52 protein-coding genes and 1 pseudogene (1 of these 53 running past the window's edge) are annotated in these 56135 nt (G+C 68.5%); 22 read left to right on the top strand and 31 right to left on the bottom strand.

Translation table 11 applies throughout. The annotated features are described in order from the left end of the window. On the bottom strand, positions 1-814 hold the beginning of the coding sequence (locus tag ACIHAX_RS25590) for a DUF3556 domain-containing protein (protein ID WP_397280004.1). Its footprint begins 923 nt before the window's first position; only the first 814 of its 1737 coding nucleotides appear in the window; the start codon lies at positions 812-814; the stop codon falls past the left edge of the window. A gap of 134 nt (positions 815-948) precedes the next feature. On the opposite strand from ACIHAX_RS25590, the gene ACIHAX_RS25585 reads away from it, so the two are divergent. Beyond that, entirely contained in the window at positions 949-1647 is a 699-nt protein-coding gene (locus ACIHAX_RS25585; RefSeq protein WP_355078375.1) for a CoA pyrophosphatase, read from the top strand. On the opposite strand, the gene ACIHAX_RS25580 is transcribed toward ACIHAX_RS25585, so the two are convergent. The 6 genes from ACIHAX_RS25580 to ACIHAX_RS25555 all read right to left on the bottom strand — a co-directional run bounded on the left by ACIHAX_RS25580 (position 1619) and on the right by ACIHAX_RS25555 (position 7092). Then, a complete protein-coding gene (locus tag ACIHAX_RS25580) occupies positions 1619-2302 on the bottom strand; it encodes a methyltransferase domain-containing protein (RefSeq protein WP_355078374.1) in 684 nt (227 codons plus the stop codon). The two genes, ACIHAX_RS25585 and ACIHAX_RS25580, sit on opposite strands and share 29 nt — an antisense overlap. After that, positions 2299-3681 carry a radical SAM protein gene (locus ACIHAX_RS25575; protein ID WP_364438068.1) on the bottom strand — a complete coding sequence of 461 codons (1383 nt, stop codon included), beginning with the start codon at positions 3679-3681 and terminating at the stop codon, positions 2299-2301. Before ACIHAX_RS25575 ends, ACIHAX_RS25580 begins: the two co-directional genes overlap by 4 nt. Then, positions 3671-5008 (bottom strand): radical SAM protein, encoded by a 1338-nt coding sequence (locus ACIHAX_RS25570; RefSeq protein WP_397280000.1) that lies wholly within the window; start codon positions 5006-5008, stop codon positions 3671-3673. Before ACIHAX_RS25570 ends, ACIHAX_RS25575 begins: the two co-directional genes overlap by 11 nt. After that, positions 5008-5253 carry a hypothetical protein gene (locus tag ACIHAX_RS25565; RefSeq protein ID WP_355078371.1) on the bottom strand — a complete coding sequence of 82 codons (246 nt, stop codon included), beginning with the start codon at positions 5251-5253 and terminating at the stop codon, positions 5008-5010. The genes ACIHAX_RS25570 and ACIHAX_RS25565 overlap by 1 nt, the downstream gene beginning before the upstream one ends. A gap of 120 nt (positions 5254-5373) precedes the next feature. Beyond that, entirely contained in the window at positions 5374-6156 is a 783-nt protein-coding gene (locus ACIHAX_RS25560) for a TrmO family methyltransferase (RefSeq protein ID WP_364438075.1), read from the bottom strand. A gap of 15 nt (positions 6157-6171) precedes the next feature. Next, entirely contained in the window at positions 6172-7092 is a 921-nt protein-coding gene (locus tag ACIHAX_RS25555; RefSeq protein ID WP_364438078.1) for a tetratricopeptide repeat protein, read from the bottom strand. A 108-nt stretch (positions 7093-7200) separates the two neighbouring features. Here ACIHAX_RS25555 and ACIHAX_RS25550 point away from each other — a divergent pair, with 108 nt between their 5' ends. Genes ACIHAX_RS25550 through ACIHAX_RS25525 form a run of 6 tightly spaced genes read left to right on the top strand, consistent with a single transcriptional unit; the run spans position 7201 to position 12698 of the window. After that, positions 7201-7785, top strand: coding sequence for a biotin transporter BioY (locus ACIHAX_RS25550; RefSeq protein ID WP_364438081.1), 585 nt, complete (start codon positions 7201-7203; stop codon positions 7783-7785). Continuing rightward, on the top strand, positions 7778-8899 hold the full coding sequence (locus ACIHAX_RS25545) for a class I adenylate-forming enzyme family protein (protein ID WP_397279997.1): 1122 nt from the start codon (positions 7778-7780) through the stop codon (positions 8897-8899). The genes ACIHAX_RS25550 and ACIHAX_RS25545 overlap by 8 nt, the downstream gene beginning before the upstream one ends. Continuing rightward, the gene (locus ACIHAX_RS25540) at positions 8896-10023 is read left to right on the top strand and encodes a thiolase family protein (protein WP_397279995.1); all 1128 of its coding nucleotides are present in this window, start codon (positions 8896-8898) and stop codon (positions 10021-10023) included. Before ACIHAX_RS25545 ends, ACIHAX_RS25540 begins: the two co-directional genes overlap by 4 nt. After that, positions 10020-10700, top strand: a complete 681-nt coding sequence (locus ACIHAX_RS25535; RefSeq protein WP_355078365.1) for an ABC transporter ATP-binding protein — start codon at positions 10020-10022, stop codon at positions 10698-10700. The genes ACIHAX_RS25540 and ACIHAX_RS25535 overlap by 4 nt, the downstream gene beginning before the upstream one ends. Next, the gene (locus tag ACIHAX_RS25530) at positions 10697-11299 is read left to right on the top strand and encodes an energy-coupling factor transporter transmembrane component T family protein (RefSeq protein ID WP_397279993.1); all 603 of its coding nucleotides are present in this window, start codon (positions 10697-10699) and stop codon (positions 11297-11299) included. Before ACIHAX_RS25535 ends, ACIHAX_RS25530 begins: the two co-directional genes overlap by 4 nt. Then, a complete protein-coding gene (locus ACIHAX_RS25525; RefSeq protein ID WP_397279991.1) occupies positions 11292-12698 on the top strand; it encodes an AMP-binding protein in 1407 nt (468 codons plus the stop codon). Before ACIHAX_RS25530 ends, ACIHAX_RS25525 begins: the two co-directional genes overlap by 8 nt. A 182-nt stretch (positions 12699-12880) precedes the next feature. Here ACIHAX_RS25525 and ACIHAX_RS25520 read toward each other — a convergent pair whose 3' ends face one another. The 3 genes from ACIHAX_RS25520 to ACIHAX_RS25510 all read right to left on the bottom strand — a co-directional run bounded on the left by ACIHAX_RS25520 (position 12881) and on the right by ACIHAX_RS25510 (position 17225). Further along, on the bottom strand, positions 12881-14260 hold the full coding sequence (locus ACIHAX_RS25520; RefSeq protein WP_364438095.1) for a DUF5933 domain-containing protein: 1380 nt from the start codon (positions 14258-14260) through the stop codon (positions 12881-12883). A 153-nt stretch (positions 14261-14413) separates the two neighbouring features. Further along, positions 14414-15784 carry an amidase family protein gene (locus ACIHAX_RS25515; RefSeq protein WP_364438098.1) on the bottom strand — a complete coding sequence of 457 codons (1371 nt, stop codon included), beginning with the start codon at positions 15782-15784 and terminating at the stop codon, positions 14414-14416. Between the two features lie 220 nt (positions 15785-16004). Next, positions 16005-17225 (bottom strand): helix-turn-helix domain-containing protein, encoded by a 1221-nt coding sequence (locus ACIHAX_RS25510; RefSeq protein ID WP_356968133.1) that lies wholly within the window; start codon positions 17223-17225, stop codon positions 16005-16007. Between the two features lie 396 nt (positions 17226-17621). Between ACIHAX_RS25510 and ACIHAX_RS25505 the strand changes: the two genes are divergently transcribed. Both ACIHAX_RS25505 and ACIHAX_RS25500 read left to right on the top strand, forming a co-directional pair. Then, positions 17622-18098, top strand: coding sequence for an HAD-IIIC family phosphatase (locus tag ACIHAX_RS25505; RefSeq protein ID WP_355078359.1), 477 nt, complete (start codon positions 17622-17624; stop codon positions 18096-18098). 150 nt (positions 18099-18248) lie between these two features. Beyond that, positions 18249-19250 carry a helix-turn-helix domain-containing protein gene (locus ACIHAX_RS25500; protein WP_355078358.1) on the top strand — a complete coding sequence of 334 codons (1002 nt, stop codon included), beginning with the start codon at positions 18249-18251 and terminating at the stop codon, positions 19248-19250. Here the strand turns inward: ACIHAX_RS25500 and ACIHAX_RS25495 are convergent. Continuing rightward, positions 19215-20093 (bottom strand): sigma-70 family RNA polymerase sigma factor, encoded by an 879-nt coding sequence (locus ACIHAX_RS25495; RefSeq protein ID WP_364438105.1) that lies wholly within the window; start codon positions 20091-20093, stop codon positions 19215-19217. The genes ACIHAX_RS25500 and ACIHAX_RS25495 overlap by 36 nt on opposite strands. A gap of 105 nt (positions 20094-20198) precedes the next feature. Between ACIHAX_RS25495 and ACIHAX_RS25490 the strand changes: the two genes are divergently transcribed. Continuing rightward, on the top strand, positions 20199-20546 hold the full coding sequence (locus ACIHAX_RS25490; RefSeq protein WP_379255535.1) for a DoxX family protein: 348 nt from the start codon (positions 20199-20201) through the stop codon (positions 20544-20546). A 13-nt stretch (positions 20547-20559) separates the two neighbouring features. Here ACIHAX_RS25490 and ACIHAX_RS25485 read toward each other — a convergent pair whose 3' ends face one another. The 7 genes from ACIHAX_RS25485 to ACIHAX_RS25455 form a co-directional block, all read right to left on the bottom strand. Beyond that, positions 20560-22146 carry a GMC family oxidoreductase N-terminal domain-containing protein gene (locus ACIHAX_RS25485; protein WP_364438111.1) on the bottom strand — a complete coding sequence of 529 codons (1587 nt, stop codon included), beginning with the start codon at positions 22144-22146 and terminating at the stop codon, positions 20560-20562. A gap of 105 nt (positions 22147-22251) precedes the next feature. Continuing rightward, complete coding sequence (locus ACIHAX_RS25480) at positions 22252-22830, bottom strand: TetR/AcrR family transcriptional regulator (RefSeq protein WP_039797950.1); 579 nt, start codon at positions 22828-22830, stop codon at positions 22252-22254. A 33-nt stretch (positions 22831-22863) separates the two neighbouring features. Beyond that, positions 22864-24333, bottom strand: coding sequence for an FAD-dependent oxidoreductase (locus ACIHAX_RS25475; protein ID WP_356968123.1), 1470 nt, complete (start codon positions 24331-24333; stop codon positions 22864-22866). Positions 24334-24347: 14 nt separating this feature from the next. Beyond that, the gene (locus ACIHAX_RS25470; protein WP_355078353.1) at positions 24348-24752 is read right to left on the bottom strand and encodes a carboxymuconolactone decarboxylase family protein; all 405 of its coding nucleotides are present in this window, start codon (positions 24750-24752) and stop codon (positions 24348-24350) included. After that, positions 24749-25627 carry an NAD(P)-dependent oxidoreductase gene (locus ACIHAX_RS25465; protein WP_397279985.1) on the bottom strand — a complete coding sequence of 293 codons (879 nt, stop codon included), beginning with the start codon at positions 25625-25627 and terminating at the stop codon, positions 24749-24751. Before ACIHAX_RS25465 ends, ACIHAX_RS25470 begins: the two co-directional genes overlap by 4 nt. After that, entirely contained in the window at positions 25624-26376 is a 753-nt protein-coding gene (locus ACIHAX_RS25460) for an SDR family oxidoreductase (RefSeq protein ID WP_397279983.1), read from the bottom strand. The genes ACIHAX_RS25465 and ACIHAX_RS25460 overlap by 4 nt, the downstream gene beginning before the upstream one ends. Positions 26377-26410: 34 nt before the next feature. Further along, positions 26411-27877 carry an aldehyde dehydrogenase gene (locus ACIHAX_RS25455; protein ID WP_397279981.1) on the bottom strand — a complete coding sequence of 489 codons (1467 nt, stop codon included), beginning with the start codon at positions 27875-27877 and terminating at the stop codon, positions 26411-26413. 298 nt (positions 27878-28175) lie between these two features. On the opposite strand from ACIHAX_RS25455, the gene ACIHAX_RS25450 reads away from it, so the two are divergent. The 5 genes from ACIHAX_RS25450 (at position 28176) to ACIHAX_RS25430 (ending at position 32707) form a co-directional block, all read left to right on the top strand. After that, entirely contained in the window at positions 28176-29381 is a 1206-nt protein-coding gene (locus ACIHAX_RS25450; RefSeq protein WP_397279979.1) for a cytochrome P450, read from the top strand. After that, a complete protein-coding gene (locus ACIHAX_RS25445) occupies positions 29381-30187 on the top strand; it encodes an SDR family oxidoreductase (RefSeq protein WP_364438866.1) in 807 nt (268 codons plus the stop codon). The genes ACIHAX_RS25450 and ACIHAX_RS25445 overlap by 1 nt, the downstream gene beginning before the upstream one ends. A gap of 9 nt (positions 30188-30196) precedes the next feature. Beyond that, positions 30197-30394, top strand: coding sequence for a ferredoxin (locus tag ACIHAX_RS25440; protein WP_397279977.1), 198 nt, complete (start codon positions 30197-30199; stop codon positions 30392-30394). Between the two features lie 139 nt (positions 30395-30533). Beyond that, on the top strand, positions 30534-32126 hold the full coding sequence (locus ACIHAX_RS25435; protein WP_397279975.1) for a succinic semialdehyde dehydrogenase: 1593 nt from the start codon (positions 30534-30536) through the stop codon (positions 32124-32126). A gap of 95 nt (positions 32127-32221) precedes the next feature. Next, positions 32222-32707, top strand: a complete 486-nt coding sequence (locus ACIHAX_RS25430; RefSeq protein WP_397279973.1) for a glutathione peroxidase — start codon at positions 32222-32224, stop codon at positions 32705-32707. 218 nt (positions 32708-32925) lie between these two features. Here ACIHAX_RS25430 and ACIHAX_RS25425 read toward each other — a convergent pair whose 3' ends face one another. From ACIHAX_RS25425 to ACIHAX_RS25415, 3 genes are all read right to left on the bottom strand, one after another. Continuing rightward, entirely contained in the window at positions 32926-34290 is a 1365-nt protein-coding gene (locus ACIHAX_RS25425) for an NtaA/DmoA family FMN-dependent monooxygenase (protein ID WP_397279971.1), read from the bottom strand. Positions 34291-34309: 19 nt separating this feature from the next. Then, positions 34310-35344 carry an LLM class flavin-dependent oxidoreductase gene (locus tag ACIHAX_RS25420; protein WP_397279969.1) on the bottom strand — a complete coding sequence of 345 codons (1035 nt, stop codon included), beginning with the start codon at positions 35342-35344 and terminating at the stop codon, positions 34310-34312. 171 nt (positions 35345-35515) lie between these two features. Then, on the bottom strand, positions 35516-36955 hold the full coding sequence (locus ACIHAX_RS25415; RefSeq protein WP_397279967.1) for an MFS transporter: 1440 nt from the start codon (positions 36953-36955) through the stop codon (positions 35516-35518). 255 nt (positions 36956-37210) lie between these two features. On the opposite strand from ACIHAX_RS25415, the gene car reads away from it, so the two are divergent. Continuing rightward, positions 37211-40684, top strand: a complete 3474-nt coding sequence (gene car, locus ACIHAX_RS25410; protein WP_397280074.1) for a carboxylic acid reductase — start codon at positions 37211-37213, stop codon at positions 40682-40684. A 3-nt stretch (positions 40685-40687) separates the two neighbouring features. Here car and ACIHAX_RS25405 read toward each other — a convergent pair whose 3' ends face one another. Both ACIHAX_RS25405 and ACIHAX_RS25400 read right to left on the bottom strand, forming a co-directional pair. Beyond that, a complete protein-coding gene (locus tag ACIHAX_RS25405; protein WP_397279965.1) occupies positions 40688-42352 on the bottom strand; it encodes a sulfatase-like hydrolase/transferase in 1665 nt (554 codons plus the stop codon). A 193-nt stretch (positions 42353-42545) separates the two neighbouring features. Then, on the bottom strand, positions 42546-43235 hold the full coding sequence (locus ACIHAX_RS25400) for a TetR/AcrR family transcriptional regulator (RefSeq protein ID WP_397279963.1): 690 nt from the start codon (positions 43233-43235) through the stop codon (positions 42546-42548). 149 nt (positions 43236-43384) lie between these two features. Between ACIHAX_RS25400 and ACIHAX_RS25395 the strand changes: the two genes are divergently transcribed. Then, positions 43385-44326 carry an NAD-dependent epimerase/dehydratase family protein gene (locus ACIHAX_RS25395; RefSeq protein WP_397279961.1) on the top strand — a complete coding sequence of 314 codons (942 nt, stop codon included), beginning with the start codon at positions 43385-43387 and terminating at the stop codon, positions 44324-44326. Positions 44327-44514: 188 nt separating this feature from the next. Here the strand turns inward: ACIHAX_RS25395 and ACIHAX_RS25390 are convergent, their stop codons facing one another. Next, entirely contained in the window at positions 44515-45408 is an 894-nt protein-coding gene (locus ACIHAX_RS25390) for an IS5 family transposase (RefSeq protein ID WP_397279959.1), read from the bottom strand. A 255-nt stretch (positions 45409-45663) separates the two neighbouring features. Here ACIHAX_RS25390 and ACIHAX_RS25385 point away from each other — a divergent pair, with 255 nt between their 5' ends. After that, positions 45664-46107 carry a nuclear transport factor 2 family protein gene (locus tag ACIHAX_RS25385; RefSeq protein ID WP_397279957.1) on the top strand — a complete coding sequence of 148 codons (444 nt, stop codon included), beginning with the start codon at positions 45664-45666 and terminating at the stop codon, positions 46105-46107. 20 nt (positions 46108-46127) lie between these two features. Here ACIHAX_RS25385 and ACIHAX_RS25380 read toward each other — a convergent pair whose 3' ends face one another. Next, on the bottom strand, positions 46128-47507 hold the full coding sequence (locus ACIHAX_RS25380) for a hypothetical protein (RefSeq protein ID WP_397279955.1): 1380 nt from the start codon (positions 47505-47507) through the stop codon (positions 46128-46130). A gap of 165 nt (positions 47508-47672) precedes the next feature. Beyond that, a complete protein-coding gene (locus tag ACIHAX_RS25375; protein ID WP_397279953.1) occupies positions 47673-48344 on the bottom strand; it encodes a serine protease in 672 nt (223 codons plus the stop codon). 301 nt (positions 48345-48645) lie between these two features. Here ACIHAX_RS25375 and ACIHAX_RS25370 point away from each other — a divergent pair, with 301 nt between their 5' ends. Continuing rightward, entirely contained in the window at positions 48646-49224 is a 579-nt protein-coding gene (locus ACIHAX_RS25370; protein ID WP_355075075.1) for a hemerythrin domain-containing protein, read from the top strand. A 240-nt stretch (positions 49225-49464) separates the two neighbouring features. Beyond that, positions 49465-50514 (top strand): FAD-dependent oxidoreductase, encoded by a 1050-nt coding sequence (locus ACIHAX_RS25365; RefSeq protein WP_397279950.1) that lies wholly within the window; start codon positions 49465-49467, stop codon positions 50512-50514. Between the two features lie 61 nt (positions 50515-50575). On the opposite strand, the gene ACIHAX_RS25360 is transcribed toward ACIHAX_RS25365, so the two are convergent. From ACIHAX_RS25360 to ACIHAX_RS25345, 4 genes are all read right to left on the bottom strand, one after another. Further along, positions 50576-51220: a TetR/AcrR family transcriptional regulator gene (locus tag ACIHAX_RS25360; RefSeq protein WP_355075079.1), complete on the bottom strand. Its 645-nt coding sequence runs from the start codon at positions 51218-51220 to the stop codon at positions 50576-50578. After that, complete coding sequence (locus tag ACIHAX_RS25355; protein ID WP_397279948.1) at positions 51217-52158, bottom strand: NADP-dependent oxidoreductase; 942 nt, start codon at positions 52156-52158, stop codon at positions 51217-51219. Before ACIHAX_RS25355 ends, ACIHAX_RS25360 begins: the two co-directional genes overlap by 4 nt. Positions 52159-52435: 277 nt before the next feature. After that, positions 52436-52678 (bottom strand): hypothetical protein, encoded by a 243-nt coding sequence (locus ACIHAX_RS25350; protein ID WP_397279946.1) that lies wholly within the window; start codon positions 52676-52678, stop codon positions 52436-52438. Next, positions 52675-54282 (bottom strand): cytochrome bc complex cytochrome b subunit, encoded by a 1608-nt coding sequence (locus ACIHAX_RS25345; protein WP_397279944.1) that lies wholly within the window; start codon positions 54280-54282, stop codon positions 52675-52677. Before ACIHAX_RS25345 ends, ACIHAX_RS25350 begins: the two co-directional genes overlap by 4 nt. A 315-nt stretch (positions 54283-54597) precedes the next feature. Between ACIHAX_RS25345 and ACIHAX_RS25340 the strand changes: the two are divergent. After that, a pseudogene (locus ACIHAX_RS25340) lies at positions 54598-54936 on the top strand (phenazine antibiotic biosynthesis protein); the annotation flags it as partial. A gap of 431 nt (positions 54937-55367) precedes the next feature. On the opposite strand, the gene ACIHAX_RS25335 reads toward ACIHAX_RS25340, so the two are convergent. Next, complete coding sequence (locus ACIHAX_RS25335; protein WP_397279942.1) at positions 55368-55850, bottom strand: hypothetical protein; 483 nt, start codon at positions 55848-55850, stop codon at positions 55368-55370. Between the two features lie 4 nt (positions 55851-55854). Between ACIHAX_RS25335 and ACIHAX_RS25330 the strand changes: the two genes are divergently transcribed. Further along, entirely contained in the window at positions 55855-56046 is a 192-nt protein-coding gene (locus ACIHAX_RS25330) for a hypothetical protein (protein ID WP_397279940.1), read from the top strand. The last annotated feature ends 89 nt before the right edge of the window (positions 56047-56135 follow it).

Raw genomic sequence — 56135 nt, 5'->3', positions numbered from 1 at the left:
ACGCGCGCTTGAGCGGCTTCGGCCGGAACACCGGACTGTTGGACATCATCGTGGACACCACGAAAGGGAAGTGCTTGTTGAGTTTCGAGGTGGCCGCGCCCATCCAGATCACGACGAAGACCACCTTCGCGGCGACGATCGAATCGGCTCCGGGGAGAAGGAAGACGACTGTGAGGGTGGCGTACACCTCGCCCCGGGCGGCCAGGAAGATCACTTTGTCCCGCAGCCCGAGTACCGCCAGCAGCCCGAGGATCACCGCCACCTGCCAGTGCGGCAGCAAACCGACGGTGGTGTCCAGCTCCGGTATCGGTCCGGTTCCGTCGGACAGCAACGCGACCGCTGTCGTCGCCAGCAGCGCCGCGTACAGCGCGACGTCCACCGGCGTGCGGTTGTCGCCCTTGGTGAGCGGTATCCGCCCCGGCCACGGTGGCAGCCGAATCGTGTTGGGGCGCAACCAATACAGGATCGAGCCGAAGGGCGGGAAGTACCGGTTGTTCAGCGGGCCGAACCCGCACCCGAGGCCGACCACTTCGAACAGCAGCGTGTACAGCACGAATTTTTGGAAGACGATCGGCTCCGACCACCAGGCGCCGACGTCGGTGAACCCGTCGATACCGTTGGTGGTCAGCGCGATCGACCAGCCACCGAGCACGTAGAGGCAGATCTTGCCGACGTAGAACAGGTGCAGCACCGCCGGAGTCCCGAAGCCGACCTCGGCCCAGTGCCGGGCCATGGGACGGATGCGCTCGGCGCGCGTGCCCTTGCTCCATTCCGCCATATCGACCACCGGCAGGTCGGGCTCGAGAAATCCCATCAAGCACGCTCCGATCGCGAACGCCCGGGGCGCGGTCCGGACCCCGAGGTTCCCGATACGGTGACAGGTGAGGCAGTTGCTGTCAACGACTTCCTTTGTCGCGCTCGTCGATGGGGAAGGGCAAGATCGAAGCCATGGAGCCGACCCCGACAGCGCCGCTACCGAGGAGCATCGACGAATTCCGTGTGCTCGCGCATTCCCGCTTGGCCGCATTCCCGCGCATCGAGGTGGCCGACCTGCCCGGTGTGCGCCGCGCGGCGGTGGTGCTGTGCGTGGTCGAGGAGCCCGGCGGGCCGCTGTCGGTGATCGTCATCAAGCGGGCCTATCGTGGCCGCAACGCCGGACAATGGGGCCTGCCCGGCGGCCGGCTGGACGAAGGCGAGACCACCGAACAAGCCGCCTTGCGCGAACTGCGCGAGGAACTCGGCCTGGACGCGCGGCCGGGTGATCTGCTCGGCGCACTCGACGACTTCCCGGCGGCCTCCGGTTTCACGATCACGCCCCTCGTTCTGGCACTGAACGACGCGACCCGGTTACGCCCGAATCCGGATGAGGTCTACTCGGTGCATCTGGTGGATCTGGCCCGGGTGGCCGCCGAGGACACCCCGCGCTGGGTCCGGGCCGAGGACGCGGTACGGCAAGCGGAACTGCGCGACGACACCGCGCCTGCGGGCGAAGCGGGCCTGTTGCAGATGCGGCTCGGCCCGAACATGACCATTCACGCACCCACCGGCGCGCTGCTGTGGCAATTCCGCGAAGTGGTCCTGCTCGGCACGGACCCTGACGCGGCCAGAGTCGCCCACTTCACCCAGCCGGATTGGACCCATCGCTAGTTCTCGACGGCGTGACGGTCCAGCCGCGTCGAGGACTCACCGCCTCCGGGGCGATCTCCTCGACCAGGTCGAGGCCCGCCGTGCCGAGTAACGCGTGCATGTGAGCCTGCGACCACCCGCGGATCCGTAGCGGCGGTTCGTCGCGTTCGGTGAAGATCGCCGTCCCGTCGGCACAGACCTGGGCGGGCAGCCCACGCTGCGCGAGCCGATGCGCGTCCACCCAGGTGAAGACGCAGGTGCCCGAGTCGCCCAGCCGGGTGCGAATGCGGGTCAGCAGGGCCGCGTGGTCGCGTACATAGCCGAGGAGTTCGCCGACCGCGGAGATGAACGGGTAGTCGGCGTCGGCGTCGTCGAGGAACTCCGTCGCGGACTGCCGTCGATAGTCGACCAGAGGGCTGTCGCGGTATCTGGCCTTCGCCAGCGACAGCATGCGCGCGGAGATGTCGACGAGGACCACCTGTCGGCCTGCCCGGACGAACGCCGCGGCCTCACGCCCGGAGCCGGAACCGAGGAAGAGCGCGGGGGCGCCACCACGGCCCGCGAAACGGGACAACGCCGCGAGAACCGCGGCGTCGAACCGCGCGGGCGGCAGATCCCAGCGCGCGTGGTCGTGCGCATCCGCGACGGCGTCGAAGGATTCGGCCCTGCCGGTCATCGGCGCAGCCGTCGGATGTCGTCGAGGATCGCGGCGATCTGGCGCGCTCGGTAGGCGTCGAGGTCGCGAAGTTCGGGGGGTTCCGGACCCAGCCCGAGACGTTCCTCGAAGGCGAAACGGCAGCGCATCAGCCGCTCCAGCGCACCGTCGCTGCACTGCTCGTGATCGGCTTCCCGCGCGACGGCCGCTCGGTAGATCCGATCGACGTCCGGTTCGGTGAACCGGTAACCCAGCGGTGCGAACGACGTCGACGGCTCGGCGATCACCTGGGTGCGAAGTTCCCTGTGGGCGAGGGTGTTGCGGAACGGGATCAGCGTGGTGAGGCTGAAGGACCGGTACAGCCGGTGTTCGTCGAGCCAGCGCAGGCTTTCGTCCAGCTCGTCGAGTGTGCTGCGCGGCTCGAAGACGATCAGCGAAGCGACCAGACCCACGTCCCGTTGCCGCAGGCGGCGCACCATCCTGGACAACTCCTCCGGTGTCGTGCCCTTTCGCAGTCGGCGCAGCACCGAAAAGGAACCGGATTCGACACCGGCGTGCACCTGAATCAGCCCCACCGAATGCAAGGTGTCGAGTACCCGGTCGAGCGTGCGGTCGAGCCGGGCGTAGATGGAGAAGCGGACCTCGATGTTCCGGCTGCGCAGTTCGTCGGCGAACCGCTGTGCCCAGTCGACCGCCGCCGGTGCTCCCAGAAAGTTGTCGTCGACGAACTGTACGCGTCGAATGCCCTGGCCGACAGCGTGTTCCGTGATCTCGCCGACCACGTCGGCGGGTTCGCGCGGCTGCCACCGGCGGACACGGGGCGCATCGGGAACGCCGTCGACGGCGCAGAAACTGCATCCGTGCATACAGCCGCGTGTCGCTTCGATGTCGAGTACCCCGCGAACGCGGGCGAAGCGAGGGAATCGGCGCTGCGGCGTGATCGTCTGCCAGGTATCGGGTGGCGCGGGCGGTGTTCGCCCGCAATGGGCCAGGCAGGTCGCGACGACCCGGCCGACGTCACCGGAATCCGCGACCGCGTCCACCTGCGCGGCCACGCCGGGCTGTACCGACACCGCGGCCGCGGCCCGGCCCACCACCAGCACGCACGCATCGGGGTGGACCGCCCGGGCGGCGCGAATGGCCGCGCCGACCCCGTCCGAGATCCGGTAGAGGGTGTCGAACACGATGACCGGTCGCGGCGCGAGCGAGCGCAGGGCCGCGACCAGCCCCTCCGGATCGGCGGCGGAATCGTAGTAAGCGCAGACGATCCCGGCTCGCTCGAGTGCCGAACCGATCCCGCCGAGCCGGAGGTTCTCGTAGGGCAGGTTGTAGGCGAGCGAGGACCCGTCCTGAATATTGACCAGCAGCGCCCTCGCAGGCGCGGGGTGTTCAGGTGACACTGACGATCGAGAGCAAGCGATCCCGGATGAGCGTTCGATTGATCTCGCAGCGCACGTCCGGTCCGTTCTCCAGCTCGCCGGTCTGCGAGTTGTACCAGCGTGCCTGGCAGTCGCCCGCGCACTGCCACTTCGCGAAGCAATTCCTGCACTTCGGAATCTTGTTGACATCGTGCAAACGCAGCTTCGCTATGCGGTTGCCGTCCACGTCGAACGTCCGCGTTTCTCGGTTGTACCGTCCGTAGTAGGCGTGCGGCGCGCGTTTGTCGTCGTCGTACATTATTTCGTAGCAACTCGAAATATGGCCGTCGGAGGTCAGCGAGAAATTCGGATCGGTGACGCCGCAGAACGTTCTCCGGACATGGGGAAAGGTGGCCAGCGCACCCGACACCACGATCGTCCTGCCGTATTCGTCGGCGATCTCCTGGGCTGCGTAATAGCCGCGTACGAATTCTTGCGCTTCGGGTTCGCCGAAGACCACCGAGCGGCCACGGCCGGTGCCGAGCACCGGCCCCAGATGGAAACGTGGCAGGTCGAATGTCGAACAGAGGTAGCGGGCGATCTCCGGCATTCTGCCGACGGCGGCTCGGCTGATCGTGGACTTGATCATCAGATCCGGAACGCGCCCGGTGAACAGCTCGATGACCTCGCGCACCCGGGAATACGACGTGCCGCCGCGCACGGTCGGACGCTGGAGATCATGGATCGCCGCCGGACCGTCGTGGGACACTTGCACGCTGTCCATGTTGTCGGCGATCCACTGCGCCTTGGTGTCGCTGATCAGCCCGTTCGTGACCATGCTCGCGTTGACGCGCAGATCGCCCGCTTCGTTGCGCGCGTACTCCCGGCCCCAGTCGACCACCGTGCGGATCAGGTCGAAGTCGAGCGTCGGTTCGCCGCCGCCGTGGAAGTTGAGATAGGCGGTGCCCGCGCCGCTCGCCGCCGCGTTGTCGATCACGAATTTCGCGGCGTCCAACGCCATCCGGCGGTTGTACAGGTCGACCGGGTAATCACCGGCGTCGGCGTAGCAATAGGTGCAGCGGAGATTGCAGGCGGCGGTGACCATGTAGACCACCCCGGTCGGCGCGAACGATTCGTCCCAGGTGCCCACGGGGGCGGGGCTCGGCGTGTCGGCGGGCACGATGAGCCCGAGCCCGTGCAGGTACCGCAAGGTCTCGCGGCTCGCGGAGCTCTGCCCAGAGCGGAGTTCGGCGGCCGTCTGCGGTGCCAGGCGGCTGATGACGCCCTCGAACGGCGCGTAGAGCAGGTGGCCGTCGTCGACATCGACGACGAACACCTCCTCGGCGATCTTGAACCGGCCGTCGGACATCAGAACACCTTGCATTCCCCGACGCACTGCGCGCACATGCGATTGTCCTGAACGGTGGGTGCGCCGATCCGCACCGTGTGCGCGGGCTCTTCGCCGGGTGCGCAGCAGAATTCCGCCGAGTCGAACAGGAGATTCAATGTGACGCGGTCGGATTTGATATCACCGAGCAGAGTTTCGGACATGGTCGCGCTCCCGTTCAGATTTCGATTCAGGAAATACCAGAAAAACAGTACCGAGCCGGACACGGTCGCGCCGTCGATCGCCTGGACGGCCTACCGCGGAAATGGCGTGTCGCCCGCGTGTCCGGAGAATTCATTCGGCCGAATGTCGTTCGTTCGCCCGACTGCCGATCGGCGCCGGATATGTTATTGCGGGTACTGGGTGATGGCCCACTCCGAGCCGGTCCTGCGTGCGGAAAGTCTGCGCGTGGGTTCCACGAATTCGACGACCGGTTCGTCGGTGTCCGACAGCGTCACACCCAGCCGGCCGTTGCCGAAGGTCGCGCCGGTGAGACCTTGCACACAGTCCACGAGATGGCCGTCGGCCCGGATATGGACCCGGAGCGCGGGATTTCCCAGCCACAAGTCGTGGTTCTGCACCAAAGTGGCCGCCAGCGCGCCGGTTTGGCCGACGCGGGCGCAGCGCTCGCCGTGGAAATTGTAGGCGGGGCGGGCCAGCACGGCGGCCAGTGTCCGGTGGTCGAGTTGCCGTTCGATGAACCGGCGATCCAGCCGCCGCGTGGACGGCACGCACTCCCAGCGCCAGTTGTACCTCTTGAGGTCGAGCACCGGTGAGTTGTCCACGAAATCCAGCCACTCGAACGCGATTTCGGTACCTCGGATGTCGAGCACCCGGCTCAGGGTCATGCCGAGCAGGTTGGGCCTGCACGACGACCGGATCGAGAAGGCGCCCTGCGCGTGGCGCGTGCCCGGGCTGCCCGTCAGCACCTCGGGATCGGCCAGATGGAACACCGCGATCACGTAAAGGTGATCACCCGGCTCGATTCCGTCCAGCGCCGCCAGATACCGTTCATCCAGCACCACCCGGGACGGAAGCCCTTCGGAGGGAACGTCATCGATCGTCGGCGCGGCGCAGCGCACCATGCCGATCGGAGCGAAAGCGGGCAGGGTCGGGGCAACCGGGATCATGCTGTACTCCTGGGATCAGTGGAATTCGGACGCACCGGCGGGCAGCCGCGCGTATTCGCGGCGGATCAGATCGGCGATCACCGCGTCGGCGCGACCGAGCAGCGGCACGGCGAGCGTGCTGCCATCGGAGAAGGGCCACCGGGCGCGGGTCCCCTTCGCTACCGCTGCCACCCGCTCCAGCAGCGCGGCAGCTCCGTCGAGGTCACCTCGGGCGGTTCTGCACCGCGCGATGTTCACCGCGAAGTGCAGCTGCTTACCGGTGAGATAGCGGTGGCCGTATTCCGAGCCCAGTCTGTGACAGGTGTCCAGCGCGGCGCGTAACCGGCGCTCGGCGGTGTCGTGGTCGCCGTCGTGGAATCGCAGCAGGGCGAGCACGGGCAACGCCTCGGCGCGAACGACGGCGGTCAGTTCTCGATCCGGCCGCGGCAGGTGCGCGCCGATCTCGTCCATCGTGGCCGTGGCCGCCGCGAGCCGGCCGCACTTGGCATCGGCGGCGGCCAGCTGGGAGTGTTCGATCAGTACGCGAGCGGTGACGATAGCGGCGAAGGCGTGCCGTGCCGACAGAACCTCCAGCTGTGCGCGGACCGCGCGGTAGTGGGCGGTGGACGCGGGCGCGGAGATCGTCGGCCCGAACGGAGCGATGCCCTCGAGCCGCAGCATGTGCCGCCGCACGCCGACGTCCAGGATCTCGAGCTGCCTGCGGGTCGGCGTCGGTGCGGACGTGGCGGATTCGTCGGCGCGAAGATAGGCCGCGATGCCGTCGCTGACCGCCGTCGTCGCGTGCGCGCGAAGGTCGTCGGCGCTCGGTACCGCCTCGGGACGCCGCGGTCGCGAATCGGTGTCGATCGATGCCTCCGGAACGAGTTGCTGTCCTCGCCGGGAAGCGGCTGCGGGCCCGGCTTCCCGGTCATCGGATGAGTCTGGCCGCGCGGGCACGAAAAATCTGTCCGACGATCGGAGGACAGATCACACCGAGCTCGGTGCGCGCCGCCGTACTCGGTTTGCTACCTTGAACGTCGTTCAAGTTCTAGGCGGAGGGTTGTCGTGGAGGGTGTCGAGAACTCTCGGGAGCCGAGGGCCGGTGTTTCCGCGCGGGATATGGCGCAGATCGCCGTCTTCGCGGCGCTGATCGCGGCGCTGGGCCTGCCGGGCGCCATCACCGTCGGGTTCAGCGGTGTGCCGATCACGGTGCAGACCCTCGGCGTGATCCTGGCCGGTGCGGTGCTCGGGGCGCGCAAGGGAACGGCGGCGGTTCTGGTTTTCCTGGCGCTCACGATGATCGGCCTGCCGCTGCTGTCCGGCGGCCGTACCGGTCTGACGGCGCTGGCCGGTCCCAGCGCCGGGTACCTGATCGGCTGGATCCCCGCGGCGCTGTTCATCGGGCTCGGCACCGCCCGCATCCTGCCGAAATACCCGGTCGTGCTCGGTCTGCTGATCAACGCCGTCGGCGGTCTGCTGATCATCTATTTGTTCGGCACCGTTGGCCTGCTGCTGCGCACCGATCTCGGCGTGCGGGCCGCCGTCACCACCAACTTCGCGTTCATTCCCGGCGACCTGCTCAAAGTCGTCGTCGCGACCGTGGTGGCCAAGGGAGTGCACCGCGCCTATCCCGGTGTGATCCGTGCCTAGTCCCGAACTCGGCGGCGCGGCCGACGCGCCTGCCGTCGACTTCGGTGGCCGCCGCTTCACCTACCGTGAACTCGACCGTGCGATCGAGCGATGGATCGCCGACAACCCGGACGAGCACGTCTACGACGCCTCGGCCCTGCCGGTTCCGGACGCGCTGATCCGCGTCTGCGCCGCGGCCCGGCGCGGCATCGCGGTCTTCGTCGAGAATCCCGCCGCGCGCCCGCACCGTACCGGCATCCCGGCTGGGGCGTTCCTGCTGGTGGCGACCTCGGGCTCGACCGGCCGTCCCCGCCCGCTGGCGCGCACGGCCGCCTCCTGGTACGACAGCTTCCCCGCGTTCACCGCGATCACCGGTGTTCGGGCGTCCGACCGCGTGCTGATCACCGGTCCGTTGCACGCGACCATGCATCTGTTCGGTGCGTTGCACGCGTTGTGGCGCGGCGCGTGCGTCACCGACGACCGATCGCGAGCCACCGTGGTGCACGCGGTGCCCGCCGTACTGCGTGAGGTGGTGGCCGCCTGCCCGCGCCTGCGCACCGCGATCGTCGCGGGCATCGCGCTCGACGACGGTGCGCTGGCGGCGGCCGGCCGCGTGGATGTCGTCGAGTACTACGGGTCCTCGGAGGTCTCGCTGGTGGCGGCGCGCCGTATTCCCGAGCCGATGCGGCTGCTCGACGGGGTCGAGGCCGAGGTGCGCGACGGACTGCTCTACGTCCGATCGCCCTACCGCGTGCTCGGCGCGCCCGACTGGTTCGGCGTCGGTGACCTCGCCGAACTGGGCGACGACCGTGAGCTGACCGTGCTGGGCCGGGGCGACTGCGCGATCAACGTCGGCGGCACCGTGGTGGTCGCCGAAGAGGTGGAGCGCGTTCTCGAAGCGCTCGACGGCGTCGCCGCGGTGGCGGTGGTCGGCTCGCCGCACGCGGTGTTCGGGGAAACCGTCACGGCCGCGGTGCAGTTGGACGGACGCGCCGGGCTCGACGAGGTGCGGTCGCGAGCACGCCGCGTGCTGGCGAAGGAGGCGATGCCGCGCCGGTGGGTGCCGCTGCCCGCATTGCCGCGCACCGCCGCAGGGAAGGTGGCCAGGGGCGAACTGAAAGACTTGCTGGCATGAGCCCGGTTCCCGTCCTGGTAGCGCCGCGCCGCACGCCGATCGGCAACGCGGGCCACGGATTGTCCGATCTGACCACCACCGATCTGGCCGCTCCCGTGCTGCGCGAGGTGCTGACATCGCTGCGCGGCGCGGGCATCGACACCGACGTGGACGACGTGGTTCTCGGCAACTGCCTCGGGCCCGGCGGTGATCCCGCCCGGGTCGCCGCCTTGCGTGCTGGGCTGGGCGTGCATGTTCCGGGCGTCACCGTCGATCGGCAGTGCGGTTCGGGCCTCGACGCGGTGATGCAGGCGGCGTTGCGGGTGCGCAGCGGCGCGGACGAACTTCTCCTGGCCGGCGGGGTCGAATCGGCCAGCACCGCCCCGTGGCGGTTCTGGCCGCCCGTGGCGGACGCCGAGCCGGTGCGATACACCCGCGCCCCCTTCGCGCCACCGGGCTTTCCCGATCCGGAAATGGGTGCGGCCGCCGACGATCTCGCGCGAGCGCGCGGCATCAGCCGGGAGCGGCAGGACGCCTACGCGGCCCGCTCGCACACGCTCGCCGCGGCCGCCGACTTCACCGCGGAGGTCGTGCCGGTCGGCGGCGTGCACCGGGACGAACGCATCCGGGCGGGAATGACCGCGGCCCGGCTCGCACGCCTGCGTCCCAGCTTCGGCGTCGACGGCACCGCCACCGCGGGCAATTCCTGCGGCATCTCCGACGGGGCGGCGGCCATGGCGGTCACCACCGAGGCGATGGCCGCCGGGCTGCCCGCTCTGCGGATCCTCGGCTGCGCGGTCGCCGGATCAGACCCGGCGTACCCGGGCCTCGGTCCGGTACCCGCGATCCGAAAACTGCTGCGTCGGACCGGTTTCGGTGTAGCGGACCTCGGCGTCGTCGAGATCACCGAAGCCTTCGCGTCGGTGGTCCTTGCGGTCGCCGACGAACTGGGCCTGGACGAGTCCACGATCTGCCCGCAGGGCGGCGCCATCGCGATGGGGCACCCGTGGGGAGCGTCCGGGGCCATCCTGCTGGTGCGCCTGGCGAGTCAGATGCTGCGTGCGGACGGCCCGGCGCTGGGTCTCGCGGCTTGCGCCATCGGCGGCGGGCAGGGGATCGCGGTCCTGGTGGAGCGAGTGTCGTGAGCGAGATCGTCTTCGACTCGGTGAGTCACCGCTTCGGCGAGCGAAAGGTGCTGCGCGACATCGACCTGCGGATCACCGAGCGCCGCGTGGGCGTCATCGGGTCCAACGGTTCCGGCAAGTCGACGCTGGCGCGCATGATCAACGGCCTGCTGACGCCGAGTTCCGGCACGGTCACGGTGGACGGTGTCGACGCGGCCCGCAAGGGCGCGCAGGTGCGACGGAAGGTGGGGTTCGTCTTCACCGATCCCGACACTCAGATCGTCATGCCCACGGTCGCCGAGGATCTCGCCTTCTCACTGCGCCGGACCGGGCTGAGCAAGCAGGAGATCGCGGCGCGCGTGCGGGAGATCCTGGAACGATTCGGGCTCGCCGGTCACGCCGAGCACCCCGCCCACTTGTTGTCCGGCGGCCAGAAACAGCTGCTCGCCCTCGGCGCGGTCCTGATCCGGCGACCGGAGGTGATCGTCGCCGACGAGCCGACCACTCTGCTGGACCTGCGCAACGCCAGGGTCGTCGCCGACGCGCTGGACGCGGTGGATCAGCAGGTGATCGTCGTGACGCATCAGCTGTCGCTGCTGGAGAGCTTCGAACGCGTCATCGTGATCGACGACGGGGCGGTGGTGTTCGACGGAACGCCCGGCGACGCCCTCGCGGCATACCGGGCGTCGGTCGAATGATCGGCCTGTACCGTCCGGGCGATTCGCCACTGCACCGGATACCCGCCGGGGTGAAGCTGGTGCTGCTGCTGGCGTCGATCGTGGCGACCACGGTACTCGTGCGCACTCCACCGCAGGTGCTGGTCACCGGTGCGGTGGTGGCGGGACTGTTCGCGGTAGCCGGGATTCCGTGGCGGGTCGCTGTGGCCCAACTGCGTCCGCTGGTGTGGATGCTGTTGATTATCGCGGTTTTCCAGGTGCTGATCACCTCGCCCGCGCGGGCCGCGGTGGTGTGCGGCTTGCTGGTGGTCTCGGTGGCGCTCGCGGCGCTGTTCACCCTCACCACCCGGGTGAGCGACCTGCTCGATGCCGTGACCCGGTGGCTCGGACCGCTGCGGCGGGTGGGTGTCGATCCCGAGCGGATCGGCCTGCTGCTGGCGCTGGCCATCCGGTGTGTCCCGCTGCTGGCGGGGATCGTGCACGACGTCGCCGAGGCCCGGCGCGCTCGCGGCCTGGAATGGTCGATGACGGCGCTGGTCACGCCGGTGCTGGTGCGCGCGCTGCGGACGGCCGACGCGATGGGCGACGCCCTCGCCGCCAGGGGAATGGACGATGACTGAACTGCTTGCCGCGCGGATCGCTCGGCAGGCCGCGGCGAATCCCGCGGCGACCGCCGTGGTCTCGGGACGCGAGGTGGTCGACTACGAGCGGTTCTGGTCGAAGGTCCTGCGCACCGCCGCCGGGCTCGACGGCATGCGCCGGGTGGCCGTGCTGCCCACGTCCGATGTCGAATCCCTGGTGACGGTGACCGCGGCGATGCACGCCGGGGTGAGCGTCGTCCTGCTGCACCGCCATCTACTGCCCGATCAGTTCGGCCGTGTCCTCGCGCTGGCCGAGCCGGGAGCCGTCGTCGCGGCGCCGCACCAGCACCGGCGGTTGCGGCGGCTGGGATTCGACGGCGTCGTACGGACCGCCGCCGCGTTGGCATCCGATGCTCCGGCGGCCGGGGCGCGACCGGAGGCCGAACTGTTGGTGGGCATCACCTCCGGCACCACCGGTGAGCCGAAGCTCTTCGTGCGCGATCAGCGGTCGTGGGCCGCCACGCTGGATCGCTCCGATGCCACCTTCGACATCGGCGCCGGAGACCGGGTCTCGGTGCCCGGCGTGCTGGACCACACGCATTTCCTCTACGGCGCGTTGCACGCCTTGACTCGCGGTGCGACGGTGGACCTGCGACCGGTGGTCGACGCACTGAACGACGGTGCGACCCAGCTGTATTCGGTGCCGACGATCGCGTGGGACGTGGTGCGGGCGGGAATCGGCCAGGTCGGCGGCGTCCGGGAGGTGCTGTCCTCGGCGGCCCGGTGGCCGCTGGCGGGACGGCGAGCGTTGCGGGAGGTCCTGCCGAACGCCTCGCTCGTGCACTTCTACGGTGCGTCCGAGCTGAGTTTCGTGTCCTACGACCGTGGGCTCGGCAGTGCCGACGAGAAGTCGGCGGGCGAACTGTTCTCCGGTGTCGAGGCGTGCGTCCGCGACGGCCTGGTGTACGTGCGCAGCGACATGCTGTTCGACGGCTACCTCACCGCGGACGGCGTGGCAGGCGGTCCTGTCGACGGCTGGATGACGGTGGGCGACCGGGGCGAGGTGATCGGCAACCGCCTACGGCTGTTCGGCCGGGACAGCGAGATGTTGATCCGGGCGGGCCTCAACGTGGAACCCGCCGCCGTCGAAGCGGCGCTCACGGCGATACCGGGTGTCGCCGAGGCCGCCTGCGTCGGCGTACCCGACGCGCGCATGGGGGAAGCGCCCGCGGCGGCGATCGTGCTCGGCGCGGGAGCACCGGAAGCCGACGAGATCTGGCGGCGGCTGCGCGCGACCTTGCCGAGTCCGAGTATGCCGGTGCGGATTCTGGTCGTGGACCGGCTGCCGCGTACGCCGCGGGGCAAACTGGATCGGGCGGCGCTGGCCTCGACGCTGGCCGCGCACCGCCGTGTCGGCCGCCCTGAGGTCGATCGCTGATCACCGGAGCGCGAAAGGACGGTGGTACGCGCTCGTCACCGACCGCGCGGCCCCTCAGCTCCGCCGGGATGTGACCCCTTTCGCCGGGCCACCGAAGCGCAATCCTCTGCGCTTCACGTGACCTTCCCTCCGGGACGATGATCGTCGCGGGGGCGTCGACGCGGAAGCCGAGGGCACACAGATCACCGCGACGCGTCTGTCCGACGATCGGCGGGCTGATCCACCGCCGGGGCCGGGCTGCTCGATTCCGCCGACGATGTACCGAACCACGTCAGGTAGAACAGGATCGCCAGCGCACCGAGCGCGCCGAGGATCACGATGCCGGACGGTAGCGGGTGCGTTGCCATCGGCACGGCGAAGAATCGGATGCACAGCAGCACGCCGGTGCAGACGCCGACACCCATCGCCACGATCCGGACGCGCTGCTGATCCCAGCCCCGATCCGGCTCGCGCAGCACGGATTCCACCGTCAGGCACAACGCCGCGCCCACGACCAGGTCGATGCCGTAGTGCGCGCCCAGGCCGAGCGTCGCGACAAGCGTGCACACCAGCCAGAACGCCCCGCCCCAGCGCAACCACAGCGGGCCGCGCCGGGAGTGGATGAACAGCGACAGCGCCCAGGCGGTGTGCAGCGACGGCATGCAGTTGCGCGGCGTGATGCCGTCGAAGCGCAGCGCGTCGATCGAGGACGGCACGGCCGGAACGACATCCGGCCAGACGTCGGCGATCTCGAAGCCGAGTCCCTGCGGTCCGTAGGCGAGCACCGGCCCCACCACCGGGAAGACGACGTACCAGATCGGCCCGACGAGGCCGAGGGTCAGGAACGTGCGCACCAGGTAGTGCCGTGGCCACGCGCTGGTCGTGACGCCGCGTAACTGCCAGGCCGCGACCAGGACTGCCGCCAGCGGAAGCTCGAAGTACACCCAGCGCACCACACCCGTCGCCAGCGGTCCCGCCACCTCGAGCGCGTGCCCGACCAGCCAGGACGGGCTGCCGAGGGCGCGATCGGCGACTTGTACATACGGATCGAGGACTGTCGGGCAGGCCCACGCGGTGATGTCCAGCCAGATCTCACTGATCTTCGTCGCCGCGATCAGCAGCGCGCCGAAGGCGATGGTGCGCAACGCCGTGCGGCGTCGTTGTCCGTCCCACCGCACGAACGCGAGCACCGCCAGTGCGGTGAGCACGATGGTCGGGCCGTTGCCGACCGTGAACGGACGCCCGTCGGCCGTCCTTATGAGGACGAACGCCAGGTCGACGCCGATCGCCGCGGCGACGGCGCCCAAGCGTGCGCGCGCCGTGATCCCGACCAAGGCCAGCAGGAATCCCGCCCACGGTGTGGTCGCCGACTTCGGCGTTCCGGCGTAATCCCGCAGCAGGCTGGTCAGCGGGCCCAGCGCCCCGATGTGCGCGGCCATGAGTTCGCCGCCGATCAGCGCGACCACGATGGCCGCGATACCGCACCACACGACCATCGGCCGGAACCGACGCTCTCGGAGCTCTTCGATACCCACTCGCTCGCCCGGTGGGGTCAAGCTCCCTCGCACGTCGTTCACAAGCACCGGAACATCGTAAACACGGCATTAACGGCATATGTACGCGGAGATGCTCGCGCGCCGGCGAGAGCGCGCCGTCCGGGTCCGGTCGGTGGAAAACGGCTGGCGTCGATCTTTTTCGGGGACCGTGGTGCTGACGCGAGCGGCGGTGACGGTCCGCTACGGGATCGACGCGTCGGCCAGCGGAGCGTGCCGCTGCCACGGACGGATCTGCTCCAGCTGTGCGGCGACCGCCAGCAATGTGGTTTCGCCGCCGGGCGCCGCGGCGAGCTGCACACCGATGGGCAGTCCGGTGTCGGACTGCCCGGCGGGAACGGAGATCGCCGGGTAACGGACCGTGTTGAACGGCGGCGTGAAGGGAATGAAGCGGGATACGTCGAGCAGGGTGCCCGGAAATCCCTTCCCGGCGAAGGTTCCGACCGGAACCGGCGGGGTCGCCAGGGTGGGTGTGAGCAGAAGATCGTGCTCGGTGAACCACGCGGCGAATCGTTCGGACTGCCGTGCCGGGGGAGCGTCGGGTACACGACGCATCCGGCCGATCACGCGTCCGGCCCGGGCCACCTTGCGGGTCAGCGGTTCCAAAAGGTCCGCGCTCAGGTCGGTGGTGTCCTCGGCGACGCCGGCGAAGTAGCGGGCGAGGAAACCGAGCGCGTCCTGTGGTCGCCACGGCGGAGCCACCTCGGTGACGGTGTGGCCCGCCGCACGCAGCGCTTCGGCCGCCGCCAGCATGGCAGTGCGCACCTGCGGGTCGACGGAGGCTCCGAGAACCGGTGGCCGAGCGGTCATGCCGATTCGCAGCGCCTGCTGGGGTGCGGCCGGTGCCAAGTAGCGGTCGTCGGCCGTGAGCACCGCCAGCAGCAAGGCCGCGTCGGACACCGTGGTGGCCAGCGGTCCGAACGTCGACAGGCCGAGCCAATTGGAGCCGAGTTCGGGAGGCCGCGCGATCACGCCGTCGCCTGGCTTCAGGCCCACGAGCCCGCAACAGGACGAGGGGATGCGGATCGAACCGCCGCCGTCGGAACCGATTGCGAGCGCGGTCATTCCAGCGGCGACCGCCGCGGCGCCGCCGCCGGTGGATCCGCCCGGAGTGTGCGTGAGCAGCCACGGGTTGCGGGTGATGCCGTGCGCGACGCTCTCGGTGACCGGCCACTGACACAGCTCGGGCACATTGGTCTTGCCGATCAGCAGCGCGCCCGCGGCACGCAACCTGCGGACCAGCTCACTGTCGGACTCGGCCGCGGTCTGCCGCGCCGCGCGCGAACCGTGGCCGGTCACGCACCCGGCGAGGTCGAGATTGTCCTTCACCGCCACCGGAACTCCGGCGAGCGGGAGGTCGGCGAGATCGCTACGGGTGGCCAGGGCGCGGGCTTCGCGGCGCACCTGCTCGTGGCGCACGATGCGGAAGGCGTTGATCCGTGTATCCAGTGCCGCGATGCGGGCAAAATGCTCGTCGGCCACCTCCAGCGGGGATACCTCCCGGCTCCGGACTCCCGCCGCGATTTCTCCCGCCGACGCGCCCACCCATGTCATCGCAACCTCCTGGTACCTCTGGTTGCGACGACCCGGGCTGTGCCGCCACCGGCCTTCGTAACTCGTGGCTCACGGTAATCGTCGATCTGTGACACCACAATGACCAGCGCCTTGTCGTTCCCGCGCATGGGAACGGGAGGCGGGGCGAGTGATCCACGCGGGGTCGTCGCGGTCCGCCGCCGGCCGCGGACGGCGACGAACCCGTGAACGCGTCGAGCGGTCAGGTCGTGCGATACGTGCGGGCGACGAGTGCCGAGCGCAAGTACCACAGGCCCGACGGCTGCGACGGGTCGAATCCGGTGAGCTGTCCGATCCGTTTGAGCCGGTAGTCGACGGTGTTGGTGTGCACGTGCAGCACGCGAGCCGTGCGCTGCCGGTTGAGGTTGTTGGCGATGTGCCGTTGCAGCGTCTCCAGCAGTTCCGGGTGCGCGTCCAGCGGATCCAGCAGCGAGCCGAGGTACTCGCGGCCGGGCCCAGGTCTGGTCAGCTGATATTCCAGCGCCAGCTCGTCGAAGCGGTACAGCCCGGCCACCGCCTGCAATCGCTGCACCATGTCGAGCAGTTCGTGCGCCTGGTCGGCGGCGGTGGGAATCTTCTCGGGGGTGGCCTCGACCATGGTCGCGGTGACGCCCACCTGCGCGGCGTGCGACAGCTGGGTGACCAGGGCGTCGAGCTGCTCGTTGTTCAAGTGGCCCGACGGGATGAGCACCGTGCCGCCGTCCACGCTCAGCAGCGACAGCGCGGCCTCGCCGCAGCGCGTTGCCAGCTCGGCCTGGACCCGCCGCAGTTTCCTGCGGGCGACGACCTTGCCGTCGACCATCGGATTGCGTTCCTCGCGGTGCGGCGGAATCGCCACGGCCAGAACGGCGTACGAGGAGGCGATGGCGATGCCGCATTCGCGCGCCATGGTGGAGGTGCTGTGCCCGCCGAGCAACGCGGAGGTCAGCGTGTGCACGGCGGTGTGGTGCTCGCTGACCACCGCGCGCAGCTCGCGGACGTAGGCCATGGAGACCGCCGAGTTGATCATGTCGAGCATCTCGACCACCATCTTGGCGCCGTCGACGAGGTCGTCGTAGTCCTTCATCGTCGCGTCGGACACCACCAGCTCCAGGCCCATCTTGAAGCCTTCGTGGATCGAGTGGTGGATGGTGTCGATCGGTACTCCCTCCCGCGCCCATCCCGCGGCGGCGTCGCCGAGCCGCTGGAGTTTCTCCGGGAGGTCTTTACCGTCGAGCATGCTCACCGCCAGCTCCAGGCAGACCCGGGTGATGGTGGTGACGTCGCCTGCGATGGCGTCACCCGGTAGGGTTCCGCACGGGATGACGTTCTCGACGAAGTGGCCGACCATCTGACGCGATAGCCCGCGAACGTCTTTCAGTGGCGACGACATCGGCTTTCCCGACAGGGTCAGGCTCGGCCGGGCCGAACTGTCGACGGACATTGGCGACTCCCTTCCGCCCACGATTGCTGTGCAGCGCATTCACACTAATCTGTTGATCTCTTCCGCGGACCCGATCGACGGGTTCTGTGAGAGCGAGTGAGACCGTCCGGCAGGGAGTTGTGAGCGGTCACAGCAGCTGGACGTGCGACCGATTTCCGGTGACCACCTGCCCATTTCCGGCTCGGCCCACCGGCTCGTCGCCGGGTGCGGAGCGCAGCCGGTTCGGTCGTTGCCGCGAGGCGCGGCCGACATGCCGGTAGGATCACCCGCGCCGGTCATGGCCATGTAACCCGGGTCTTGTCCGGCACGTGTCGTGTCCTGGATGGTGTGCAGTGCCCATCTGTCGCGCACGCCACGGCGGAAAGGCAGTGATGACGCAACGATAGGGGCAGGGCGATGACACCGGCTCTGAGATGTCTTGTCTGGGAAGTGGACAACACCTTGTGGGACGGTGCCGTGTGCGACGCGACCGTCGGCGCGTTGCGGCCCGCCGCGCTGCGCACCCTGCGCGTGCTCAGCGAACGCGGGATCTGGCACGCCGTGGCCAGTCGCGGCGAGCGTGAGTGGACGCTGGACAAGCTGTACCGGCACGGCGTCTACGAGATGTTCTCGGCCGTCGAGATCGGCTGGGGCCCCAAATCTTCGGCGATCGTCCGAATCGCGCGCACGCTCGGCCTCGGACTCGACACCATCGGCTTCATCGACCACGAGCCGGTGGAGCGCGCGGAGGTGGCCCGTGCGCTTCCCGCCGTGCGGTGTTATGCCGCCCGGAATGCCGACGTCCTGCCGGTGCTGCCCGATTTTCGGCCCGTCTTGCGCACCGGGCCCGCGCCGACGCCGCCGCTCGGATTCGCCCGGGTGCCCGTGCGCTGAGTGCGTAACGCACGGCGCGCCGACGGAATCCGGCGGTCGAGCCGTCCGCTGCGGCTCGGACTTCCCAGCGTCGCGAGGTTCGCGCGGCAGCCGTATCGTTCTGGCCGGCACTACGATATGCGGTGGATCCAGCGGCGATAGGTTCTCACCATGAAGTGCTACGGCGTGACCGCCAACGACGCCCAATCGTGGACCGCGATCGCCAACGGTTTCGTTCCGATGGACTACCGGTACGGCGATCCCGAACGGTGGTACTCGGGCATGACGGTGCAGGAATCGGCCGCCTACCGGTTGTTGCGCTGGGAGCAGCGCGGAACGAGTACCTCCTATCGCACCCGGACCAACATCCGCCACGGTCCGTGCGACGACTTCTATTGGGTGGTCATCCCCGAACGGGGCGTGTACTCGGTGCGCTATCGCGGCGAGGAGACGCGGGCGCGGGCGGATCAGGCCGCGGTGACCGCACTCGACGACCTGTGCCAGATCCATATCCCGCTCTTGTCCGCCTTCGCCATCCAGCTGCCCCGGGCCGAACTCGATCATCGCGCGGGACCGCTCGCCGAACGCGGCATGACGATCGACCTGAACTCCGGACTCGGCCGGATCACCCAGGCCATGATCCGCAGCACCCACGCCGAGCAGTCGAACCTCTCCGACCACGAGTTCAACGCGGTGTGTGACCGGATCGCCGAATTGCTGAGCCTGATCTCGCTCGGCGAAACCCATCCGCAGCGCGGTCATCACGCTCAGGTCGTCGCGCAGATCCGGCAGTACGTGCGCGCCAACGTCGGCCGGGACGACGTCCGCCTGCCCGCGGTGGCGCACGCGCTGGGCTGGTCGCCCCGGCAATTGCGCTCGGTGCTGCAGCAGGTCGGCACCACCTATCGCGACGTGCGGCGGGAGGAGGCCCTGCGCGCCGCGCGCGATCTGCTGGACGATCCCACCCGGGAGGATCCCATCCGCGAGTTGGCGATTCGCGCCGGATTCACCCCGGCGTGGTTCTCCGCGGCGTTCAAGGCCCGTTTCGGCGAGACGCCGCGAGAATTCCGGCGGCGCCGAGCGGCGGAGCGCGCCGAGCCGGATGCGGCCGGTGCGTTGAAACGAGGCGGATCGAAATCAGCAGGGCAACAGGCTGATCGGGAGCCCGCGTAGCCGGGACGGATCGGCGGTCACCCGGTATCCGGTCACCCGGTCGCCGTGCACCGTGACGGTGAGCGCCAGCAGCAGCCTGCCGCGCGGGGCTACGACGATACCCGGGTGACCTTCCACCAGCGCGAGCGCCGCAACCTGCGAACGCCTCCGCAGCAGCACGGTTTCCGCGGCGACCGACCCCGCGCCGCGCACGGTCGTGGCCACTCCGGCGGGGAGCGCGGCGGCGTCGGCCGTCCGGACCACGTCGGGCGCCAGGACGGACAACAGCCCGTCGAGATCGCCGCTGCGCGCCGCGCGCAGGAACGCCTCGACGACATGCCGCTGCGCGGCGAGCTCCTGGCCCGCTGTGACATCCACGCCCCGCACGCGCTGCCTGGCTCGGCTGGCCAGCTTCTTGGCGGTCGGCGTGGTGCGGCCGACGATCGGCCCGATCTCGTCGAACGGCACCGCGAACAGGTCGTGCAGGACGAACGCGACCCGCTCGTCGGGGCCGAGCCGGTCCAGCACCACCAGCAACGCCCGGCCGACCGACTCGATCAGGACCGCCTCGCGCTCCGGCTCGTTCTCCTCGGCGCCGCTGTCGAGCCGCGGCGGGTGGTCGAGCGGTTCCTCGCGCCGCGCCGCCCTGCCACGCAGCATGTCCAGGCAGATCCGGGACACGACGGTGGTGAGCCAGCCCGGGAGGTTGCGCACGTCATCGACGTCGTGGCGGGCCAGCCGCAACCAGGTCTCCTGCACCGCGTCGTCGGCCTCGCTCGGTGAGCCGAGCATGCGGTAGGCGACCGCGTGCAGATGGTCGCGCTGCACCTCGAATTCCCGCGCCAAGCCGTCTTCGGTGGGCATCGGTCACCTTTCCGCTCCGTGGTCCGTCATCGGGATGACGGATTCGACAGCTCACAGGTGACCGTCGTCCGGACCGGGCGCGGCACCTGAGGAAAGGGTATTGCCATGGACATCGCCTACGTCGTCGCCACGGTGCTCGCGGCCGCGGCCGCCTTGCTCGCGGCCGGCATCGATGTGGTCCGCGCCGAGTGGGTGCGGACGAACATGCGCGCCTACGGAATCCCGGATTCGTGGCTGACGCCCCTGGCCGTGGTCAAGGCGCTCGGCGGGGCCGGACTGCTGGCCGGTCCGGCGTTTCCGCCGATCGGTGCGGCCGCGGCGGCCGGGTTGGTGCTCTACTTCGTGGGCGCGGTGCTGACCGTGGTCCGGGCGCGGCACTACACACACATCGGATACCCGCTGCCGTATCTCCTGCTGGCCGCCGCCTCGCTCGGACTGTTCGTCGCGTCGTAGGCGAGAGGACCCCCTACCCGGCGAGGATGAACGAGGCCGCCTGCTCGCCGATGAACACCGCCGGTGCGTGTGTGTGGCCGCGGATGATGAGCGGCATCACCGAGGCGTCGGCGACCCGAAGCCCTTGTACGCCGCGCACTTCCAGCCGTGGGGTGACGACGCTGGCGGTGTCGGTGCCCATGCGGCAGGTGCCGACCGGGTGGTAGAGCGTGTGCGCGTACGAGTTGAGGGTCAGCTCGAGCACGGCTTCCGGTTCCGCCGGCGCCTGCGGCGGGTAGATCAGCGGGCCGAGGACCGCTTTCATCGACGGCTCCGCGGCGATGGCGGCGCACACACGCAGCCCGGCCATGATGGCGGCGCGATCCGCGCCCGCGGAGTCGGACAGGTAGCGCGGATCGATCAGGGGCTTGGCGGACGGGTCCGCGTCGGACAAGGCGATCCGGCCTCGGCTCTGCGGGCGCAGCAGCACCGTCGCCAGGATCACGCCGTGTTCGGTCGGGTCCTGCAGTCCCTCGTAGTAGAACGGCGCGGGCGCGAAGACCAGCTCCAGATCGGGGAACTCCAGATCCGTCCTACTGCGGATGAACCCGTACGCCTCGCCGACGTTCGAGGTGAGCATGCCGCGATGCCGGATGAAGTAGTCCAGCAGTTGGCGCGGCTTCTCCGCGTCGAACAGCGAATCCCCCGCGACGCCGTAGCCGATGCCCGCGACCAAGTGGTCCTGCAGATTCGCGCCCACCTCCGGCGCGTGGTGACGCACCTCGATGCCGTGGCGGGCCAGTTCGTCGCGGTCGCCGATACCGGAGAGCATCAGCAGTTGCGGGCTGTTGATCGCGCCGCCGCACAGCACGACCTCGCGCCGCGCGGTCACCGTGTGCGTGACACCGCCCTGGCGGTACTCGACGCCGACGGCGCGCGTGCCGTCGAACAGCACTCGGGTGGCGAGCGCTTCGCTGCGGATCGTGAGGTTCGGACGACGCAAGGCGGGCCGCAGATAAGCGTCCGCGGTACTCCACCGACGGCCCCCGCGCTGGGTGACCATGGTCTCGGTGAACCCGTCCGGCTGCGGCCGGTTGGGCGGCTCCACCTGGTAGCCCGCCTCCTGGACCGCGGCCAGGTAGGCGGCGGTGAGGCCGCGCGGGCTGCGCTGGCGGGAGACGTACAGCGGACCTTCGGTGCCCTCGTCGGGATACTGGGCGTTCTCCACGCGTTCGATGCGCCGGAACTGTTCGACGGCCGCCGCGAAGCCCCACTCCGCACCCGCCAGCAGCGCCCACTCGTCGTAGTCGGCGCGGAAGCCGCGCACCCACATCATGGCGTTCATCGACGACGAGCCGCCGAACATCTTGCCGCGCGGCCAGTAGATCTCGCGGTTCTTCAGCTCCGGCTGCGGCTGCGTGAGGTAGTCCCAGTCCACCTCGGAGCGGAACAGTTTCGCGAACCCGGCGGGGATGTGCGCGAATTTGTTCTTGTCCGGCGGGCCCGCCTCGAGCAGCGCCACCGTGGTGCCCGGATCGGCGCTGAGCCGATTGGCCACCACCGCGCCCGCCGATCCCGAACCGACGACGACGTAGTCCGCGGAAAGCTCACCAGATTGCACTTTTCCCACTCCGATCTGCACCGACTACGGCAAAGATACGAGCAAGCATGCGCCGTGCGGCCCGGTTTCGGGTAACCGGCTCGAAGTCGTCCGGCATTGTCCGCGCTACCGCAGGATCAACAGCGCGGAGGCCTCGATCCGGTCGGCGATCTCGGAGTACGACCCGTAGCCCATGCCCGCGCGCACCAGCGCGCCCGCGTAGAGCAATTCCAGCGACTCGACCACGTCCGGGTCCGGGTCCGGACCGAGGGCGCGGATGATGCGCTTGCGGATCTCGGCGCCGATGCGTCCGCGCAGATGCTCGACGTCGGGATCGCGGCCGAGCAGCGCGCTGGTGACCGCGCCGGAGAGCTCCTGCTCGTCGGCCACCAGCATCGCGATGTTCCGCAGTTCGGCGACCACCCGAACGGTCGGGTCCGGGTCCTCGCTGACCGGCGACGGCGAGGCGACCAGCCGCCGCCAGAAGATCTCGGCGACCAGATGCTCCTTCGACGAGAAGTAGGTGTACGCCGTGGCCGTCCCGACCCCGGCGGCCGCGGCGACCATCCGGATGGTCATGCCCGCGAACCCTTCGCGCGCAAGCACTTCCACCGCCGAGCGGGTCAGCTTGTCCACGGTGTCGGCTTGTTTGCCGGAGAGCCTGCGGCGAGTCGCCTCGAGAATGACGGAATCGGGTTCGGACATGTGTCTGGATCCTACTAGGCGGATTGGAACGGTTCAGTTCTTGGCCGCCGCGATACCGGCCCGGCGTCCGTAGAAGCTGCCGTCGCCCAGCGACGCGCCGCTGACGTAACCGCCCGCGCACAGGCCGGAGGTGCACCGGCCCGCCGCGAACAGCCCCTGGATCGGCTCCCCGGAGACGTGCAGCACCCGCGAATCGAGGTCGGTACGCAGTCCGCCGAGGGTGAAACCGGCCGTGAAACCGCGCATGTCGAACGCCGCCACCGATCCGCGCAGCGGGCGCAGCCATTCCGGCTTCTTGCCCAGCAACGGGTCCGCGCCGTTGGCGGCGTGCAGGTTGTAGCACTCCACCGTGGCCTGCAACGCCTGGCCGGGCAGGCCCATCTCGGCTTCCAGCTCGGCGATGGTTTCCGCCACCCAGGTCGGGGGCTGGCGGAAGAACGGCGTCGAGGTCTCGGTGGTCAGCGCCTCCTCGTAGGACGCCTCGTCGATCACCAGGTACGCCTGATTGTCCTGCTGGATCAGCGTCGCCTGGCCGATCCGGCCGGGATAGGTGTCCTCCTGGATGTAGCGCTGGCCGCGCCCGTTGACCAGGATGCCGCGCGCCAGCAACTGCGGGTCACCGAAGAAGGCCACCTCGGTCGCGTCCATGTGCGCCAGCTGCGCGCCGAGCGCCTGCGCCAGCCGGATGCCGATGCCGTCGTGTTCCTCGATCGCCGCGGCGGGCCTGCCGATCAGTCGCGGCGCGTAGCCTTCGATCATCTCCTTGTGATAGGCGAAGCTGCCGGTGGCCAGCACGACGCCGCGTTCGGCACGGATGGCGACCGGCTTGCCGTAGCGGCGGGCGAGCACGCCGACCACGCGATCGTCGTCGTCGACGATCAGCCGCGCGATCCGCATGTCGTACTCCGCGCGCACGCCCAGTGCTTCCGCGGTGTCGGCCAGCGGTTTCATGAGCATCCAGCCGCCGCCCTTCTCCCCGGTGCGCTTGTCGGCCATCTGCGGAACATGGCCGCGCGGAGCGGGTTTCGCGATCGCGTTGAAGGGCGCGGCGTTCTCGCCGCCGGAGTACATCAGCCCCTCGTCGTGCGGCGGCTCCCACCCCGGCTCGCCCCAGAACGCCTCGCGGAACGGCACGCCGCAGGACACCAGCCAGTTGAAGTGCTCGACGCTGCCGCGGGTGTAGTCGGCGATCTTCGCCTTGTCCACGCCGGGCCCCAGCGCCGCGAGCAGGAAGGCCTCCATGTTCTCGGGGGTGTCCTCGAAACCGAGGGCCTGTTGCAGCGGTGTGCCGCCGCCGAGGTAGATGAATCCGCCCGCCAGGGCGGCGGCGCCACCCCAGCCGCCGGTGCGCTCCAGGACCAGCACGTCCGCGCCGGCGCGGGCGGCCTCGATGGCGGCGCAGACGCCCGCGATGCCGTATCCGGCGATGACGACGTCGGCGCGATGGTCCCAGTTCTCGACTCGGCTGGCGCGCAGGGGGCGGATGGTGGTGGCGTCGGACATGGTCAACGAATCCTTCACTGCTCGGCGGGCGCGGACTGCGCGCGGGCGGCCTTCTTCTGCTGCGCCACAATCGTGCCCACCAGGATGTCGAGTTTGGTGCCGTTCGGCCAACCTACGTAGTGACACAGGAACACCGCGATCTCGTGCAGCTGGTCTTCGGTGAGTTCGCCGTTGCGCAGCGCGGCCCCGACCTGGATGCCGGCGGTGTCGATCGCGCCCTGCGCCGCCAGCGCGCCGAGCAGCAGCAGCCTGCGGTCGCGGATGGTGAGCCCGGGCCGCGACCAGATGTCGGCGAAGAGGTGGTCGGCGGTGACGGCGAAGTGGGCGCCGGGGTATTCCTGGAACTCCGTGCCGTAGACCTCGGCCATCTTGGCCAGCCCGCGCTGCCGCGCGGAGTCGCCGGAACCGTTGTCGCTCATGAGGATTGCCTTTCCGATACGGAGGTGCCGGTTCCGACGCCGAGGCCGGGGCCGAGCCGGTCGAGTGCGAGTTCGGCCAGCGGCAGCGCGGTGCCGAGCCGTTCGCCCAACTCCAGGGCGAGACCGAGATCCTTCTCCCCGAGGTCGCGCACGTGCCGCAGGATCGGCAACCAGAAGTCGCCGTCCTGGATCGGGGCGGTGGTGTCGCGCAGCATGATGGCGCCGGGCCCTCCGGTGACCGCGTCGGAGTGCCGTACCACCTTGCCGAGCGCGGTGAGGTCGAGACCGGCCGCCTCGGCCAGCCGTTGCGCCTCGGTGGCCGCGGTGAAGGAGACGAAGTGCAACAGGTTGCGCGCCAACTTCATGCGCGTGCCCGCGCCGACCGGCCCGGCGTGCACGATCAGGTCGGCGAAGCAGCCGAACGGTTCGCGCACCTGCTCGAACGCCGCCGCGCTGCCGCCGACCATGACCGCGAGCGCGCCGCGGGTCGCGCCGGGTGCGCCGCCGCTGATCGGCGCGTCCACCAGTTCGACGCCGCGCTCGCCGCAGACCGCGCCGAGTTCCTCGGCGGTGCGGTCGCTGATCGTGGAGTGCACGGCGACCACGGTGCCAGGTGCGGCGGTCCGCAGCAGGCCCTCGGGTCCGGTGATCACCTCGCGCACCTGGGCATCGTTCACCACGGTGATCGAGATGACGGTGGCCTGTCGGGCCAGCTCGGCCGCCGAGGCGACGGAGTCCGCTCCGGCCGCGAGAAACGGCTCGACCGCCTCGGGCCGCATATCGTACACCGTCAGCCCGCCCGGCCACTCCAGCAGGCGCTCGGCCATCGGCGCACCCATGTTGCCGAGGCCGAGGAATCCGATGCGGGCGCTCATGATCGCACGATCTGTCCGCCGTCGACGTTGAAAATCTGCCCGGTGACCCAGCTCGCCTCGTCCGACAGCAGGTACAGGCAGGCGCCGACGAGATCCTGCGGAGTGCCCATCCGCTTGAGCGGCAGGCGTTTGACGATGTCGTCGACGATCACGTCCGGGGTGACCGACCTGGTGGCGTCGGTATCGATCGGACCCGGCGCGATGGCGTTGACGCGGATGTTCGACCCGCCCAGCTCGAAGGCCAATTGCTGGGTCAGGCCGTTGATGCCGGTTTTGGCCAGCCCGTAGAAGCTGGAATACAGCCACGCGGCGGTGGAGGATTGGTTGACGATCGATCCGCTGCGGCGTTTGGACATGTGCGGCCAGACGGCGCGGGTCATGACGAGCGCGCCGTCCATGTTCACGCTCATGAACTTCTTGTAGTAGTCCCACGGCACGGTCAGCAGCAGGTTCAGCTTCATCTCGCCGTAGATGGCGGCGTTGTTCACCAGATGGTCGATGGCGCCGAATTCGGCGACGGTGAAATCGGCGAGCGCGGTGGCGGATTCGGGATCGGACACGTCGAGGAGTCCGAACACCGCGGTGCCGCCGTCGGCGACGATCTTCTCGACCACCGCCGCGCCGCCTTCGGCGTTCTTGTCGGCGACGACGACGTTCGCGCCTTCGGCGGCCAGCGCCTGCGCGTAGGCGGCGCCGATGCCCTGCGCGGCGCCGGTGACGATGGCGGATCTTCCCGTGAAACGGGCCATGGACTTCAGCTCCTCTGTAGTTGTCCCGCGACGGTCAGGCCGCGGTGGCGATGACTTTCGTCTCGAGGTACTCCTCGAAACCGGCGATGCCCATCTCGCGGCCGAGGCCGGATTGCTTGTAGCCGCCGAACGGGACGTCGGCGGAGTACCAGATGCCGCCGTTGACGCTCAGCGTCCCGGTCCGCACGCCTTCGGTGACGCGCCGGATGCGTTCGGGGTCGTTGCCCCACACCGAACCGGACAGGCCGTAGGGGGAGTCGTTGGCGATACGGACGGCGTCCTCGTCGCCGTCGTGCGGGATGATCACCAGCACCGGGCCGAAGATCTCCTCGCGGGCGACGGTCGAGCTGTTGGGGACGTCCGCGATCAACGTCGGTTCGACGAAGAAGCCGCGCTCCCGGTCCGGCCGCCCGCCGCCCACCACGATCCGGCCGCCTTCGGCGCGCGCGATGTCGAGGTAGCGTTCCACCCTGGCGCGCTGCCGCTCGGAGATCAGCGGCCCGCAGACCGTGCGCGGGTCGGCGGGATCGCCCGGCTCGATCCCGCCGAGCGTGGCCGCGGCCGCCTGCACCGCTCGGTCGTAGGCGGCGCGTGGCACCAGCAGCCGGGTGGACAGCGCACACCCCTGTCCCGCATGCACGCACACCGAGAACGCCGCCACCGAGCAGGCCGCCGCGATGTCGGCGTCGTCGAGCACGATGAACGCCGACTTGCCGCCCAGTTCGAGGAACGCCTTCTTCAATGTCGTCGCGGCGCCGGTCATCACGGCGCGGCCGGTGGCCGTCGACCCGGTGAAGCTGATCATGTCGACGCGCGGATCCGCGGTGAGCCGGGCGCCGAGCGTGTGGTCCGCGGAGGTCACGATATTCACCACACCGGCCGGGATGTCGGTCTCCTCGGCGATGATGGCGCCGACCGCCGCCGCGCACCACGGGGTGTCCGGAGCGGGTTTGAGCACGACGGTGTTCCCCGCGGCGAGCGCCGGGCCGAGTTTGGCGAAGTTGATCTGGTGCGGGAAGTTCCAGGGCGTGATCGCCCCGACCACACCGATCGGTTCGCGGCGCAGTACTCGGCGCGTCTTTATGCCCATGGGCGCGGCCACACCCAGATCGGTTTCCCAGGCGTAGGTCTCGGGGAGCCCGGCCGCGTAACCGAGGTCGGCGACCGGGCCTTCCAGTTGCGGGCCGCTCGTGAGCATCCGCGGTGCGCCGACCTCGGCGATCGTGATCTCGCGCAGTTCTTCGACATGGGATTCCAGCGCGGTGCGCAACTGCGCAAGACAGCGCGCCCGGAAGGCGCGATCGCGCGACCAGTCCGTCTCGTCGAACGCGGTGCGCGCGGCGTCGACGGCCGCGTCGAGGTCGGCCGCGTTCGCGTCGGCGGCGAGGCCGAGGACCTCCTCGGTCGCGGGGTTCACCGTCGCGAAGACACCGTCGGCGCCCTCGACCAGCTTGCCGCCGATCAGCAGGCGGGACCCGTCGGCGGGCAGAAGGCTGCTCATGGATTACTCCGATACTGTCTGGACACGTGTACGGAATATAGTCTTGGAACGTGATCGGTGGCAATAACAGGTTCTAACTCTGCCATTCTCGCCGAGATCCGGGTGTCAGGTGATCCGGCCTGTATCGACTCCCGCCGGTGTTTCGCTCCGAAGCGGAGAAATGAGTCTCTGATCGGATGATTGTCGAGATCGAGTGCGCGGTGGTAGTGTCCAGACACATGTCCAGCTATCTGTCTTCGCTCGGCCCGCCATGTGCTGCCGCGTGGCGGAACGTGTTATCGGTTTTGGAGTGTGGGCGATGACGGCTGTGGTGGGGCCGCTGGTGTTCGACCCGTATGACTACGGGTTTCATGAGGATCCGTATCCGGTGTATCGGCGGCTGCGGGAGGAGGCGCCGCTGTATCACAACCCTGATCTGGGTTTTTGGGCGTTGTCGCGGCATCCGGATGTGGTGGGGGCGTTTCGTGACAGTGTGCGGTTGTCGAGTGCGAACGGGGTGTCGCTGGATCCGGCGGCGTGGGGTCGGCACGCGCATCGGACCATGTCGTTTCTGGCGATGGATGATCCGCGGCATCTGCGGATGCGGCGGTTGGTGTTCAAGGGGTTCACGCCGAAACGTGTCGCGCAGATGGAGGACCGGATCCGGGAGTTGACGCTGTCGTATCTGGAGCCCGCGTTGTCCGGTGCCGTCGGTTTCGACTGGATCGATGAGGTCGCGGGCAAGTTGCCGATGGATGTGATCTCCGAGCTGATGGGGGTGCCGGTGGTGGATCGGGGGGAGATTCGCCGGTTGGCGGATCTGGTGGTGCACCGTGAGGACGGTGTGCTGGATATCCCGATGGCGGCTGTCGAGGCTTCGATCGAACTGCTGGGCTACTACACGGAGATGGTGGCCGAGCGTCGGCGCGCCCCGAGAGAGGATCTGACCTCGGCGTTGCTGGATGCGGAGATCGACGGTGACCGGCTCACCGATGCGGAGGTCATCGGTTTCCTGTTCTTGATGGTGGTGGCGGGCAACGAGACGACCACCAAGTTGCTGGGTAATGCGTTGTATTGGGGTGCGCGTTATCCGGGGCAGTACGCGAAGGTCGTCGCGGATTCGGGTTTGGTGTCGGACTGGGTGGAGGAGACCCTGCGTTATGACACCTCGAGTCAGATGATCGCCCGCACCGCGACCGAGGACCTGGCGTATCACGGTGGGGTGGTTCCGGCGGGGGCGAAGGTGTTGTTGCTGATCGGTTCGGCCAACCGGGATCCGGCGGTGTTCGAGGACGGTGACAGTTTCCGGATCGATCGTGCCGATCGGTCCGGGCTGGTGAGTTTCGGGGCGGGTGTGCATTTCTGTTTGGGGGCGCACTTGGCGCGTGTGGAAGCGACGGTGGCGCTGACGGAGTTCGCGTCGCGTGTGCGGTCCTATGACGTCCTCGAATCCGGGATCGCCCGGGTTCATTCGTCCAATGTGCGTGGCTTCGCGCACCTACCCATCACCGTGGAGACCCGATAATGCCAAGATTCGCACCCCATCCGGAGCGCAGGCCCGCGCTCGTCGCCGGCGCCTCCTCCGGGATCGGCGCGGCCACCGCCGTCGCCCTGGCCGAACTCGGCCATCCGGTCGCGCTCGGCGCGCGTCGCGTCGAGCAGTGCGCCGAACTGGCGGACAAGATCCGGGCCAACGGCGGTGCGGCGTTCGCCCATCGGTTGGACGTCACCGAGCCGGATTCGGTGGAGGAATTCGTGCGTGCCGCCGAAGAAGCGCTCGGCCCTACCGAGATCCTGGTCTCCAGTGCGGGCGACATCGAGTTCGGGCAGGCGTACGCGATGGATCCGGAACGATTCGTGCGCCAGGTACAGGTCCATCTGGTCGGCGCGCAGCGTCTCGTGCACCGGGTGCTGCCCGGCATGCTGCGCAGGCAGCGCGGCGACATCGTATTGATCAGTTCGGATTGCGCCTCCGAGCCGCGTCCGCGCACAGGCGCCTACAGCGCGGCCAAGGCGGGGCTGGAAGCGATGGCCGCGCAGATGCGTATGGAGCTCGAGGGTAGCGGCGTCCGCCTGTCCCAGGTGCGCCCCGGACCGACCTTGACCGGCATGGGCATGGACTCCACGCCCGAGATCGTCGGCCCGGTGCTGGAGGACTGGAAAGCGTGGGGGTTCGCCAGGCATCCGTACATGTTGCGCGCGAGCGACTTGGCCGCCGCGGTGGTCGCGGTGGTATCCACCCCGCGCGGTTCGCACTTGGTGCTGGTCGAAGTGCAACCCGAGGCGCCGATACGTCCCCTCCCGGACGGCGCGGGACCGAACGAACAGTAAGGAGTCACGATGCGAGTGCTCGCCGATCTGGATCTGTGTCAGGGGCATGCCGTGTGCCAGGACGAGGCGCCGGAAGCGTTCCACGTCCCCAAACGCGGCAAAGTCGAGATCCTCGACGCCGCCGCGGACCCGCGGGCCCGCGACGACGTACAGCGCGCGGTCCGATACTGCCCGACCCAAGCGCTGTCGATCGCCACGCACGAATGAGCGGAATTCGTCCCTCGCGGCAGGTAGGCAGGGCGCGGCCGGGCGAATACGATGAATCCAAAATCGGAACGTGTTCTAATTCAGTCGCGCGGTCCGGCCCGGCACCTGCGGCGATGCCCGACGTCATGGAGAAGATCCGATGAGCACAGCACACACCGACAAGGCCGAGAGCACCTTGCCCGCCAGGATCACCGGGGAACTGCTCGCCCGGCTGACCGGCCTGGTCGCCGCCGACGGTGGCGCGGCGCCATATGAGATGACCGAGGTCTACACCGGCGCGCCGGTCGGTGCGCTTCCGCAGTCGTCCCCGCAGGACGTGCTGACGGCGTGCGCCGCCGCCCGGGCGGCGCAGACGGAGTGGGCCGCACTGCCGCTGCGCCAGCGGCTTCGGGTGTTCGAGCGGCTGCACGAGCTGATCCTCGGCGAGGTGGAGACCATCGCCGACCTCATCCAGATCGGGTGCGGCAAGACCCGTCGCATGGCAGTCGAGGAATCCTGCGACGTGCCCATGGTGATCAGCCATTACCTCAAGACCGCGCGCCGGGTGCTGCGGCCGAAGCGGCGCGGCGGCGCGATGCCGCTGATCACCTCCTCGATCGAGCAGCACCGGCCCAAAGGCCTCGTCGCCGTGATCGCGCCGTGGAACTTCCCCTTCGCCATCGCCCTGTCCGACGCCATGCCCGCGCTGATGGCAGGCAACGGCGTAGTCCTGAAGCCGGACAACAAGACCGCGCTGTGCGTGCTCTTCGGCGTCGAACTGCTGCACCGCGCCGGGCTGCCCCGCGGCCTGGTCCAGGTGGTGTGCGGTGAAGGGCCCGACATCGGGCCGACCCTGATCGACAACGTCGACTTCGTCATGTTCACCGGCTCGACCGCCACCGGCCGGATCGTCGGCGAGCAGGCCGGTCGCAACCTCATCGGATGCAGCCTGGAACTGGGCGGCAAGAACCCGATGATCGTGCTCGCCGACGCGAACCTGGACGAGGTGGTTCCCGGCGCGGTGTTCGCCGCGTTCGCCAACTCGGGGCAGGCGTGCATGCACATCGAACGGATCTACGTGCACCGGTCCCTCCACGAGGAATTCCTGCACCGGTTGGTGGCCGCGGCGGCGGAATTGAACGGAAAGATCGGCGGGGCCTACGACTACACGCCGGAGTTCGGTTCGCTGGTCTCCCCGCAGCATCTGGAACGGGTCGCCGCGCACGTCGACGACGCTCGGGCCAAAGGCGCCACCGTGCACGTCGGCGGGCAAGCGCGCCCGGATGTCGGTCCCGCTTTCTACGAGGCCACCGTGCTGACCGGCGTGACACCCGAGATGACCCACGCGACGCTGGAGACCTTCGGCCCGGTCGTCACCGTGTACCCGTTCGACGACGAGCAGGAAGCGGTGCGCCTGGCCAACGCGACCGACTACGGTCTCAACGCCAGCGTGTGGACCCGGGATGCGGCACACGGCGAGCGGATCGCCGCACAGCTGCAAGCGGGCAACATCAACATCAACGACGGCTTCGTCGCGACCTACGCCGCCAAAGGCACGCCGTCGGGTGGAGTGAAGCAGTCCGGAGTCGGCACCCGGCACGGTGACCAGGGCCTGTTGAAGTACACCGATACGGTGAACGTCGGCGTGCTCAAGAAGCAGGTGCTCGCCGCGCGGGCCGGTCAGCCTTACGACAAGCAGCTGAAGATGACCTTGATGTCGCTGCGGCTGATGCGCCGGACCAGGTTGCGCTGAAAGCTCGTAGGCCGATGCGCCCGCGGCGGTCGGAAACCCGGTGATCCGGTAGCGTGGCCGTCGGGGTGGATCTACGGAATCGAGAACGGATACCTATGAGCCTTCGAGAAGTCCCGCTACGCACGCTGTCCGGCGAGTCGACGACCTTGGCCGACTTGGTCGGCGACCGCGCCGTGCTGCTGGTGAACGTGGCCTCGAAATGCGGGCTGACACCGCAGTACTCCGGCCTGGTCGAACTGCACGAGTCCTACGGCCCGCGCGGTTTCAGCGTGGTCGGCGTGCCGTGCAACCAGTTCATGGGCCAGGAGCCCGGCACCGCGGAGGAGATCCAGCAGTTCTGTTCCACCACCTACGGCGTGGACTTCCCCTTGCTGGAGAAGACCGACGTCAACGGCGATGAGCGCCACGCCCTCTACCAGACCCTGGCCGAGACCCCCGACGCCGAAGGCAACGCCGGCGACATCCAATGGAACTTCGAGAAGTTCCTCATCGACCGCGACGGCAAGGTAGCGGGCCGCTTCCGCCCCCGGACCACCCCCGACGCACCAGAATTGGTCGCCGCCATCGAATCCGTGCTCTGACCGAACGTGAAACCGGAGCCGCCGTCCATCCAGGACGGCGGCTCCGGTCGTATCCCTTCACGAATGGCGCATCGCTGCGGCGAATCGCGAGTAGAACTCTCGATGGTGTGCCACTCCACAACTTCGGTCGCGATCCGTCGCGCGGCCACCAGGCACAGGCGTGCGGAGTGAGTGCCGAGCCGTCGCACAGTTGGGACGACAGTTCGGCTGTCGTGCGATCAGGAGCGGCGGGTGAGGGGTTCGCGTAGGCCGAGGTGGGCGCGGAGGGTGGTTCCGGTGTATTCCGTGCGGTAGACGCCGCGGTCTTGGAGTTCGGGAACGAGCCAGTTCACGATTTCGTCGAGGCCGGTCGGGACCAGGTAAGGGGAGATGTTGAAGCCGTCGGTCGCGCCGTGGCGGACCCAGCGGGCCAGTTCGTCCGCGACCTGGGTGGGGGTGCCCGCGAAGCCGGAACGTTCGGTGGAGGCGATCACGACTTCGCGCAGGGAGAGGTTTTCCGCCTCCGCCCTGGCCCGCCATTCGCGGGCGATGGCGATCGGGTCCTGTCCGGAACGCGGTGCGCCTCGGGTCTCCGAGATCGGGCGGGGCTGCGGATCGTCCGCGGGCAGGGGACCGTCGGGGTCGAGGCCGGACAGGTCGCGGCCCCAGATCTGGCCGGCCAGCGACAGCGCGGTCTGACCGGTGTACTGGCCGCTCTTCACCCAGCGCACTTTCTCCTCGACCTCGGATTCCTTCTCCGCGAGGATGATCTGCGTGCCGGGCAGGATCCGGATGTCGTCCTCGGGGCGGCCCGCCGCGCGCAGGCGTGTACGGATGTCGTTCGCGAAAGCCAGCGCGTCGTCGAAATGCGTTCCGTGCCTGGAGTAGATGACATCGGCGTGCGCGGCGGCGAAATCGCGGCCGGTGGGTGAATCACCCGCCTGGAAGATCACCGGATGCCCTTGCGCGCTGCGCGGCAGCGTGGGGGTGATCGTCACGTCGAAGTGCGGGCCGGTCCGCACCACCGGATGGATCGCCTCGGCACGCGCCCACGACGGGCTCTGCTGCGAGGTCGCGATCGCGCCGTCGTCCCAGGCGTCCCAGATCGCCCGCACCGTGGCGACGAACTCCCCGGCGCGCTCGTAACGCAGCGCGTGGTCCAGGAACCCGCCGCGCCGGAAGTTCGCGCCGGTCCAGGCGTTGTCCGTGGTGACCGCGTTCCAGCCCGCCCGGCCACCGGACAGCAGGTCCAGGCCGCCGAGTTTGCGCGCCAGGTCGGCGGGCTCGTTGTAGGTGGTGTTCTGGGTGGCCACCAGGCCGATGTGGCGGGTGACGCCCGCCAGCGCGGCGAGCTGGGTGATCGCGTCGGGGCGGCCCGCGATGTCCAGTTCGAGGATCGCGCCGTCCTGCTCGCGCAGGCGCAGGCCCTCACCGAGGAAGAACGCGTCGAACAAGCCGCGCTCGGCGGTCTGCGCGACCCGGCGGAAGGTTTCGAAGTCGATCTGCGAGCCGCTGGACGGGTCGGACCAGATGGTGGTGTGGTTCACGCCCTGGAAGAAGACGCCGAAATGGACTTGGGCGTCGGGACGCGGGAAGTCGGTCACGGAAACGATCTCCTGACGATCAGCGGGTGGCCGCGTAGCGGTTGGCGGGGCGGTTCAGGCCGAGGTTGGCGCGCAAGGTCGAACCGGGGATCGGGCGGTGCGCGACGCCGGTGCGCAACAGCGCGGGGACGACCTCGCGCGCGAGCACGGGCAGATCCTCGTCGATCACGGCGAGGTGCAGCCGCACACCGTCCAGGTGCGCGCTGAGTTCGGTCAGCAGATCGGTCAATTCCCCGGCCGATCCGGAGAACGCCAGGCGGCCCGGCGAACCGGAGGATTCGCCGAATCGCTGTGCTGCGTGCGTGCCCGGAACGTCCAAGGTCACTTCGACTTCGGCGAACGCGAGCGCGGCACCGCCGGAGTCCGCCGCCACGGCCGCCGCGACGGAATCGGCGGCGACGAGCCGGACATCGACCTCGCCTTCGGTGCCGAACACCACGGGCTGACCCTGTGGCGGCCGCGGCACGATCGCGGGTCCCTTCACCGAGAAGGTCTCGCCCTGGAAGTCGATGTAGTGCAGCTTGTTCCGGTCCAGGAATCGGCCGCTGGCGTAGTCGCGGATCACGGCGTCGTCTTCCCAGGAGTCCCACAGGCGACGGGCCACCTCGATCGAATCCCTTTGCTCGCGGGCAAGATCGGCGTCTTCCGACACCGGTCGACGTCCCCAGGTGGCGGCGGCGCGTGAATCGTCGGCGCGCTCGGCGATCCAGCCCGCCCGCCCCCGCGAGGCGTAGTCCAGCGACGCCACCTGCGATGCCGTGTGGAACGGTTCGGCGTAGGTGCTGGCCACGGTGGGAACCAGGCCGATCGTGCTGGTCGTCGCCGCGACGAAGGCCGCCCGCGTCACCGCGTCGATGCGGCCGGGAATCTCGTGCCTCGGCAGGATGGAGTCGGCGAACGTGGCCAGGGTGAACCCGGCGTTCTCCGCGGCGGCCACCCGCCTGCGCACGGTCTCCGGGCTGAGCAGACGGTCCGGCGCGTGTGCCGCCCGCCGCCACGCCTCGGGGCGGAAGCCCTCTCCGTCGAGTTCTACACCGAGCGCGAAAACGCCCATCCCGCACCTTCTTTCATCCCGCGAACGATGACGCGACGATCGGTGGCCCGAGCCGGGCACGATGCGGCTCGGGCCACCTTCGGCGCACCCCTTGCGAGCATGCGCGCAAGGGGCGGCGGATCGCGATGGTTTGCGTCGCGATGATTCGAAGGTTGTCGAACGGAGGGTCGGCTACCGTGCCGCACGAGCCGCGAAAGCGGCCGCCAGCAGGACCGTGACGCCCTCGGCGATCGCGGTGCCGCCGAGCGCGTGGGCCGCACTGCTCACCGTGCTGCCCGCCAGGCCCAGGAACAGCGATCCGAACCCTGCGATCCCGACCACGATGCCGAGTTGCACGTTGGTCACCAGGATGCCGCTCGCGTCGGCCGCCAGGCTCATCGGGACCTTGGCCAGCGTGCGGGTCATGAGCGGACTGAAGGCGATTCCGTTGCCCGCGCCGCACAGGCCGAGCAGGGTCAGCGCGAGCGGTCCGACGTCGCCGCCGTCACGTAGCAGCACGCCGAGGGCGACCATGCTCACCGCCCCGACGACCAGGCCGAGCGGGATCATCACCGGATGGAACCGGGCCGGGACGCGTTCCCAGTTCAGGCTGGCGACGGCGAAGGTCACGCCGAGGGGGACGAACAGCAGACCCGCGTGCAGCGCGCTGTAGCCCAGCGTGCTCTGTAGGTGGATCGCCATGACGAACATCCAGCCGCCGAAGGTCGCCATGGTCACGAACAGCGCGACCGCGGCGGGCACGAGGCCGGGCGCGGTGAGTACCGCCCGCGCGAACAGGGGCTCGCCGCCACGGGTGGCGACGACCCGCTCGATCGCCACGAACGAGGCGAAGCCGAGCACGCTGGCGGTCAGGGCGATCCACGACCACAACGGCCAATCCAGCTCCCGCCCCAGGACGAGCGGCAACACCAGCAGCAGCACCGACGCGGTGAGCGTGGCCAGTCCCGGCAGATCGAGCTTGCGCTCGAGCCGCTGGGCCGAGGGCGGCAGGATGCGCGGCGCCGCCGCGAGCAATACGAGGCCGATCGGCACGTTCACCAGGAACACGCCGCGCCAGCTGCTGCCGAAGAGATCGGCGTTGACGATCAGCCCGCCGAGGACCTGTCCGGCGACCATGCCGCCGGAGATGATGGCCGAGTAGACGCTCAGCGCCCGCGCGCGGGCATCGCCGGTGAAGGTGCGCTGGATGAGCGTCATGATCTGCGGCACCATGGCCGCCGCGCCGACGCCCTGGGCGAACCGGAAGACGATCAGCGATGCCTCGTTCCAGGCCAGACCACAGGCCAGTGAGGAGAGGGTGAACAGCGCGAGTCCGGCGATGAACGCGCGGCGCTGGGTGAATCGGTCGCCGAGGCGCGCCCCGGTGACCAGCAGGACGGCGTAGGCGATGACGTACCCGGCGACGATCAGCTGCAGCGCCGCGCCGCTGGTGTGCAGGGAATTGCGGATGGAGGGAATGGCGACGTTGACGATGGAGGCATCGAGCACCGCCATGAACTGCCCGGTGAGAATGACGGCGAGGAGGGCAAGCGAACGCCGCGCTCCCAGCACGGCCCGTGCGGCCGCGGCGGCCGTCGTCGCCGCGGGCCCCGGCGATATGGTCTGTGTCATGCACCGAGCATGCGGTGCGGCGGGCACCGGTAACAGGAGCCCGATAACACTGGTACCGGCAGCACCAGGCTGAGTGTGCGGCACAACGCAATACCGAGTAGTTTCCGGACCTTCCCGGCACCGTGTCCAGTGTCACAGACGTGCGCGGCGGCTATTGCCTGACCAAAGTACTTAGTCGAGCTAACGTGTTTAGGAAGGCGCGTTCAAGGACCGAAGGAGGTCGTCGTGGCACCCGAAACACGCGGGGAGCGGCTCATGCGCCGCATCACCCGGCTATATGCCGAATACGACGACATCCGCAACGCCACACCGCGTGCGGACGTCGCCGAGAAGATTCGCGACCCCGGAGCGGGGCTCGCTCAGATCGTCGAGACGGTGATGGTCGGCTACGCCGACCGGCCCGCCGTCGCCCAGCGCGCGACCGAGCTGCGCACCGACGAGACCGGACGCACCACGCTGACGCTGCTGCCGCGGTTCGACACCATCACCTACGGCGAGCTGTGGGAGCGCGTGCGCGCGGTCGCCGCCGCATGGCACGGTGACGCGGACACACCGCTGCGGGCAGGCGACTTCGTGGGCATCCTGGGCTTCACCAGCAGTGACTACACCACGCTCGACCTGGCCTGCGTCCACCTCGGCCTGGTCGCGGTACCCATGCAATCCAGCGCCCCGGTCGCCCAGCTCACCGCGATCGTGGCGGAGACCGAGCCGCGGGTGCTGGCGGCGACACCGGAACTGCTCGACACCGCGGTGACGTGCGCGCTGTCGGAGTCCGGGCCACAACGGCTGGTCGTCTTCGACTACCACCCGGAAGACGACGACCAGCGGGCGGCGTTCGACGCGGCCCGCGCGCGGCTGGCCGACGCGGGCAGCGCGGTGCGCGTCGAATCGCTCGACGAGGTGCTGGCGCGCGGCCGGACGCTGCCGCCGGCGCCGCTGTTCGTCGCCGAGCCCGGCGAGGACCCGCTGGCGCTGCTGATCTACACCTCGGGCAGTACCGGAACCCCGAAAGGCGCGATGTACAGTCAGCGGCTGGTCGCCAGGGGATGGGTGAACCGGCCCGACGTCGCCGCGATCAACTTCAACTACATGCCGATGAGCCATGTGGCCGGTCGCGGGTCGCTGACCGGCGTGCTGGCGCGCGGCGGCACCGCGTACTTCGCGGCCGAGAGCGATATGTCGACGCTGTTCGACGACATCGCGCTCGCCCGGCCGACCGAGCTGTTCTTCGTTCCGCGCGTGTGCGACATGGTCTTCCAGCGCTACCAGAGCGAGGTGGACCGGCGCTACGGACCCGGTGTGGACCGCGTCGCGCTGGAAGCGGAGGTGAAAACCGAACTGCGCGAACATTTCCTGGGTGGACGACTGGTCATGGCGATCTGCGGGAGCGCCCCGGTGTCGGCCGAGATGAAATCGTTCGTCGAGTCGGTGCTCGATCTGGAGTTGCACGACGGCTACGGATCCACCGAGGCGGGCGGCGTGGTCGTCATCGACGAACGGGTGCAGCGGCCGCCGGTACTGGACTACAAACTCGTCGACGTCCCCGAGCTGGGCTACTTCCGGACCGACAAGCCGCATCCGCGCGGCGAGCTGCTGTTGAAGAGCAGCACCCTGATCTCCGGGTACTACAAGCGGCCCGAGGTCACGGCCGAGGTCTTCGACTCCGACGGCTTCTACAAAACCGGCGACATCGTCGCCGAACTCGGCCCGGATCACCTGGTGTACGTCGATCGGCGCAACAACGTGCTGAAACTCTCCCAGGGCGAATTCGTCGCGGTCTCGCGTCTGGAGTCGGTCTATGCGACCAGTCCGCTGATCCGGCAGATCTTCGTGTACGGCAGCAGCGAACGTGCCTATCTGCTCGCCGTGATCGTGCCCACTGAGGACGTGCTGGCCTGGGGAGATCCGGAGAAGATGAGGACGGCGCTGAGCGATTCGTTGCGACAGCTGGCCAAGGACGCCGAGCTGCAGTCCTACGAGGTCCCGCGCGAGTTCCTGATCGAGCCGGAACCGTTCACCACCGCCAACGGATTGCTGAGCGGCATCGGAAAGCTGTTGCGGCCCAAGCTCAAAGAACACTACGAGCCGCGTTTGCAGGAGCTCTACGCCGAACAGGCCGCCGGGCAGGCGAACGAACTGCTCGATCTGCGCCGCACCGCGGAGCACCTGCCCGTGCTGGAGACGGTGAGCCGCGCGGCGAAGGCCGTACTGGGCTGCGCGGACGCCGATCTGCGCCCGGACGCGCACTTCGGCGATCTCGGCGGCGATTCGCTCTCGGCGTTGTCGCTGTCGAATCTGCTGCACGAGATCTTCGAGGTCGAGGTGCCGGTGTCGGTGGTGACCAGCCCGGCCAACGGGTTGCGCGAGGTGGCGGCTTACATCGCGGCCGAGCGCGCCTCGGGTACGCGGGGCGCCACCTACTCCTCTGTGCATGGCGCCGAGTCGCAGGTCCGCGCCGCCGATCTGACCCTCGACAAGTTCCTCGACGCCCGCACACTCGCCGAGGCGCCGAATCTGGCGCGCCCCTCCGCAACCGTGCGCACGGTGCTGCTGACCGGCGCGAACGGCTACCTCGGCCGTTTCCTGTGCCTGGAATGGCTGCGGCGGATGCACGACAGCGGAGGCACGCTGGTCTGCCTGGTCCGGGGTTCCGACGCCGCCGCGGCGCGCAAGCGACTCGACAGCGCCTTCGACACCGGAGATCCCGGCCTGGTCCAGGAGTTCCGGGAGCTGGCCGCCGCGCATCTGGAGGTGATCCCCGGCGACATCGGTGATCCGAACCTGGGGCTCGACGATCGGACCTGGCGACGGCTGGCCGAACAGGTCGACGTGATCGTGCATCCCGCCGCACTGGTCAACCACGTGCTGCCGTATCGGCAACTGTTCGGCCCCAACGTGGTCGGCACCGCCGAGTTGGTCCGTCTCGCCCTGACCACGCGGCTCAAGCCGTTCACCTATCTGTCCACGGTCGCCGTGGCCACGCAGATCGACCCGGCCGTCTTCGCCGAGGACGGCGACATCCGCGAGCTCAGCGCGGTGCGCGCGGTGGACGACAGTTACGCCAACGGCTACGGCAACAGCAAGTGGGCAGGCGAGGTGCTGCTGCGCGAGGCCAATGACCTGTGCGGGCTTCCGGTGGCGGTGTTCCGGTCGGACATGATCCTCGCCGACCGGCGTTACACCGGTCAGCTCAACGTGCCCGACATCTTCACCCGGCTGCTGCTGAGCCTGCTCGTCACGGGAATCGCGCCGTTCTCCTTCTACCGCACCGACGCGAACGGCCAACGCTCGCGCGCCCACTACGACGGCCTGCCCGCCGATTTCACCGCCGAGGCGATCACCACTCTCGGCGCCATGGCGGGGACGGGTTTCCACAGTTTCGACGTGCTCAACCCGCACGACGACGGCCACTCGCTCGACGAGTTCGTCGACTGGCTGATCGAGGCGGGCCATCGCATCGAGCGGATCGCCGATTACGGCGAGTGGGTCACCCGATTCGAGACCTCCCTGCGGGCGTTGCCGGAAGCTCAGCGCCAGGCCTCCGTGCTGCCGTTGTTGCACGCCTATCGACGACCGGCCCCGGCCGTTCGTGGCTCGGCATTGCCCGCGGAGAAATTCCGTGCTGCCGTCCGAGCCGCGAAAATCGGCGCCGATCAGGATATTCCGCAGATCTCCCGGGAGCTGATCGAGAAATACGTCAGCGACCTGGGCGTGCGGGGCTTGCTGTAGGAGCTAGGACGGCTTCGGCACGGCATCGAGCAAGGCGTTGCCGATGCGTTCGGCTTGGATCAACACGTTCGTCTGCGCCGAGAGGTAGTCGCCGATGCCTTCGTCCTGCGCGGCCCGCAGATACGGCGGCAGCGGTTGCTGGATCTCGGTGCGAATGACGTTGTCCAGCAGCGACTCCATCTCGCCGCGCAACGGATTCCCGGTGGCGGCTTGGTTGTCGAGCTCGAGCCTGCCGCCGTCGGTGCTGTAGTCGTAGAGCTCGAATTCCTGTGCGGCCGCCGGGTCGATCTGGATCCGGCCGTGCACCCAATGGGAATAGGAGGCGAATTTCGCGTCGGGGGTGCGCACCATCGCGACGTGGCCCGGGGCGTTCTGATCGAACAGCATCGCGGCTTCCTCGATCGAAGCCTCGTCGGTGGTATGGGCGACCCACGGCCTGCCCGCGGCTGCCGGGTTGCGGCACAGCGCGGCGATGTCGAGACGCCCGCTGAGATGTTCGTAGCGTCCGTCGCCGCGCCATTCGTCGCCGCCGGTGCCGATGGTGAGCAGCAGGGGAGTGAAATCGACACTGGAAGTGAGCTGGTCCCTGGTGCTCGTCCCGTTCACCGGGCTCAAGTGGCCGCGCGGATCGTGGACGTAGAGCGGGACGCGCAGCGCCTCGTCGTAGGCGGCGCCGCCTTTGCCGTGCAGGCCGTGGGAGCCCGCGTAATCCCCGTGGTCGGAGGTGAAGACGACGACGGTGTTGGCGGCGACGTCCGGACGCGACTGCAAGGTGTCCAGCACGCGGCCGATCTGGATATCGACCTGCTGCTGCGCCCACAGATACAGATTGCGCATCTCGATCCAGGCCTGCATGGCTTCCGGCGTTCCGTAGGGCGCCGCTCCGAACGCCACCGCCGAGACCTGCACCAGCGCCATCTGCAGGCGCGGTTTGCGCGAAAGTTGTTCGAGCGACTCGAAATTGGGCGGCAGCTCGTTCATCCAGCGTGGGATGTCGGCGTTGAACTGGTCGCGACGGGTCCAGCGCGGCCACCATTGGATGTCGTGCGGGTTGACCAGCGACACCGTCGTGCACCAGGGCGCATTGCCGGAATCGTTGTGGAACCAGTCGACGAATTGGTCGACGATCTTCGGATCCATTTGCAGCCCTTGACCCGGCGCGCCGTTCGGTGAGGGATAGGTGCCGCCGTGGAATCCGTAGGCTTCGAGCGCGCCCGGTGTGCGATCCGGGTAGCTGCCGAGATGCCACTTGCCCCAGTATGTGGTGTCGTAACCGTGGTCGCGCAGCATGGACCCCCACGTCGGGAACAGCGGCGACAACGTCGATTCCGACACGACCATGACCCCGGTCTGCTGCGCGTAGAGGCCGGTCAGCAGGCAACCCCGGGCGGGTGTGCAGTCGTTGGCCGCCGTGTAGTGATTCTCGAACGACACGCTGCCCCGGCGGATCCGTGCGATGTTCGGCAGCACGGCGTCCAGCGTCTGCTGGTCGGGGAACCACACGGGTGTCCGCATCTCGTCCACGATGATCACCAGGATGTTCGGCTTGTCCGGATCGGTGTCCGCTCGGGCCTTGCCCGGCGCGGCTCCGGTCGTGACGGCGGCCGCGGCCGTGGCCGAAGTGGCCGCACTGGACAGAAATCCCCTGCGAGTGAACGAGCTCGGCAATGTTCCTCCACGAATGAGTCGTGTTCGGTCGAATGGAACGCGGAGAATCTCGGTGCTGTGTACCGTAGCGCCGCCCGGCGTGCGCTACCCGCACGCCGGTGCGGACACGCCGCCATGTCGTCGTACAGATGAACTGGTCGGACCGGATCGAGGCCGGGCTGCGAAGAAGGCGGCGAGGAGACCGCCGGCCGGGTTACGGCAGGCCGACCAGGTCGGCCATCACGTTCATGTGGTGACCGAAGTATTCGTCGCGGGCGTCGATGGTTCCGTTCAGGCGGCCGAAGATCTCGAAGCTGATCAGGCCGAACAGCTGGGTCCAGCCGACGAAGACCCGGTCGAGTACGTCTTCGGGCATGTCGGCGGGCGGCTTCTGCTCGATGAGTCGGCGCAGGTCGGTGCGGACGGGCGCGGGCAGCGGGGCCGGAAGCGGTGGCGGTGTCAGTTTTCCCGCCCCCTCCTGCGCGATGGCGACCAGCCGGAAGACAACGGCCGTGGCGGGGGCCACGGTGTCCTCGGGTGCGGAGTATCCGGGTACCGGGCTGCCGTAGAGCAGTCCGTATTCGGCCGGATGGGCCAGCGCCCAGTCTCGCACCGCCGAGCACACCGCCAGCCACCGGCCGCGTAGATCGGCGGTGGGAACCTTCGCGTCGGCGGTTTCGGCTTCGGCGGCCAGGGCGCGGTAGGCGTCGAGAATCAAGGCGGTCAACAGGTCGTCCCGGCTCGGGAAGTAGCGGTAGAGCGCGGACGGAACGATGTCCATATCCCGTGCGACCCCGCGTAAGGACAGGTTCGCGCCGTCCACGGCCAACCGTCTGCGCGCGACCTCTTTGATCTCCTCGGTCATCTCGGAGCGGATGCGGGCGCGTAGGGATCGGGCGGACATCTCCCCAGTGTAGAGAACAAGCAACCGATAACAGAACATATGTTGGTTCGGTGAACAGTGCTCTTGACTTCACGCATTGTTCTGACTTACGGTGAAGCCGCATTGAGAACACTGTTCTCTAAACGGAACGCTCGACAGGATGGATTGCCATGGTTCTGCACGTTGTCATCGGAGCCGGCCCGGTGGGCGCGACCACCGCCGCGTTGCTCGCCGCACGCGGCGCCCAGGTGCGCGTGATAACCCGGCGCGGCGTCGGCCCGGATCATCCGCTGATCGAGCGCGTCGCCGCCGACGCCACCGACTCGGCGGCATTGATCGGGCATTGTGCGGGCGCGGAGGTGATCTTCCAGTGCGCGCAGCCTCCGTATCACCGCTGGGCGAGCGACTTTCCGCCCCTGGCCGCCGCCGTGTTGCAGGCGGCGGAGGCTACCGGCGCCGCGCTGCTGAGCGTCGGAAACCTCTACGGCTACGGTCAGGTCGACGGTCCGATCAGCGAACAGCACCCGCTGCGTCCCAACAGCGTGAAAGGGCGCGTGCGCGCGGAGCTCTGGACCGAGGCGCTGGCGGCGCACGAAGCGGGCCGCGTCCGCACCGCCGAAGTACGCGGATCGGACTACCTCGGCGCCGGAGCGACGTCGGCGTTCACCGTCGCGGCGCTGCCCGCCGTGCTGGCCGGCCGCCGGGTGCTGTTCCCCGCCGATCCGGACGCCGCGCACAGCTGGACCGATGTCACCGACACCGCACGTACTCTCGTCGCGGTCGCCCACGACGAAAACGCTTGGGGCCGCGCTTGGCACACGCCCACCGCGCCGCCGATGTCCCTTCGCGAACTCGCCGGGCTCGCGGCGACGGTCGCGGACGCGCCGCCCGCGCGGGTGAGCCGGATGCCCGCCGCGGTGCTCTGGGTCGGAGGGCTCTTCGATCCCAACGCCCGCGAGATGCGCGAACTGCGGTATCAGTTCGATCGTCCGTTCGTGATCGACTCCTCGGCCGCGACCGCGGCCTTCGGCATCGAGCCGACGCCCCCCGCGGAATCACTGCGCGCCACGATCGCCGCCCTTCGCGACGAGGCGTCCGCATCCATCGACTGACGTCCGGCGGACGATTCGTGGGGAGGGGGCCCCGAACGCGTCGTGGCGGACGAAGGCCAGGCGCTCGCTCGGGTCCGAGGAGTCATGAGCGGACCGGGCGCCGCGCCGCTACCGGCTGTCGGGAAGCGACCTCGTGCGACCCACAGGATGATTTCGACCTAGAGCGTGTCTCGAAGTAGGTGTCGGGGTCATAGCCATTGGTCGATGGCGGCGATCTGGATGACGGCGAGGTAGCGGGTGGCGAGTTTCTCGTAGCGGGTGGCGACGGCACGGTGTTGTTTGAGCCGGTTGATGCCACGTTCGATGGTGTTGCGGTGCCGGTAGATCTCACGGTCGAATGCCGGTGGTCGCCCGCCCCGGCGGCCGCGGTTGCGGCGGTGTCCGGCTTGATCGGCCGGGACCGGGATCGTGGCGGGGATGCCACGCTCGCGCGGGTAGGCGCGGTTGGCGGCCGAGGAATACGCCTTGTCCGCCAGTACCCGGTCCGGACGCACGCGTGCCCGTCCGCGACCGAGGCGCGGTACCCGGATGCTGTCGAGGACCGCGGCGAATTGCGGGCTGTCGCCGGCTTGACCGGCGGTGAGCAGCAGCGACAACGGTCGCAGGCCGTGTTCGCAGGCCAGGTGCAGTTTGGTGCCCCACCCGCCTCGGGAACGCCCGAGAGCGTGATCGGTGGGTTCTGCGCGGTGCCCGCCGGGCGGTTCGACCTGGCGGTCGCCGTGGCGGCGGGCACCGGCGGCGTGTGGATGCGCACGCATGATCGTGGAATCCACGCTCACCAGCCAGCCGATCTGTGCGGCGGCGTCGGCGATCGCCTGGAGTTGTCGCAGCACCGCTGCCCACACCCCGGCGCGGGTCCAGCGGCGGAACAGTGCATAGATCGCCTGCCAGGATCCGTACTGCGGTGGGACGTCACGCCACGGGCAACCGACCCGGATTCGCCAGCGGATCCCGTCGAGCAGGCGGCGTCGGGTCCATCCCGAGGGTCGGCCGGGTCGTTTCGGGGTGGGTAGCAGCGGTTCCAGCCGTGCCCATTGGGCATCGGTCAGATCCGCTCGCGCGGTCACCGCTAGGGTGGTCACGAGGTCTCCGGTGTTCAGTTGAATCTTGGTCGATCAACCAACTACCGGAGACCTCGCCATATCTCAAACCGTCAGCCTGCCAACCAGTCTCACACCTACAGCTCTACTTCGAGACACGCTCTAGCTGCCGGGAACCACGGCCGTCACTCCTATGACAAGAGACAGTGGGGGAGAGGTAACACAACCGACCCCCATCTAGCACGATGGCTGATTCCCGCCAGCGCGGGCGGGGTGGCGGTGACCAGGATCGTGCGCATGACAGCTGATGTGATGAGCACCCTGAGGGCCTTCTACGCGTCGGAGGCGGCGTATCTGACCGACGGGTCCGGGTTCGAGGAAATGGCCCGGCATCTGGCGCCGGATGTGGTCATGCGCCAGGCGTCGAGCCTGCCCTATGGCGGCGATTGGCATGGACACGACGGATTCCGGAGATTCCTCGCCGCGATGCGAGAGAGCTGGGACGGCTTGTGGTTCGACGAGCAGCATTTCCTCGACGACGAGGCCAGCGTCGTGGTCTACAGCCGGGGTCGTCTACGTGCGCGGCGCACCGGACGGATACTGGAAACCTCACTGCTGCAATGGATCAGCTTTCGAGACGGCCTGATCACCGAATTCCGGCCCTACTATCACGACACTTCGGCGGTCCTGGCCGCCCTGACCGAAGGGCCGTCGGCCGCGCAGCCTCCGTCGGCCGATTGACCGATCCCCTGGCCGAACGGCTAATACCACTCACCCGGATAAGAACCATTCGGGCTGTGGTACAGGACTCCGGTCTCGTAGCAGATGAATTCACCGCGGGTGTCGAAGCAGGTCGCATAGTTGTTCGAGACTTTGCCCGAGATCACCAGGATCCAGTCGCCGATGACATCCATCGGGCGCTGATGCCATCCGCTCGCGACTTTGTTCAGTGTCGTGAGGTCTATGACGGGGCTGTCATCGGCGTTTTGGATGTAGAGATACTTGCCGGCGAGGTAGACGTGCTGGAACCCGAGGCCGGCGGCGTCGTTACCTGACTTCTGGACGACGAACGTCTTCTTGTTCATGTCGTAGACGTTCAGATAGGCGCTGTCGCTGCCTCCCCGCCCATACGCGAGCAATAGGTTTCCGCTGCGTTGGAACGACTGCGCGAAGGGCGCGATCGGTCCGACGAGCGCGGCGGCAGCCGAATCGAAGTAGAAGAGGTGGTAGTCGGGCCGACCGGCCTGTGCGACGAAAAAGCCGTTGTCCGCTGTCGTATGCGGTGAATCGATGGCCGTTCCGCCCGCGAGGCCGATGCCATCGAACCGCGCGATCTCGGAGCCGTCCTTCGCGCTGTTGAATACGATTCTCTGGCCGCTCTGCGTCCCCAACTCCCTTGCGAGACTCCGACCGTTGTAGCGGTCGCTGTAGAGCTGGCCTTCGTCGAGCTGCCAGGCAACGGCGAGCGTATCGAGGTCGAATCCGACGACGCGCGAACGAACTCGGACGATGAAACCGTATTCTGTCGGGGCCAGCACCGAGAACTTGTCGAGTGCGAGGTCTGCGGGCCAAGGCGCCTGAGCGACAGGTGCGCGATCGTTCACTCCGAACGCTTCGATCCTGGTCGAGTACTTTTCGGCATCCAGACCCGAAGCAGGTGTGCGAACCGAGACTATGTACACGACGCGCACATTTCGAGGCGTACCCATCACCGTGCAGAAGTGGTTGACGAGTTGCTCGGGCGCTTTGAGAATCGGTTGGGGGATCGGCTTGTTCGTGCCGGTCAGCGGATCGAACACCTGGCCGCCGCGGGTGAATTTGTCACCGGCATCGGGAGTGCAGCCCGAGAACACCGTCCCCGGACCGCGCATGCGGTTGTCGCCTTGCAAGAGTGGCACCGTCTCCGGTGGCGGCGCGGCGCTCGACGCCGGTGCGCCGGGGGTTCTGGCGGTTGCGGTCGTTGTCGCGGCGGCCGCCGATCTGGTTGCCGGACCCGGCGAATCGTCGGATGTGGCGCAACCGGCGATCACGACCGCGGCGGCCAGGACGACAGCACCCAAGATTCGTTGCACACACTGACCCATTTCCAACCCCAGACCGTGGACGCACCCGTTCGACCGGGCGTCGGCGGTAGCCTTCACGATCGGTCGATTCGACACCGACCCGAATGTAGAGCATGCGCACCGCATCTGAATGTCAGCTGTTCGACCGATATTCCGGAACCGGAGGCGGGAGAAACGCTGTATTCGGGTCGCTACTGCGATGCCGAAGTTCGCTCGACCCGCGTGCTGGTCACACTGCTGGGATCAGATGGGACGGAATCCGGCGCCGACGTCGTCGCGGGAGTCGATGTCGGCGAGGATGGCGTTGATGTCGGTTCCCACCTCGGGCCCGAGACACCCCATGCCCCAGTAGGCGTTGACCATGCCGACCAGGGTCGAACCGATCACCACCGGCGCGCCGGAATCGCCCTTGAGCACACACATTTGGGTCCAGGTGTCGCTGCCGCGGCCCATCATGTCGCCCCAGGCGACACCGCAGGTTCGGCCGGTCGTGCGGCCCTTCTTGCACACCACGTCGGGAAATCGCGCGGGTGCGCCGAGGCCGTCGATGGCGAAACCACCGACGTCGCGGGCTGGAGCGACCCGCGTGTCATCGAATTGGATGATCGCGTAGTCCAGTTCGTGATCGGCGTAGACGAACCGCCCCAGCACCCCATAGCTGGGATAGGTCACCGACGCCACCTGCGCCCCGGGCTCGCCGCAATGCCCCGCCGTCAAACCGACCAGCCTGCCAGCCGCGTCGTAGCCGATGGCGGTGAGCGTGCATTCGGCCCGGTCATCGATCACGATCCCCGATCCACCGCCGATCGGCGGCAACGGCAACTGCGGTACACCGGCCGCCGCACCGGCTCCGACGGAAACCGGGCCGCACACCAGCGCGGCCGCGGAAATCACCTTCATCAGCGAACGAGACACCGTTCCTCCCACCGAGCCGAGCGAACCTCACCACCACCGAGCTACCCACACCTACCACGCGGAAACGGAGGATCGGTCGCAACGCTGTCGCTCCCGAGGTTCGGTCAGCCGTTTCACGGCGAGGCACTTTGTCGTTGATGCTCGCGATCGGGTATCCATGCGGGTTCCGCGGCGGAATGTGAGCGTCGGGCCGCGGCTCGGTAGTACGTTGTCGTCAGGTTCCCATGGACGTTCCGGCTGCCCGCGCGGCAGTCGGTCGTCGAGTCCAATGCTTACTCGAACGCGGCGTCAGGGAGGAAATGTGGACATTACCGAGCTGATTCTCGATGACCATCACGAGCAGCGGCGGCTGTTCGCGATCCTGGAGCAGATCGATCGCGGGGAAACCGCCGCGCTGTCCGCGATCTGGGACAGACTGGCGGCCTTCCTCGAGCTGCACGCGCAGGCCGAGGAGGAGATCTTCTATCCCGAGCTGCTCCAGGCAGGGATCGCGGCCCGGCGCGCGAGCGGGACGGAGGACGAGACACTCGACGCCATCCACGACCACAACGAGATCAGGGACGCGGTCGCCGAAGTAGCGCGACACCAGGTCGGCACCGACGATTGGTACGCGGCCGTAGCTGCGGCGAACCTGGCCAACAGCGACCATATGGCCGAGGAAGAACGTGAGGGGCTCACCGACTTCCGCCGCCTGGCCGGGTTGGCGCGCCGCCACCAACTCGCCGTCGCCTTCGCCGCCTACGAAGCGAGCAATTACGCCGGCGTCGAGCCCGTAGACAAAGACCCTCTCGGCTATGTCCGCGCGGCGGAGGCGACACTGCGCACCGGGGCGAGTGGATCGCTCAGTGTCGGCAGCCTGAAGCGAATTCCACCGAGCTGAGCGCCGTCGATGCGATGGGGGAGCGCATGTGTCGACCCGTGCCCACTCGGATTCTGTTGCCACGAAGAGCTTTTGGACTGGGTGGCCCGCTCTGCCATCGTGAGACGTGCTCTGCGGAGGCGCCATCCCGCGCTCGGTCGATCAGTCCTCGGCGAAGGTTCGGCCGAGCATGGCAATCTGGATGAGTGCCCCTCCCAGCGGGTGGCCGTCGGCACGACAACGCTAGGAGATCGCAGTTACATGGTCAGTGTTATCGGTGGTGGGATCGCGGGTAGTTGCCTGGCCGGTGGTCTCGCGCGGAAAGGTCGTCAGGTAACGGTCTACGAGCAGCAGCGCCCCGGTCCCGGAGCCGGGGCGTTTCTGTTCATCGATGGGCGCGGGCACGACGCGATGGAGGCGATGGGTGTCGATCGTTCGGCGCTGCACGCGGTTTCGTATCCGCTGGCGGGGCTCGACTATGAAGACAGTCGCGGTCGGCGCAGCGAAATGCCCAGTCGCGGTCATCGCTTCTGGTTGCGCCGCAACCTCATGGGTGTGTTGTCGGAGTTCGTCGCCGGCTCCGGCGCGGAGCTGCGCTACGGCGAGCCGATCACCGAGGTGACCTCGGGTGACGACGGCCACGAGATCCGGCGCGGCGCGGACGTCGTCGCCGCCGAGGGACTGGTGGTCGGCGCCGACGGTATCGACTCCGTGGTCCGCGCGGGCCTGGAACCCGGCCGCATCCCGGTCTACGCCGGTGACGTCGTGCTGTACGGGATGACCGGCACGCCATTGGATTCCCCGCCGGCCACCGCACCCGCGGTCCTGCACTTCTTCGCCGAGGTCGCCGAAGACGGCAGTGCCGGCAGTACTTTCGGGCACATCTGGCGCCCAGAGGATCCGGCGGCTCTGTGGTTCGTGCGGATCCCGCGCGAACCCCTCCCCGCTTCCCGCGACGATATCGGGATGCGGCCGACCGGTGAATGGGCCGAAACCATCTTGGCAGCAACGCCTTCCATCGAGGCGCTGGTGTCGGATTTGCTGTCGCACACGGAACTGGTGCACGTCAGCAACGCCCGCGACGTTCCCCTGGACGGAGCGCGCGCGCCTCAGGATTCGGTGCTCCTGATCGGTGACGCCGACCACGCCATCACTCCGGCCGCCGGAGTCGGCGCACGTGACGCGCTCGAGGACGCACGCGCGGTGTTCGAGGCGATCGTCGGCGCCGGCTCACCCGCCGAAGCGATGACGCAGCGCCGCAAGCAGATCATCACCGATCGCGAGGCAGCCCAGCGGGCCCGACGGCGATGATCCGGCATTCGGTCCGCCGCGGTGCGGTCGCTCAGCAGCCTTGCCCACAGTGGCGCTGCACTCAGCGACCGAGATTCGCCGCCAGTATCGCGTCGAGGAGCGCGGGGAGTCGCCGCCCGGGGCCCGCGCTGGAGAACAGGCCCGAGGTGGTGAATGTGCCGACGATCCCCAACTGGAGCTGGTCGGCGAAGGAATCGGGGTCGGGCACGGCAAGGCGTCGACCAAGCCTGCGAAGGCGCATGCCCAGTTCCCGCTCGTGCTGGAGGCAGCGGTCACGGATCTCGTCATGGCTCTCGGAGAATTCGGCCGCCGTGTTGACGAAGGCGCAGCCTCGGTATCCAGGTGATGCCGCCATGTCGGTCATCCACGTGATCTGGGTCCGCAGCTCTGCCTCGGCATCGTCGGCGAACTGCTTCGCCACCTCGTCCCACCGTGCCCACAGTTGCTGGTCGATTCGGTCGAGAACCGCGAGGATGAGCGCGTCTTTGGTGGGGAACCACCGGTAGAGGCTGGCTTTGGCGATGCCGGCGCGGCGCACGACCTCATCCACACCGACGGCATGCACACCGTTGTCGTAGAAGAGTTGACAGGCGATGTCGAGCACCGCTTCTCGAAGCGCCGGCCCACGCAGCCGGGGGGCGCGTGAACCGGCGGTGCCCTGTTGCCGGGGCGGGGCTGCCGGCGTCCCGGTTCGCTGGGTGGTCATTCCGCCGAGTCCGGCATCACGATGACGGCCTTGCCGATGCCGGATCGGCTGGTCACCCACTGCTGTGCCCGACTCGCCTCCGCGAGGCCGAAGGTCGCTCCGATGTGCACGCGCAAGGAACCGGCTTCCGCGAGTTCGGATAAGGCTCTCAGGCCTACGGGATCCGGGTCGACCAAGCAGGACACCGCGTCGATCCCACGCGCATCAGCCTCAGCCCGGTAGTCCGGGACTGCCCAACCCAAGGCGAGCGCAGCGCAGCCGCCCGGGGCGATCCGGTCGAACAGCCGTAGGGCCAGATCGCCGCCTACGACATCGCACAAGGCGTCGGCCATGTCGATGGCGGCCACCGCCGCGGCGTCCCGATAGTCCACGCAGTCGTCGGCGCCCCATGAGGTGACCAGCGAGTGGTGCTCGGGCCGAGCGAGCGCGATCACTTCCGCATCGAGCGCGCGAGCGATCTGCACGGCGAGGTGTCCGACACCGCCGGAGGCGCCGTCGATCAGGACACGCTTGCCCCGCTCCACCTTCGCCGCTCGGAGCATCTGCCAGGCGGTCAGCCCGCACAACGGCAGCGCGGCCGCCTCCATCATGGTGAGGCCTGCCGGAGCGCGCACCACGTGGTGTGCGGGCGCCGTCACGTACTCCGCGTAAGCCCCGGCCGGATGGGGGAACCGGGCCAAGCCGAAGACCGGGTCGCCGACTCGGTGCCGCGCCACGCCGTACCCGACCGCATCGACGGTTCCCGCCACGTCCCAGCCCGGGATGAGCGGAAGTGTCATCGACTGGACGTAGCCGTTCCCGCGACCGGTGTGCATGTCGACGGGGTTGACGCTGGTCGCCGCGACCTTGATCCGTACCTCCCCGGGGAGCGGAACCGGCCGGGGCAGTTCGCCCACGGCGAGCGGCGCGCCGAATTCGATGTGATGGGCGGCCAGCATCGTGGCAGGCGTCTCCTTCGCGGCTCCGATGATCAGGCGCCCGCCCGCAAGTCTGACTCCGTAGCCATGAAGGACTCCATCCGTCGCGCCGAAAGAGACTGATCTGTCTCGTTGAAAATAGAGACAGATCAGTCTTGTTGGCAATAGGTACGTCCGAATCCGCCGACAGGAGTCCTGCTCGCGGCGCTCCCAGCGCCACCGCTCCACGAACTGACCGCACGAGCGATGTCCACAGAATCGGCTTCGAACACACTGGCGACCACTTCGAGTGGCATCTTCAAGATTCAGGCTGGCTCGTATGGGCGCAGATCACCTCGTAGGCCCGCGCGGCGTCCTCGGGGAAGACGAGAACGAGCAGGCGGTGGAGTCGGCCGCGTCGGTCGGTCCGTCCCACAGTGGAACGGATCCCGTTGACGCGCAGGGTGTCTCTTACGACGTTACCCGCGTGCTCGCTGGCGACGGTGGCCGCGGGGACCAGCAGGCCGTAGTCTTCGGCGTGCCCGGCGCGCCTCCGTCTCATCGGTCGTGCCTTTCGTTGTCGCGGCGCTGCTGGTATTCCCGGAGAACGGCAAGTTGCCTGCGTTCTTCGGTGTGCTCGGTCATCACCAGGCGCTCCGCTTCGGGCGCCGGATCCGGGCGCAGGAACGAGCCCGGTCCGGGCTTGCCCGCCAACCCCAGTTTGTTCATCTTTTTCGGTACCCGGGCGCCTTGGTATTCGAGCGGAACCGGGTGGCCGTGGTCGTCGACTGGGCCCAACGGCTGGTGCATCTCGATGTATTCGCCGTGCGGTAAGCGTTTGATCACGCCGGTCTCGATGCCATGGGCGAGTACCGCGCGATCGCTGCGTTGCAGACCCAGGCACATTCGGTAGGTAAGGAAGTAGGCCGTAGGCGGGCACAGCAGCACCGCGATGCGGAAGAACCAGGTCGTCGCGTTGAGCGAGATGTCGAAGTTCAGTGCGATGATGTCGTTGACACACGCCAGCGTCAGCACCACGTAGAACGTGAGGGCCATGGCGCCGATTGCTGTGCGCACCGGCACGTCTCGCGGCCGCTGCAGCAGATTGTGATGCGCGGTGTCCCTCGAAAGACGCTTCTCGATCCACGGGTACACCATCAGCGCCAAGAGCACCGATCCCATCGCCAGCGCGACCCAGAAGGCCGCCGGCACGGTGTAGTTGCCGATGTACAGTTCCCAAGGCGGCATGAGGCGTGCCATGCCGTCGGTCCACATCAGGTAGAAGTCGGGCTGCGAACCCGCCGATACCTGCGACGGGTTGTAAGGACCCAGGTTCCAGACCGGATTGATCTGGAAAAGGCCACCCATGAACGAGACTGTCGCGAGGGTGAACATGAAGAAGGCGCCCTGATCGAAAGAAAACACCGGCACGATACGTGTGCCGACGACGTTGTTCTCGTTCCGGGCCGGTCCGGGGAACTGAGTGTGCTTCTGGTACCAGACGATTCCGATGTGTGCGACGACCAGCGCCAACATGATCGCCGGGAACAGCAGCACGTGCGTGATGTACAGACGGGGGATGATGATGTCGCCGGGGAAATCGCCCGCGAAGATCAGCCAGTGCAACCAGGTGCCCACCACGGGGATGGAAATCGTGAAACCCGAGAAGGCCGCGCGCATGCCGGTACCCGACAGCAGATCGTCAGGCAGCGAATAGCCGAAGAAGCCTTCGAACAGGGCGAGGATCAGTAGCAGTGAGCCGATCACCCAGGTGATCTCGCGTGGGCGGCGGAACGCGCCGGTGAAGAAAATCCGGCACATATGCACGATCATCGACGCCACGAAAAGCAACGCGGTCCAATGGTGTACCTGCCGCACGAACAGCCCGCCGCGGACCTCGAAACTGAGATTCAGCGTCGACTCGTAGGCCCGGGACATGGTCAATCCCCGCATGGGCTGGTACGCGCCGTCGTATACCACCTCGCTCATAGAGGGATCGAAGAACAACGTCAGGTACACCCCTGACAGCAGCAGGATGATGAAGCTGTACAGGGCGATCTCGCCGAGCAGGAACGACCAGTGGGTCGGGAATACCTTGTTGATCGAGCGCTTGACGAAGGCGGAAGCGCGGTAACGTTCATCCAGGGCATCTGCTCCCCGTGACATGGTGCTCATAACTGGCGGGACCTCCCGGTCATCGACGGCTGCCCATAAGACATTTCGGGCCGCCGATTTCTGACACGATGTGATGGACATCACCAATGGATCCCCGTAGGCCGGGGGCGAGCGGCCGACGCCGCGGCGGGTACCACCGGTACGTGCTCGGCGAACGTGTACACGGCGTCGATCGCGGTTCTCGATACGAGTGTCCTATCGGCGGATCGAACTGGGCGACAGCGCGTTTGCCCTCGACCGGGCCGGGAGAGGATTGCGGCGTTCGAGCTGAAACCCCGATTCGGGGCACATCACTGGAGGCCGCGCATGCGCCCCGTAATCCTGGACCCCGCCGCGCACGACTACGCGATGATCGACGCGGAGGAATACCTGCGCGCCGTGCTGGCCTGGCATTTCAGCGAGGAGACAGGCAGCCCGTACTGGCTGCGCCCCGCGCGGACATTGGATTTCGATCCCGTCGCCGATATCCGGACCTTCGCCGACCTGCGCCGTTTCCCCAACGTCATCGACGAATTCCGCACGGTCGCGGTGGAGGACTTGATCCCCCGCGGGCTGACGGGCGCCGACCGCGTCATCGCGGGGATCTATGAGAGCGGCGGCACCACCGGTGCGCCGAAACGTTTCGTCATGTTCGACCGCTGGATGCAGTTCGCGCTCGGGGAGATCTCCCAGGTGCCGCCGCTGTATGTGCGCCGGGCGCTGACGGCCATGCGCAATGCGGCGGTGCTGCCCGCCGCCGAGCGATTCGCGGTGCTGGAACGGGCGGCCGAGGTATTCACCGAGGCCGAGATCGGCGGGCTCAGCCCCGACGAATACGCGCGACTGGTCAGCGTCGCGTCGGGAGGCCCGCTGGCCGTCGTGCGGCAGTCGGTGCAATGGGTCGCCGATGTACTGCGCGAGCAGCGCGGCACCCTCGAACTCGCGATGCCGAAGGGCGCGGTGGCCGACTGGCAGGACCGGCGCACCCTCGACGGATGCGCCGTCTGGACGCGCAGGGGCGATCTATGAGTCCGATTTCGCCATCGTCTACGGCGGGTAGGACGTGGTCGACAAGTACGGTGGCAGCGCGCGGGTGCTCACCCAGGGCCGGGGCGCTCGAAGATCCTGGTGACCTCGGACGTGGACTGGCGAGCTGAGGTCGCGCTGATCGCCGAGTCGGTGAGCCACCTCGGCGGTACCGCCTGCACCTGCACTACCGCGGTGCTGGTCGAGGGCGATCCGGAGCCGCTGGCGCGTGCGCTCGCCGCGGAGTTGGGGCCATTCCCAGCCTGCCGCCCGAGCACCCGGATGCCATCCTCACCGTGCAGCCCACCGAATCCGCGGCGGCGATGGACCACTACCTGAGTCGAGTCGCGGGCGACGCGCGCCCGCTGCTCGGTGGTGACACCATCGTGGACGAACTGTCGCCCGGCGCGGCGGTGCTGCGCCCCGCGGTGCACCTCGTCGGCAGCAGCACCGCGCCGCAGATCGGTGTGGAACTCGCCTTCCCCCTGCGTGTGGGTAGGGCCGTGGTCACCCACCGACGGCGTCGCCCCGCTGCGCGATTCGCTGGTTCTCACGGCGATGACCGAGCGGCGCGAACTCATCGACGCGCTGCTGGACGAGCCGACGATCACCAACCTCTATCTGGGTGACCATCCGACCACGTGGTTGCGTCCGGGGGTCCCGCACGACAGCTATCTCGGCGAGTTCCTCATGCGGACCAAGGGAATGATCCGTTCGGCGGCGACCCGACCGCGCACACCGGTCGGCTAGCTGTGATGTCCGGGGAGGTTGGTCAGTCGGGTGACCGGTGGGCGACCGCCGATGGCGGAGTGGGCTCGGTGGTGATTGTAGAAGTGGAG

It is taken from the genome of Nocardia sp. NPDC051929 (assembly GCF_044548645.1).
Classification (GTDB): Bacteria; Actinomycetota; Actinomycetes; order Mycobacteriales; family Mycobacteriaceae; genus Nocardia; species Nocardia sichangensis.
This window is presented reverse-complemented; position numbering and strand designations above follow the sequence as displayed.

What these genes read in the sequence shown, in the direction of transcription:
- ACIHAX_RS25585 (WP_355078375.1), top strand. Translation starts at nt 949, where the DNA reads ATGGAGCCGACCCCGACAGCGCCGCTACCGAGGAGCATCGACGAATTC.
- ACIHAX_RS25580 (WP_355078374.1), bottom strand. Translation starts at nt 2,302, where the DNA reads ATGACCGGCAGGGCCGAATCCTTCGACGCCGTCGCGGATGCGCACGAC.
- ACIHAX_RS25570 (WP_397280000.1), bottom strand. Translation starts at nt 5,008, where the DNA reads ATGTCCGACGGCCGGTTCAAGATCGCCGAGGAGGTGTTCGTCGTCGAT.
- ACIHAX_RS25560 (WP_364438075.1), bottom strand. Translation starts at nt 6,156, where the DNA reads ATGATCCCGGTTGCCCCGACCCTGCCCGCTTTCGCTCCGATCGGCATG.
- ACIHAX_RS25540 (WP_397279995.1), top strand. Translation starts at nt 8,896, where the DNA reads ATGAGCCCGGTTCCCGTCCTGGTAGCGCCGCGCCGCACGCCGATCGGC.
- ACIHAX_RS25530 (WP_397279993.1), top strand. Translation starts at nt 10,697, where the DNA reads ATGATCGGCCTGTACCGTCCGGGCGATTCGCCACTGCACCGGATACCC.
- ACIHAX_RS25525 (WP_397279991.1), top strand. Translation starts at nt 11,292, where the DNA reads ATGACTGAACTGCTTGCCGCGCGGATCGCTCGGCAGGCCGCGGCGAAT.
- ACIHAX_RS25515 (WP_364438098.1), bottom strand. Translation starts at nt 15,784, where the DNA reads ATGACATGGGTGGGCGCGTCGGCGGGAGAAATCGCGGCGGGAGTCCGG.
- ACIHAX_RS25510 (WP_356968133.1), bottom strand. Translation starts at nt 17,225, where the DNA reads ATGTCCGTCGACAGTTCGGCCCGGCCGAGCCTGACCCTGTCGGGAAAG.
- ACIHAX_RS25505 (WP_355078359.1), top strand. Translation starts at nt 17,622, where the DNA reads ATGACACCGGCTCTGAGATGTCTTGTCTGGGAAGTGGACAACACCTTG.
- ACIHAX_RS25500 (WP_355078358.1), top strand. Translation starts at nt 18,249, where the DNA reads ATGAAGTGCTACGGCGTGACCGCCAACGACGCCCAATCGTGGACCGCG.
- ACIHAX_RS25495 (WP_364438105.1), bottom strand. Translation starts at nt 20,093, where the DNA reads ATGCCCACCGAAGACGGCTTGGCGCGGGAATTCGAGGTGCAGCGCGAC.
- ACIHAX_RS25490 (WP_379255535.1), top strand. Translation starts at nt 20,199, where the DNA reads ATGGACATCGCCTACGTCGTCGCCACGGTGCTCGCGGCCGCGGCCGCC.
- ACIHAX_RS25480 (WP_039797950.1), bottom strand. Translation starts at nt 22,830, where the DNA reads ATGTCCGAACCCGATTCCGTCATTCTCGAGGCGACTCGCCGCAGGCTC.
- ACIHAX_RS25475 (WP_356968123.1), bottom strand. Translation starts at nt 24,333, where the DNA reads ATGTCCGACGCCACCACCATCCGCCCCCTGCGCGCCAGCCGAGTCGAG.
- ACIHAX_RS25470 (WP_355078353.1), bottom strand. Translation starts at nt 24,752, where the DNA reads ATGAGCGACAACGGTTCCGGCGACTCCGCGCGGCAGCGCGGGCTGGCC.
- ACIHAX_RS25465 (WP_397279985.1), bottom strand. Translation starts at nt 25,627, where the DNA reads ATGAGCGCCCGCATCGGATTCCTCGGCCTCGGCAACATGGGTGCGCCG.
- ACIHAX_RS25460 (WP_397279983.1), bottom strand. Translation starts at nt 26,376, where the DNA reads ATGGCCCGTTTCACGGGAAGATCCGCCATCGTCACCGGCGCCGCGCAG.
- ACIHAX_RS25455 (WP_397279981.1), bottom strand. Translation starts at nt 27,877, where the DNA reads ATGAGCAGCCTTCTGCCCGCCGACGGGTCCCGCCTGCTGATCGGCGGC.
- ACIHAX_RS25450 (WP_397279979.1), top strand. Translation starts at nt 28,176, where the DNA reads ATGACGGCTGTGGTGGGGCCGCTGGTGTTCGACCCGTATGACTACGGG.
- ACIHAX_RS25445 (WP_364438866.1), top strand. Translation starts at nt 29,381, where the DNA reads ATGCCAAGATTCGCACCCCATCCGGAGCGCAGGCCCGCGCTCGTCGCC.
- ACIHAX_RS25440 (WP_397279977.1), top strand. Translation starts at nt 30,197, where the DNA reads ATGCGAGTGCTCGCCGATCTGGATCTGTGTCAGGGGCATGCCGTGTGC.
- ACIHAX_RS25435 (WP_397279975.1), top strand. Translation starts at nt 30,534, where the DNA reads ATGAGCACAGCACACACCGACAAGGCCGAGAGCACCTTGCCCGCCAGG.
- ACIHAX_RS25430 (WP_397279973.1), top strand. Translation starts at nt 32,222, where the DNA reads ATGAGCCTTCGAGAAGTCCCGCTACGCACGCTGTCCGGCGAGTCGACG.
- ACIHAX_RS25420 (WP_397279969.1), bottom strand. Translation starts at nt 35,344, where the DNA reads ATGGGCGTTTTCGCGCTCGGTGTAGAACTCGACGGAGAGGGCTTCCGC.
- ACIHAX_RS25415 (WP_397279967.1), bottom strand. Translation starts at nt 36,955, where the DNA reads ATGACACAGACCATATCGCCGGGGCCCGCGGCGACGACGGCCGCCGCG.
- car (WP_397280074.1), top strand. Translation starts at nt 37,211, where the DNA reads ATGCGCCGCATCACCCGGCTATATGCCGAATACGACGACATCCGCAAC.
- ACIHAX_RS25400 (WP_397279963.1), bottom strand. Translation starts at nt 43,235, where the DNA reads ATGTCCGCCCGATCCCTACGCGCCCGCATCCGCTCCGAGATGACCGAG.
- ACIHAX_RS25395 (WP_397279961.1), top strand. Translation starts at nt 43,385, where the DNA reads ATGGTTCTGCACGTTGTCATCGGAGCCGGCCCGGTGGGCGCGACCACC.
- ACIHAX_RS25385 (WP_397279957.1), top strand. Translation starts at nt 45,664, where the DNA reads ATGACAGCTGATGTGATGAGCACCCTGAGGGCCTTCTACGCGTCGGAG.
- ACIHAX_RS25365 (WP_397279950.1), top strand. Translation starts at nt 49,465, where the DNA reads ATGGTCAGTGTTATCGGTGGTGGGATCGCGGGTAGTTGCCTGGCCGGT.
- ACIHAX_RS25360 (WP_355075079.1), bottom strand. Translation starts at nt 51,220, where the DNA reads ATGACCACCCAGCGAACCGGGACGCCGGCAGCCCCGCCCCGGCAACAG.
- ACIHAX_RS25355 (WP_397279948.1), bottom strand. Translation starts at nt 52,158, where the DNA reads ATGCTGGCCGCCCATCACATCGAATTCGGCGCGCCGCTCGCCGTGGGC.
- ACIHAX_RS25350 (WP_397279946.1), bottom strand. Translation starts at nt 52,678, where the DNA reads ATGAGACGGAGGCGCGCCGGGCACGCCGAAGACTACGGCCTGCTGGTC.
- ACIHAX_RS25345 (WP_397279944.1), bottom strand. Translation starts at nt 54,282, where the DNA reads ATGTCACGGGGAGCAGATGCCCTGGATGAACGTTACCGCGCTTCCGCC.
- ACIHAX_RS25330 (WP_397279940.1), top strand. Translation starts at nt 55,855, where the DNA reads ATGACCGAGCGGCGCGAACTCATCGACGCGCTGCTGGACGAGCCGACG.